The sequence below is a fragment of the Actinomadura sp. NTSP31 genome (genome assembly GCF_041951385.1).
GTDB lineage: Bacteria > Actinomycetota > Actinomycetes > Streptosporangiales > Streptosporangiaceae > Spirillospora > Spirillospora napierensis.
The window spans coordinates 290,389-346,378 of the sequence record NZ_JBGNUT010000006.1 but is presented as its reverse complement, the minus strand read 5'-3'; the positions used below and the strand labels follow the sequence as shown (position 1 = coordinate 346,378).

General features: G+C 72.8%; 51 protein-coding genes (2 of these 51 running past the window's edge). 13 read left to right on the top strand and 38 right to left on the bottom strand.

The window, feature by feature from the left end; all coding sequences use genetic code 11:
* Positions 1-840: the 5' portion of a LysR family transcriptional regulator gene (locus ACA514_RS13515; RefSeq protein WP_375041432.1), read on the bottom strand. 90 nt of this gene lie to the left of the window's left edge; the window shows 840 of its 930 coding nt (coding positions 1-840); the start codon lies at positions 838-840; its stop codon lies off the left edge, out of view.
* A 143-nt stretch (positions 841-983) separates the two neighbouring features.
* Here ACA514_RS13515 and ACA514_RS13510 point away from each other — a divergent pair, with 143 nt between their 5' ends.
* On the top strand, positions 984-1,949 hold the full coding sequence (locus tag ACA514_RS13510; RefSeq protein WP_375041431.1) for a PDR/VanB family oxidoreductase: 966 nt from the start codon (positions 984-986) through the stop codon (positions 1,947-1,949).
* A 29-nt stretch (positions 1,950-1,978) separates the two neighbouring features.
* Here the strand turns inward: ACA514_RS13510 and ACA514_RS13505 are convergent, their stop codons facing one another.
* The 5 genes from ACA514_RS13505 to ACA514_RS13485 form a co-directional block, all read right to left on the bottom strand.
* Complete coding sequence (locus ACA514_RS13505; RefSeq protein WP_375041430.1) at positions 1,979-3,220, bottom strand: MFS transporter; 1,242 nt, start codon at positions 3,218-3,220, stop codon at positions 1,979-1,981.
* Between the two features lie 210 nt (positions 3,221-3,430).
* Entirely contained in the window at positions 3,431-4,663 is a 1,233-nt protein-coding gene (locus ACA514_RS13500) for a helix-turn-helix domain-containing protein (RefSeq protein WP_375041429.1), read from the bottom strand.
* Positions 4,664-4,691: 28 nt separating this feature from the next.
* A complete protein-coding gene (locus ACA514_RS13495) occupies positions 4,692-5,375 on the bottom strand; it encodes a DUF305 domain-containing protein (RefSeq protein WP_375041428.1) in 684 nt (227 codons plus the stop codon).
* Positions 5,372-6,919 carry an LVIVD repeat-containing protein gene (locus tag ACA514_RS13490; RefSeq protein WP_375041427.1) on the bottom strand — a complete coding sequence of 516 codons (1,548 nt, stop codon included), beginning with the start codon at positions 6,917-6,919 and terminating at the stop codon, positions 5,372-5,374. The genes ACA514_RS13495 and ACA514_RS13490 overlap by 4 nt, the downstream gene beginning before the upstream one ends.
* A 234-nt stretch (positions 6,920-7,153) precedes the next feature.
* Positions 7,154-7,834 carry a TetR/AcrR family transcriptional regulator gene (locus ACA514_RS13485; RefSeq protein WP_375041426.1) on the bottom strand — a complete coding sequence of 227 codons (681 nt, stop codon included), beginning with the start codon at positions 7,832-7,834 and terminating at the stop codon, positions 7,154-7,156.
* Between the two features lie 159 nt (positions 7,835-7,993).
* On the opposite strand from ACA514_RS13485, the gene ACA514_RS13480 reads away from it, so the two are divergent.
* Positions 7,994-9,061: a hypothetical protein gene (locus ACA514_RS13480; RefSeq protein ID WP_375041425.1), complete on the top strand. Its 1,068-nt coding sequence runs from the start codon at positions 7,994-7,996 to the stop codon at positions 9,059-9,061.
* Positions 9,062-9,072: 11 nt separating this feature from the next.
* Positions 9,073-9,513, top strand: a complete 441-nt coding sequence (locus tag ACA514_RS13475) for a nuclear transport factor 2 family protein (RefSeq protein WP_375041424.1) — start codon at positions 9,073-9,075, stop codon at positions 9,511-9,513.
* Here ACA514_RS13475 and ACA514_RS13470 read toward each other — a convergent pair whose 3' ends face one another.
* The 15 genes from ACA514_RS13470 to ACA514_RS13400 form a co-directional block, all read right to left on the bottom strand.
* Positions 9,514-10,653 carry an LLM class flavin-dependent oxidoreductase gene (locus ACA514_RS13470; RefSeq protein WP_375041423.1) on the bottom strand — a complete coding sequence of 380 codons (1,140 nt, stop codon included), beginning with the start codon at positions 10,651-10,653 and terminating at the stop codon, positions 9,514-9,516.
* Between the two features lie 14 nt (positions 10,654-10,667).
* On the bottom strand, positions 10,668-11,864 hold the full coding sequence (locus ACA514_RS13465) for an LLM class flavin-dependent oxidoreductase (protein WP_375041422.1): 1,197 nt from the start codon (positions 11,862-11,864) through the stop codon (positions 10,668-10,670).
* Positions 11,861-13,222, bottom strand: coding sequence for an NtaA/DmoA family FMN-dependent monooxygenase (locus ACA514_RS13460; protein ID WP_375041421.1), 1,362 nt, complete (start codon positions 13,220-13,222; stop codon positions 11,861-11,863). Before ACA514_RS13460 ends, ACA514_RS13465 begins: the two co-directional genes overlap by 4 nt.
* Positions 13,222-13,752, bottom strand: a complete 531-nt coding sequence (locus ACA514_RS13455) for an NADPH-dependent FMN reductase (RefSeq protein ID WP_375041420.1) — start codon at positions 13,750-13,752, stop codon at positions 13,222-13,224. Before ACA514_RS13455 ends, ACA514_RS13460 begins: the two co-directional genes overlap by 1 nt.
* Positions 13,753-13,770: 18 nt before the next feature.
* Complete coding sequence (locus ACA514_RS13450; protein ID WP_375041419.1) at positions 13,771-14,811, bottom strand: LLM class flavin-dependent oxidoreductase; 1,041 nt, start codon at positions 14,809-14,811, stop codon at positions 13,771-13,773.
* Positions 14,812-14,814: 3 nt separating this feature from the next.
* Complete coding sequence (locus ACA514_RS13445) at positions 14,815-15,636, bottom strand: DUF1684 domain-containing protein (RefSeq protein WP_375041418.1); 822 nt, start codon at positions 15,634-15,636, stop codon at positions 14,815-14,817.
* Positions 15,633-17,306 carry a dipeptide ABC transporter ATP-binding protein gene (locus ACA514_RS13440; RefSeq protein WP_375041417.1) on the bottom strand — a complete coding sequence of 558 codons (1,674 nt, stop codon included), beginning with the start codon at positions 17,304-17,306 and terminating at the stop codon, positions 15,633-15,635. Before ACA514_RS13440 ends, ACA514_RS13445 begins: the two co-directional genes overlap by 4 nt.
* Positions 17,303-18,247, bottom strand: a complete 945-nt coding sequence (locus tag ACA514_RS13435; protein ID WP_375041416.1) for an ABC transporter permease — start codon at positions 18,245-18,247, stop codon at positions 17,303-17,305. Before ACA514_RS13435 ends, ACA514_RS13440 begins: the two co-directional genes overlap by 4 nt.
* Positions 18,244-19,203 (bottom strand): ABC transporter permease, encoded by a 960-nt coding sequence (locus ACA514_RS13430; RefSeq protein WP_375041415.1) that lies wholly within the window; start codon positions 19,201-19,203, stop codon positions 18,244-18,246. Before ACA514_RS13430 ends, ACA514_RS13435 begins: the two co-directional genes overlap by 4 nt.
* Before the next feature lie 40 nt (positions 19,204-19,243).
* Positions 19,244-20,845: an ABC transporter substrate-binding protein gene (locus ACA514_RS13425; RefSeq protein WP_375041414.1), complete on the bottom strand. Its 1,602-nt coding sequence runs from the start codon at positions 20,843-20,845 to the stop codon at positions 19,244-19,246.
* A gap of 160 nt (positions 20,846-21,005) precedes the next feature.
* On the bottom strand, positions 21,006-21,479 hold the full coding sequence (locus ACA514_RS13420) for a flavin reductase family protein (RefSeq protein ID WP_375041413.1): 474 nt from the start codon (positions 21,477-21,479) through the stop codon (positions 21,006-21,008).
* The gene (locus ACA514_RS13415) at positions 21,476-22,648 is read right to left on the bottom strand and encodes an LLM class flavin-dependent oxidoreductase (protein ID WP_375041412.1); all 1,173 of its coding nucleotides are present in this window, start codon (positions 22,646-22,648) and stop codon (positions 21,476-21,478) included. The genes ACA514_RS13420 and ACA514_RS13415 overlap by 4 nt, the downstream gene beginning before the upstream one ends.
* Positions 22,649-22,784: 136 nt before the next feature.
* Positions 22,785-23,561 (bottom strand): ABC transporter permease, encoded by a 777-nt coding sequence (locus tag ACA514_RS13410; protein ID WP_375041411.1) that lies wholly within the window; start codon positions 23,559-23,561, stop codon positions 22,785-22,787.
* A complete protein-coding gene (locus ACA514_RS13405) occupies positions 23,558-25,123 on the bottom strand; it encodes an ABC transporter permease subunit (protein WP_375041410.1) in 1,566 nt (521 codons plus the stop codon). The genes ACA514_RS13410 and ACA514_RS13405 overlap by 4 nt, the downstream gene beginning before the upstream one ends.
* A complete protein-coding gene (locus tag ACA514_RS13400; RefSeq protein ID WP_375041409.1) occupies positions 25,120-26,055 on the bottom strand; it encodes an ABC transporter ATP-binding protein in 936 nt (311 codons plus the stop codon). Before ACA514_RS13400 ends, ACA514_RS13405 begins: the two co-directional genes overlap by 4 nt.
* A gap of 175 nt (positions 26,056-26,230) precedes the next feature.
* Here ACA514_RS13400 and ACA514_RS13395 point away from each other — a divergent pair, with 175 nt between their 5' ends.
* From ACA514_RS13395 to ACA514_RS13380, 4 genes are all read left to right on the top strand, one after another.
* Entirely contained in the window at positions 26,231-26,893 is a 663-nt protein-coding gene (locus tag ACA514_RS13395) for a response regulator transcription factor (protein ID WP_375041408.1), read from the top strand.
* The gene (locus ACA514_RS13390; RefSeq protein ID WP_375041407.1) at positions 26,893-28,023 is read left to right on the top strand and encodes an ATP-binding protein; all 1,131 of its coding nucleotides are present in this window, start codon (positions 26,893-26,895) and stop codon (positions 28,021-28,023) included. The genes ACA514_RS13395 and ACA514_RS13390 overlap by 1 nt, the downstream gene beginning before the upstream one ends.
* A 103-nt stretch (positions 28,024-28,126) precedes the next feature.
* Positions 28,127-29,965, top strand: coding sequence for a bifunctional sugar phosphate isomerase/epimerase/4-hydroxyphenylpyruvate dioxygenase family protein (locus tag ACA514_RS13385; protein WP_375041406.1), 1,839 nt, complete (start codon positions 28,127-28,129; stop codon positions 29,963-29,965).
* Positions 29,966-30,069: 104 nt separating this feature from the next.
* Positions 30,070-30,756, top strand: a complete 687-nt coding sequence (locus tag ACA514_RS13380; RefSeq protein WP_375041405.1) for a TetR/AcrR family transcriptional regulator — start codon at positions 30,070-30,072, stop codon at positions 30,754-30,756.
* 15 nt (positions 30,757-30,771) lie between these two features.
* On the opposite strand, the gene ACA514_RS13375 is transcribed toward ACA514_RS13380, so the two are convergent.
* From ACA514_RS13375 to ACA514_RS13345, 7 genes are all read right to left on the bottom strand, one after another.
* Positions 30,772-32,712, bottom strand: coding sequence for an FAD-dependent oxidoreductase (locus ACA514_RS13375; RefSeq protein WP_375041404.1), 1,941 nt, complete (start codon positions 32,710-32,712; stop codon positions 30,772-30,774).
* Positions 32,713-32,764: 52 nt separating this feature from the next.
* Positions 32,765-33,883, bottom strand: a complete 1,119-nt coding sequence (gene pqqE, locus ACA514_RS13370) for a pyrroloquinoline quinone biosynthesis protein PqqE (protein ID WP_375041403.1) — start codon at positions 33,881-33,883, stop codon at positions 32,765-32,767.
* Positions 33,880-34,170: a pyrroloquinoline quinone biosynthesis peptide chaperone PqqD gene (gene pqqD / locus ACA514_RS13365; RefSeq protein ID WP_375041402.1), complete on the bottom strand. Its 291-nt coding sequence runs from the start codon at positions 34,168-34,170 to the stop codon at positions 33,880-33,882. Before pqqD ends, pqqE begins: the two co-directional genes overlap by 4 nt.
* Positions 34,160-34,933, bottom strand: coding sequence for a pyrroloquinoline-quinone synthase PqqC (gene pqqC / locus ACA514_RS13360; protein WP_375041401.1), 774 nt, complete (start codon positions 34,931-34,933; stop codon positions 34,160-34,162). The genes pqqD and pqqC overlap by 11 nt, the downstream gene beginning before the upstream one ends.
* The gene (gene pqqB / locus ACA514_RS13355; RefSeq protein ID WP_375041400.1) at positions 34,930-35,832 is read right to left on the bottom strand and encodes a pyrroloquinoline quinone biosynthesis protein PqqB; all 903 of its coding nucleotides are present in this window, start codon (positions 35,830-35,832) and stop codon (positions 34,930-34,932) included. The genes pqqC and pqqB overlap by 4 nt, the downstream gene beginning before the upstream one ends.
* A gap of 10 nt (positions 35,833-35,842) precedes the next feature.
* Entirely contained in the window at positions 35,843-35,998 is a 156-nt protein-coding gene (pqqA, locus tag ACA514_RS13350) for a pyrroloquinoline quinone precursor peptide PqqA (protein ID WP_375041399.1), read from the bottom strand.
* Positions 35,999-36,065: 67 nt separating this feature from the next.
* Positions 36,066-38,231, bottom strand: a complete 2,166-nt coding sequence (locus ACA514_RS13345; RefSeq protein WP_375041398.1) for a PQQ-binding-like beta-propeller repeat protein — start codon at positions 38,229-38,231, stop codon at positions 36,066-36,068.
* Positions 38,232-38,519: 288 nt separating this feature from the next.
* On the opposite strand from ACA514_RS13345, the gene ACA514_RS13340 reads away from it, so the two are divergent.
* The gene (locus tag ACA514_RS13340) at positions 38,520-39,506 is read left to right on the top strand and encodes a ThuA domain-containing protein (RefSeq protein ID WP_375041397.1); all 987 of its coding nucleotides are present in this window, start codon (positions 38,520-38,522) and stop codon (positions 39,504-39,506) included.
* Between the two features lie 141 nt (positions 39,507-39,647).
* Here the strand turns inward: ACA514_RS13340 and ACA514_RS13335 are convergent, their stop codons facing one another.
* The 7 genes from ACA514_RS13335 to ACA514_RS13305 all read right to left on the bottom strand — a co-directional run bounded on the left by ACA514_RS13335 (position 39,648) and on the right by ACA514_RS13305 (position 48,840).
* A complete protein-coding gene (locus ACA514_RS13335) occupies positions 39,648-40,421 on the bottom strand; it encodes an ABC transporter ATP-binding protein (RefSeq protein WP_375041396.1) in 774 nt (257 codons plus the stop codon).
* On the bottom strand, positions 40,418-42,271 hold the full coding sequence (locus ACA514_RS13330; RefSeq protein WP_375041395.1) for an ATP-binding cassette domain-containing protein: 1,854 nt from the start codon (positions 42,269-42,271) through the stop codon (positions 40,418-40,420). Before ACA514_RS13330 ends, ACA514_RS13335 begins: the two co-directional genes overlap by 4 nt.
* Complete coding sequence (locus tag ACA514_RS13325; protein WP_344260268.1) at positions 42,268-43,137, bottom strand: branched-chain amino acid ABC transporter permease; 870 nt, start codon at positions 43,135-43,137, stop codon at positions 42,268-42,270. The genes ACA514_RS13330 and ACA514_RS13325 overlap by 4 nt, the downstream gene beginning before the upstream one ends.
* 100 nt (positions 43,138-43,237) lie before the next feature.
* Positions 43,238-44,395, bottom strand: a complete 1,158-nt coding sequence (locus ACA514_RS13320) for an ABC transporter substrate-binding protein (protein ID WP_375041394.1) — start codon at positions 44,393-44,395, stop codon at positions 43,238-43,240.
* A 46-nt stretch (positions 44,396-44,441) separates the two neighbouring features.
* Positions 44,442-46,262: a thiamine pyrophosphate-binding protein gene (locus ACA514_RS13315; RefSeq protein ID WP_375041393.1), complete on the bottom strand. Its 1,821-nt coding sequence runs from the start codon at positions 46,260-46,262 to the stop codon at positions 44,442-44,444.
* Positions 46,259-47,365, bottom strand: a complete 1,107-nt coding sequence (locus ACA514_RS13310) for a zinc-binding dehydrogenase (protein ID WP_375041392.1) — start codon at positions 47,363-47,365, stop codon at positions 46,259-46,261. Before ACA514_RS13310 ends, ACA514_RS13315 begins: the two co-directional genes overlap by 4 nt.
* Entirely contained in the window at positions 47,362-48,840 is a 1,479-nt protein-coding gene (locus ACA514_RS13305) for an aldehyde dehydrogenase family protein (protein WP_375041391.1), read from the bottom strand. Before ACA514_RS13305 ends, ACA514_RS13310 begins: the two co-directional genes overlap by 4 nt.
* Positions 48,841-49,263: 423 nt before the next feature.
* Here ACA514_RS13305 and ACA514_RS13300 point away from each other — a divergent pair, with 423 nt between their 5' ends.
* The 3 genes from ACA514_RS13300 to ACA514_RS13290 are packed head-to-tail and all read left to right on the top strand — an operon-like array spanning position 49,264 to position 52,110.
* Complete coding sequence (locus ACA514_RS13300) at positions 49,264-50,055, top strand: IclR family transcriptional regulator (RefSeq protein ID WP_375041390.1); 792 nt, start codon at positions 49,264-49,266, stop codon at positions 50,053-50,055.
* A 43-nt stretch (positions 50,056-50,098) separates the two neighbouring features.
* Positions 50,099-51,295, top strand: coding sequence for a CaiB/BaiF CoA transferase family protein (locus tag ACA514_RS13295; protein ID WP_375041389.1), 1,197 nt, complete (start codon positions 50,099-50,101; stop codon positions 51,293-51,295).
* Between the two features lie 26 nt (positions 51,296-51,321).
* Positions 51,322-52,110, top strand: coding sequence for a citryl-CoA lyase (locus tag ACA514_RS13290; RefSeq protein WP_375041388.1), 789 nt, complete (start codon positions 51,322-51,324; stop codon positions 52,108-52,110).
* A 51-nt stretch (positions 52,111-52,161) separates the two neighbouring features.
* On the opposite strand, the gene ACA514_RS13285 is transcribed toward ACA514_RS13290, so the two are convergent.
* Positions 52,162-53,349, bottom strand: coding sequence for an acyl-CoA dehydrogenase family protein (locus ACA514_RS13285; protein WP_375041387.1), 1,188 nt, complete (start codon positions 53,347-53,349; stop codon positions 52,162-52,164).
* A 51-nt stretch (positions 53,350-53,400) separates the two neighbouring features.
* Here ACA514_RS13285 and ACA514_RS13280 point away from each other — a divergent pair, with 51 nt between their 5' ends.
* Both ACA514_RS13280 and ACA514_RS13275 read left to right on the top strand, forming a co-directional pair.
* Positions 53,401-53,523: a hypothetical protein gene (locus ACA514_RS13280; protein WP_375041386.1), complete on the top strand. Its 123-nt coding sequence runs from the start codon at positions 53,401-53,403 to the stop codon at positions 53,521-53,523.
* Positions 53,523-54,224, top strand: a complete 702-nt coding sequence (locus ACA514_RS13275; RefSeq protein ID WP_375041385.1) for a CaiB/BaiF CoA transferase family protein — start codon at positions 53,523-53,525, stop codon at positions 54,222-54,224. Before ACA514_RS13280 ends, ACA514_RS13275 begins: the two co-directional genes overlap by 1 nt.
* Before the next feature lie 139 nt (positions 54,225-54,363).
* Here ACA514_RS13275 and ACA514_RS13270 read toward each other — a convergent pair whose 3' ends face one another.
* Complete coding sequence (locus ACA514_RS13270; RefSeq protein WP_375041384.1) at positions 54,364-54,951, bottom strand: TetR/AcrR family transcriptional regulator; 588 nt, start codon at positions 54,949-54,951, stop codon at positions 54,364-54,366.
* Positions 54,952-55,127: 176 nt separating this feature from the next.
* On the bottom strand, positions 55,128-55,990 hold the 3' portion of the coding sequence (locus tag ACA514_RS13265; RefSeq protein WP_375041383.1) for a hypothetical protein. The gene runs 67 nt beyond the window's last position; only the last 863 of its 930 coding nucleotides appear in the window; its start codon lies off the right edge, out of view — the gene reads right to left on this strand; it ends in the stop codon at positions 55,128-55,130.

Sequence of the window (55,990 nt, the reverse complement as noted above, 5' to 3'; positions counted from 1 at the left end):
CCAGTAGGCGAGCTGGCGGAGGGGACGCAGCGGCGACTCCAAGGGCAGCACGACCAGCTCGGCGGCCTCGGCCACGCGCAGCGCCAGCCGCTCGGGGATGATGGTGATCAGCGGCGTGCCCGTCACCATGAACGGCATCGCGACGAAGCTGCTCGCGCCCGCCTCGACGTTGCGCGCGATCCCCTGGTCGTCCAGGTCCTCCTCGACGAGGCTCATCCGCTCGCCGGGCGCGTAGGCCAGGTAGGGCCAGCCGGCGAGGCCCGCGGCCGTCAGCCGGCCGGCGGCGGCCAGCGGGTGCTCCCGCCAGACGGCGCCCACGAACCGGTCCTCGATCACCGTGGCGCTGGAGCAGTCCGGGAGGTCGCCGGGACCGACCAGCCGGTCCGGTATCACGGCGACGTCGATCTCGTCGCGCTGCAGGTCGGTGAGGTAGCCGAAGGACGGCGGGCGCAGGTCGACGCGCAGCCGCGACGCCTGCGCGCCGAACCGGGCGAGCAGCGGCCGGATCAGCATGATCCCGACGTAGTCGCTGGCCACCAGCGAGAAGGTGCGGGCGTCGGCGGACGGATCGAACCCCGGGGGCCGCAGCACCGACTGCTCCACGGTCGCCAGGACCTCGCGCACCGGTCCCGCCAGCGCCTCGGCCCGAGGCGTCGGGACCAGGACCCGGCCCTGCTTCACCAGCAGCGGGTCGTCCAGGCTCTTACGCAGCCGGGCGAGCGCGGTGCTGACGGCGGGCTGGGAGAGGTGCAGCCGTTCGGCGGCCCGGGTGACGTTCTGCTCGCGCAGCAGGGTGTCCAGGACGACCAGAAGATTCAGGTCGAAGCCGCCCAACTCCATTGCCGTCCTCCTTGGCGGGCACCGGCATGGACGTCATCATGCCTGGTCAGCCGCAGCCGACACAGCGTAGCCCGAGAGGCGGCAGCCGGCACGGCGCGGTCGCCGGCTTTGGCGGATCGAAATGATTGGCATCAACGATCGTGATGGCGCGCGACAGCCTCCGGCGCGCGCCGGACGCCGGCGGACGACTCGTGGTCCGCGGCAAGGAACGTCTCAGCGGCAACGTGGTGCTCCTCCGCCTGGGCGACCCGGAAGGCCGGCCGCTGCCGGGCTGGTCCCCCGGCTCCCACATCGACGTCGTGCTGCCGAACGGCCTGGTGAGGCCGTACTCGCTGTGCGGCGACACCGCCGACCGGGAGGAGTGGCGGCTCCTCGTCGGGCGCGAACGGGAGTCGCGCGGCGGCTCGGCGTTCGTCCACGACGGGATGGAGCGCGGTGACCGTCTCGATTACCTGGGCCCCCGCTCCTGGTTCCGGCTCCGCGCCGCCCGCCGGTACCTGTTCCTCGCCGGCGGCCTCGGCATCGCCCCGCTGATCCCGATGGCACGCCTTGCCGCGGCGTCCCACCTCCCGTGGTCGATGGTCTTCGTCGGCCGCGGGCTCGACGTCGAGCCGATCACCGCGATGCTCCCCGACCTGGCCTCCAACATCACCCCGATGACCGCGGGCGAGGACGCCCGGCCGGATCTGGCGGCACCGCTGACCGGCCTCGATCCCGGAACGGCGGTCTACACGTGCGGCTCGGATCGGTTCGTCGAGGAGGTCGAACGGATCTGCGGCCGATCCGGGCTCGCCGTGAACCGGCAGCTCTTCACTGCGGGCACGTCACGGGGAGGCGACGGCGAACCGGTTGAGCTGGTCCTCGCCCGGACGGGGCTGACCTTCACCGTGCGAGCCGGATTGTCGCTGGCCACCGGTCTACGGCAGGTCGGCGTGCGGGTGCCGGTGTCCTGCGGTGCCGGGATCTGCGGGGCATGCCTGGTGAAGGTCGTGGAAGGCGTCCCCGACCACCGCGACCGGCTGCTGACCCCGGCGCAGCGGGAGCGCGGCGACACGATTCTCACCTGCGTTTCGCGGGCGCATTCCCCGCGTCTCGTCCTGGACCTCTGACCCGCTCGCCGGCGGCTTCCCCTGCCGGCTCACTCCGGGGCGGCGGACGCCGGGGCCGCGCGCCGGGACAGGAGCAGGAGCGCGGCGGCGACCACGCCGGTGGCCAGGGCGAGCAGGCCGACCGACGCCGCCAGCGTGCCGGCGGCGGCCTCGCCCGCGAGCATGAGCAGCGGGCACGCGAACTCGCCCGCGAAGAAGGCCGCCATCCACAGGCCCGTCCCGCGGCCCCGGTCGGCGAAGTGCAGCCGCGACATCGCCAGGGTGAGCAGGGACGGCAGCAGGACGCCCGCGCCGAGACCGTTGATCACCGCGCCGGCCACCAGCACCACGGCGTTGCCGGCCAGCGCCATCACCGCGAAGCCGGCGGCGCACACGGCCAGGACGGCCGGGAGCCGGGCGGCGGTCGAGCCCGACAGCCGGGTGAAGGCCACCGAGCCGAGCACGGTGGCCACGCTGGCCGCCGCCGTGGCCGCGCCGATCGCGCCGGTGGCCGTCACCCCGAGGTCGTCCAGCAGGTAGGACATCTCCACCGGGACGGTGTAGAAGACCAGGGCGCCGAACACGGTCAGCGCGCAGATCCCGGCCATGCGCCGGAACGGGAACGGCCGGGGCGTCCGCTCGACGGGGTCCGCGGCGGCGGGTGCCGTGGACGGCAGCACCGCGGCCATGGCCGGTGCGATCAGCAGCCCCACCCCGTAGAGCCAGAACGGGGCGCGCCAGCCGGCCGATCCCGCCGCCCCGCCGAGCACGAAGAAGACCGTCGCGGAGGCGGCGGAGCACATCGTCTGCAGGGCGAGGTAGCGGTCGCGGACCCGGCCGCTGTAGTAGTCGCCGATCAGCGTCGTGCAGCACGTCATGATCGCCGCCTCGGTCACGCCGACCAGGACGCGGCTCGCGACGATGGCGCCGAGGGAGTCCAGCCAGAGCGGCGCCGTGCCGACCAGCGCGTACAGCACCGTCGCGACCACCAGCAGGCGCTTTCGGCCGAGCCGGTCCACGATGACGCCCGCGAAGGGCGACAGCAGGGCCAGCGCGAGCGCCGGGATGGTCAGCACCAGCGGGACCAGCACCTTGGCGGCGCCGGTGTCGCCGAAGGCGTCCTGCATCTTCGGCAGGACGGGCGCGATGAGCACGGCGCCCAGAATCGGCAGGCAGCTGCCCGCCATCAGCAGCGTCACCCTCAGGCGATGCGCCGCCCCGGAGGGCGGCACGCCGTCGGGCGTTCCGTCGCCAGGGTTCGCGGTCGGCGGCGCGGACACGGATTCGGGCATGCGGACACTCCACGTCGCGGCAAGGGAAGGCACGGGGTCCTCAACGCCGCGACAGGCGCGCGTCGGAACCTCGTCGCACCTGGGGTGGTTTCACCGGGGATCGGTGCTTTGAGCTGCCATAACTATGAGCGACGCCACTCGCGCTGCATAGTCCCCGCCGGATCGGACTTACGGATCCCCGTCATCCGCTCCGTGAATACCCGTCCGCGCTCATCTGGCCGGGCCGGTGGCGGGAGCCGACAAGTGCAGCAGGGCGTTGAGCGCGATCATCGTCGCGAGCCTGGACTCCGGGCCCGGAAGCTCTCCGCCGAACAGGTTCTGGATCACCCGCATGCGGTAGCGGACGGTCTGCGGGTGGATGTGCAGCTCCTTTCCGACGTTGACCGCGTTGCCGCCGTGGGTGAGATGGGACAGCAGCGTTTCGGCGAGGGTCTCCCGGCGCGGGGTGGGCTCCTCCAGGAGCGGTTGCAGGTACTGCGGTGCCGCCGCGTCGACCAGGTCGCGGCCGAGGTGGGCGGTCAGGGTCGCTATGTGGTCGACGCAGCGGACGGCGCCCGCCGCGGGCAGCGCTCCTTCGCTGACGAGCGCGGCGCCGCGGCGGGCCCAGCGCAGGGAGTTCGCGCCGCGTTCCAGGGGGACGGCGGGTCCGATCGTCCCCGGGCAGCTCTCGGCGAGCCGGTCCATGAGGAGCCGCTGGCCGGGGCCCTCCGGGTCGGGCACGATCAGGTAGGGGGCATGCCCGGACCAGTCGGTCAGGACGGTCGGCGGCAGGAGGCGCGTGACGCTCGCCGGTGAGTGCGGCACGATCGCGCAGACGGTGTCGGGCGCCGTCCACCCGGCGGCCCCCGCCAGTTCGACGACGGCCTCGCGGCTGGTGGGCGGGTCGGCGACGATGGCGTCGCGCAGGTACGCGCGCCGCTGCTCGCGTTCGGTGGTGAGCCGGTGGTGGGCCGCGGCGTGGCCCCGGGCGGCCGCGTTGACGAGCCGGCCGAGGAACTGGAAGAGCCGTTCGGTGAGGATCGCCAGGACGTCGTGCGGCGAGTCGAGGATCCGGGTCTGGTGGATGAGCCGCCGGCAGACGATCTGGCTGCTGAGCCGCAGGGCGGCCTCCAGGTTGTCGAGCCCGCGGCCGTGCTGGGCCTCGCGGACGCCGAGCCGCCGGTAGCCCTCGGTGATGGGCGCGAGGTCGGGCGCGGGCTCGTCCACCGAATCGACGAAACCGCGGACGGTCAGGCCGACCATGGCGAGCAGTTGGCAGCCGGGGTGGCCGTCGGCGGGCAGCGCGAACGCGGGCACATGCCTGCGGATCTCCTGGGCGATCTCCTCGGTGACCGGTTCGATGTGCGGGCGCAGCAGGTCCCCGAGCCGGTGGGGGGACCGGTGGCGGGGGTTCAGGGGGTCGGTGAGCAGGATGGGCGGTTCTGACAAGGACAGAGACACCACGAACTCTCCTCCCGGATGGAGTCGGTGCTCAACCGTGAGCGGGGGCGGCGAAGGGGCGTTGCCCCATTGCCGAGAGCAGGCCGGTCATGGTGGCGGTCTCCTGGCGCTGCTCGGCGGTGAGGAGCGTGGCCAGCGACCGGACCTGCGGGAGCGTGGCCGTCCGCGCCGCGGCCGTGGTCATGATCAGTCCGCCCTCGTGGTGGCGGATCATGAGCTTGAGGAACCAGGCGTCGGCGGCGCTGCCCCTGGTCTCCCCCAGGCGCTGCATCTCCTGGACCGAGGCCATGCCGGGCATCGTGTCGCCGCCGGCCCGGCCGCCGGACGCGGCCGAGGCGGCATGACCGCCGTGCCCGTGGTCCTGTCCGGAGGCCATCCAGGTCATGGACGGTCCGGAGGGCACCTGCGGGGCGTTCCACAACGACAGCCAGCCCTGCATCTGCCCGATCTCCCTGAGCTGGTTCAGCTCGATGCCGGCGGCCAGTTGCGCCACCGGCGCGCTGACCCGGCCGCCGACGGCCTGCGCCATCGTGACGGCCTGCTGATGATGGACGATCATGTCCTGGCTGAACCCGATGTCGACCGTCCCGGCGGCCGGGGTCCGCGCGGAACCCGGGGCGCGTCCGGCGCCGAACAGCAGCGTCGCCGCCACGGCCCCGATCACCATGAACGCGGTGGCCGAGAACACCTGGCCGGTGAGCCGCCGCCGGTTCATCGCAGCGGGTAGGCGTGGTTGATGAAGCGCAGCAGCAGCGCGCCGTTGTCGTCGCACGACACCCACAGCCGGTCGCCGTCGAAGCGCGGTGGGGACATGCACCAGTCGGCGGTCATGTCGGTCTCGCCGGTGTAGGGCGCGGGCTTGCCGGGGTAGTCGTTGACGATGTCGGAGAAGTAGGCCCCGAACGGCACGAAGGCGTGCGCGGAGTTGGCCAGCCGGCCGCGCTGCCCGACCTGCGCGGGCGGGTTGAAGTAGGCGATCTCGCGGGGCCGGGTCAGGGTGCGGATGTCGAACACGCGGATGCCCGACTGGATCCATCCGCAGGCCAGCGCGGTGGGATCGGTGGGACGGTCGAGGGTGCAGTAGTGGGAGTCGTACCCGAAGATGCCGTTCTTGGCGGTGTCGGCGCCCCGGACGCGGATGTTCTCCGGCCGGTCGATCTCCAGTTTGAGCCTGCGGACGAGCCGGGGGCGGCGGTCGTCGGAGATGTCGAAGACGCGGGCGCCGCCGGAGCCGAGTTCGTCGACCGCCAGCATGTAGGGCCGGCCGTGGTCGGTGAACGGCTGGGCGAACTGGGTGACGATGCCGTCGCTCCAGGTCGTCTCCGACACGCGGCGCAGCTGCGGGTGCGGCCTGCGGCGCTGGACGTCGCTGGAGTCGAAGATGGTGACGCCGGCGGGGATGCTGGAGCTGGCGACGTACACCCGGTCGCCGTCGGCGCTGACGTTGACGCCGTGGTTGATCATCCCGGTGAGGCCGTTGTAGACCACCTTGGGCGCGTGCGGGTCGGACATGTCCAGCGCCGCGATGGCGCCGCCGAGCAGGCCCGTCGTCCAGTAGGTGCGTCCGTCGGGGGACCAGCTCGCCTCGTGGCCGGGGAAGGCTCCGGGCATCGTCAGCGTGGTGCCGTGGATTCCGTTGAGCAGCCTCGGGTGGGCGCAGTCGGTCCTGACGTCGTACACCGAGACGAAGAACCCGCCGGTGGCGGCGCCGACCGACACCGCGGCGAGCAGTCCGCGGCCCGGGTGCACCTTGAGGGTCTCCCAGGTGCCGCCGAGCGTGGCGGGGCTGATCAGCGAGTCGCTGAGCCGCGGGTGCCGCGGGTCGGACATGTCGATGACGTTGACGCCCTTGTGCTTCGCGGTCAGCGCGCTCGGCAGGATCGTCCCGAGGTACTGGCAGTGGCCGTAGGAGGCCCCGACCGTTCCCTGGCCCTGCCCCTGGTACCGGCTGAGCAGGGCGAGGTTGCACGAGTAGCCGCGTTGGCTTCGGCCGCTGGTGCGGTCGGCGATCGGCACCTGCCCTTGCAGGCCGGTCTCCGGTGACGAGCCCGGGCCGCACGCCGCCCGCGGCACGGCCGCGCTGACCTCGGGGTCCGCCATCGCCCGTCCGGCATCGCCGGCCGGTGCCGAGACCAGCGAGGCCGCGACCGCCGCGACGGCCAGTAATCCGCCCGCCTTCCATCGACGGGACCGGTCACGGGCCGGCGCCGCCGGCGTGACGTCGACGGTCGGCATCGCATGGCACGACTGGGGTTTCATGGCGGCTCCCGGGGGGTGGGGGGTGAGCTAAGCCGGCCTCCTTAGCGAAACGGCAGCGTTTCTCTAAGGTGGAGTCACTGTAGGAGGGCGCCCACGGCTTTTTTATGTGGGGAACTGAGCGACTCCCTGGAGGAAATGTGGGTGCGAATGCCAAACACCGGGGTACTCGCAGGCTGATCCCGCTGGTCACGGCAGGGTTGCGCCCGCGGGGAGACACCGCGGAATCCGAGCCGGCTACGGCGTCCGCCGCCCGATCCGGTCGCAGCCGACGATGAACGCCGCGATGTCGTGGCCGACCACCTCGGCGAAGCCGCGCTCGCCGTACTCGCCGGCGGCCCAGTGCCGGGTGCCGGACTCCAGGAGCGACTGGGCGACGCGCGCGATGTGCAGCACGTCCGCCTCGGGCGGGAGCTTCCCGTCGGCCTGGGCGCGTTCCAGGAGTTCGAGGAAGAGGAACCGGGTCGCGTGGTGCTCCCGCGAGGAGCCTTCCGCCAGCGCCCGCTGCTCGGCCCGGTACCCCTCCAGGGTCGTCTCGACGAGCAGCTCCGGGGGGTTGCGGCGCATCGTCCGCTCCAGCGCGGCCAGCACCGCGGTGATCACTTCGAAGAGGTCGTAGGGCTCGGCGACCAGCTCGCGCCACGTCCGCCGCGCGTCCCTGGTGGACAGGAAGCCGGCCTCCAGGAGGGCGTCCTCCTTGCGCGGGAAGTAGAAGTAGAACAGCGCTTTGGAGACCCCCGCGGCCTGGCAGATGTCGGCCACCGTGGTGCCGGCGAAGCCGTTGGTGCGCCACAGCGCGATCGCCGCCTGCAGGAGCGAGTGCCTGGTCTCGCGGGAGCGGGACTGCGCCAGGTTCGTCCGTCGCTGACCCTGGTCAGCACGTGTCGCACGGCCGTCGACCGCTTCGTTCTCCCTCATACCAAGACAGACTATCGAGGCCGGTGATCGGCAGAATGTTGACCGCGGTCAGAATCCATGCCTAGGGTGAGGCCACGCCAGCGAGTGGTGGGACGCCCGCACGGGGCGTGCCGCGGTCAGTGGCCGCCGCTTCGGGCGACCCCTCGCCAGGGAGGCACCGTGGAACGCACGCCCGACCGCCCCATCCGCGTGGTGCAGTGGACGACCGGCAACATCGGACGCCAGTCGCTCGCGGCCGTCGTCGAGCGCCCCGACCTGGAACTCGTCGGCGTGTACGCCCACAGCAAGGAGAAGGCGGGCCGGGACGCCGGCGACCTCGCCGGGCTCGGCCGTCCGGTCGGGGTCCTCGCGTCCGACGACGTCGAGGAGATCATCGGACTCGCGCCGGACTGCGTCCTGTACATGCCGCTGCATCCCGACGTCGGGCACCTGGAGCGGCTGCTGCGGGCGGGGATCAACGTCCTCACGACCGCTTCGTTCCTCACCGGGCGCGCCTACGGCGAAGCGGCGCGGGCCGCGCTCGACGAGGCCGCCCGCGAGGGGGGCGCGAGCCTGTTCGGCAGCGGCGTCAACCCCGGCTACGCCGACCAGCTGGCCGCGGTCGCCTCGGGCGTCTGCCGGCAGGTCGACCACGTCACGGTGTTCGAGTCGTTCGACATCGGCCTGTGGGCCGCGGACGCGAACCAGGACGACCTCGGCTGGGGACGCCCGGCGGGCGACGCCGGGCACGCCGACGACGTCCGGAAGGCCACGGCCCCCTTCGGCGACGCCGTCGAGGCCCTCGCCGAGCTTCTCGGCACCGCGCTCGACGACGTCCGCTGCGAGGTCGAGTTCGCCCACGCGACCAAGGACCTGGACATCCCCGGGCGCGTGGTGAAGAGCGGCACCGTCGCCGGGCTGGACGTCCGGTGGATCGGCGCCCGCGGCGGCGCGGACGCCGTCGAGGCGCACGTCCGCTGGACCGTCACGCCCGACCTCGATCCCGCCTGGGACGTCGCGATGGCCTACCTCATCGAGGTGCGGGGCCATCCGCAGGTGAACCTGCGGGTGGAGGTGCTCCCGCAGGACATGGCGTCGATGAGCATGGAGGACATGCTCGCCATCGGCTCGGTGATCACCGCGATGCCGGTCGTCAACGCCATCCCGGCCGTGGTGGCGGCACGTCCGGGCATCGTGACCTACGCCGACCTGCCCACCCAGGCCTCCCGCCACGCGCCCCGCCCCTGACCGGAGGCACCGTGGACGACATCGAGGCGATCAAGCAGCTGAAGGCCCGCTACTGCCGCACGATGGACACCAAGGACTGGGACGCCATGCGCCGGGTCTTCACCGACGACGTGGTGGTGGACACCACCGGTTCGGGCGGCGGCGTGGTCACCGGCGCCGACGCCTTCATGGCCTTTCTCGAGGAGACCCTGGCCGGCCAGGTGACGGTGCACCACTGCCACACCCCGGAGATCACCCTCACCTCCCCCTCCACCGCCGCCGGGATCTGGGCGATGGAGGACCGGATCCAATGGGCCGACGGCGGCGAACTGGTCGGCTTCGGCCACTACCACGAGACCTATGAGAAGGCCGGCGGCGCGTGGCGGATCAGGACCTCGACGCTGACCCGCCTGCGCATGGACGTCACCGAACCCGCCGCCCGGGAACCGCGGGAGCCCGCAGGCGGCAGTTGATCACGGGTGGTCGGCCGTGCGGTTCCACGCGTCGGCCAGGAGTTCGTAGGAGTGGACGCGGTCGGCGTGATCGTGCGTGATCGTGGTGATGAGCAGTTCGTCGGCGCCGGTGACGCGCTGAAGGGTCCGCAGACTCCTGGCAACGGTCTCGGGGGCGCCGGTGAACTGCGTGTCGACGCGGTCGGCGACCAGCTCCAGGTCCTCGGGACGCCACCGGTGCGCGGCGGCTTGCGCGGGCGTGGGGAACGGGATCGCCGCGAGCCTCGACCGGATGCTGTGCACCCACAGCGCGTACGGCGACGCCAGCTCCTCGGCCTCTTCGTCGGTGGGCGCCGTCACGACGTCCGCTGATACGACGACGTACGGCTCGTCCAGCACGTCCGACGGCTTGAACGCCTCCCTGTACGCCTCGACGGCCTCCAGCACGTTCGATGGGCTGACGTGGTAGTTCGCCGCGAAGGGCAGCCCGCGCTCACCCGCGACACGTGCGCTCTCGCCGCCGCTGCTGCCGAGGATCCACAGCTCCAGTTCAGCACCCTCACCTGGATTGGCGTGCGCTTCGGTGTCGCCCTTGGCGTAGGTGCCGCCGATCAGCGCGGCGATGTCGTCCACGATGCCGGCGAAGTCGGGCGCCTCGGCTCCCGGTTGCTGGAGCAGGGCGCCGTGCAGGTCGAACACCGGGGACTTCGCGAGCCTGGTGAAGTCGAACGGCTCGGGAATGAGCAGGCCGTCCACCACCTCGGCCTTCCGTGCCTCGCGGGCCGGCGGGGGCGGGGCGGCCGCGCCGCGGGCGGCCTCGGCGCGCCGCTGCCCGGAGCGGCCGAGCCCGAGGTCGATCCGGCCGGGGTGCAGCGCGTCGATGGTGCCGAACTGCTCCACGATCGACAGCGGCGTCCAATGGCCGGTCTGCACGGCGCCGGACCCGACGCGGATGCGGGACGTGGCCGCGGCGACCGCCTCGATCAGGACCTGCGGCGCCGAACTGGCCACCCCGGGGGCCAGGTGGTGCTCGGCGAGCCAGTACCGGTGGTAGCCGGCGGCCTCCGCCCGCCGGGCCAGGTCGAGGGTGTTGCGCAGGGCGTCGCGCGCGGTGCCGCCCGCGGGGACCGGCGCGAGGTCGAGGATGGACAGCGGGGTCACGGGCGCCTCCCGGCTCATGTCGCCGCGTAGCGGTTGGCGGGACGGGACAGGCCGAGATGGCCGCGCAGGGTCGCGGCGTCGTAGCCGTCGCGGAACACGCCGCGGTCCTGCAGGACGGGCACCAGGCCGCGCGTGATCGCGGCGAGGTCGGACGGGAGGACGCCGGGGCGGAGCCGGAACCCGTCCAGGCCCGCGTCGCGCCAGTCGAGCAGCAGGTCGGCCAGCTCGCCGGGGGTGCCGGCGAAGATCTCGGCGTCGGAGGTGAGGACGGCGCCGTCCAGGTCGTCCAGGCGGGCCTTGCGGGCGAACGCGGCGCCGGGCGCCGCGTCCAGGAAGACGACCAGGTCGGCGAAGATCTTCAGGGGGTCGCCGGCCCGGACGACGGTCCGTTCCGCCTCGCGGACCTGGGCGATGATGGTGACGGCGTCGGTGCGCGAGTGCGGGGTGACGTAGACGACGTCGGCGCTGCGGGCGGCGAACTCGTACGGGCGGACGTCGTGGGCGAGCGCGGTGACGAGCGGCTGGCCCTGCGGCGGGCGCGGGGTGATCGACGGTCCGCGGACGCTGAAATGGGGGCCCTCGAAGTCGATGTAGTGCAGCTTGTCGCGGTCCAGGAATCGGCCGGTCGCGGCGTCGCGGATTTCGGCGTCGTCCTCCCAGCTGTCCCATAGCCGCCGCACCACCTCCACGAAGTCGTCGGCCTCCCCGAACAGTTCGGCGCTGAACGCCTTCCCCTCCGGGGTCGCGAACCAGGGCAGGTCGAACTCGGGGAAGGTGCGGCGGCCGAAGTGGGCGGCGTCGGTGAGCCGGGCGCCCGCGACCTGCGGCCGCCAGCCCGCGCGCCCTCGGCTCGCGTAGTCCAGGGACGCGATGCCGATGGAGACGTGGAAAGGCTCGGTGTGCGTGGTGATGGTCGTCGGGACGAGCCCGATCCGCGACGTGGCGGGCGCGAGCCGGGCGGCCAGCAGGAGCGCGTCGAGACGGCCCCTGACCTGGTCGGTGCGGTCGTCGGGCGCCGTCGGGGCGGACGACTGGAGCCCGAGGGAGTCCTCGATGGTGAGGAAGTCGAGCAGCCCGCGCTCGGCCTCGGCGGCCAGGTCCGTCCAGTAGCGGGCGGTGAACAGGGCTTCGGGGCGGGCGGCCGGGTCGCGCCAGGCGGCGGGGTGCCAGCCGGCGTCGTTGAGCGCGACGGACAGGTGCAGGCCGGTCATGACGCCTCCCTTTCTGATCGGCGCGAGCGGGCGCGCGGGACCCGGAGACCGAGGTGGTCGCGCAGCGTGGGCCCGGTGTAGTCGGTGCGGAACACGCCCTTCTCCTGCAGCAGCGGGACGACGCGGTCGACCAGGTCGTCCAGGCCGCCCGGGGTGAGGTGCGGGACGAAGACGAAACCGTCGGCGGCGTCGGTCTGCACGAACTCGTCGATCTGGTCGGCGACCGACCGCGGGGTGCCGACGAACGTCTGCCGCCCGGTGGTCTCGATGACCAGGTCGCGGATGCTGAGGCCGCGCTCGGCGGCCAGCGCGCGCCATTTGCGGACGACCTCGCCGCGGTCGCCGCGGAACTGCGCGCGGCCCTTCGAGACGCCCTCGTCGAGGTCGGGTTCGACGTCGGGGAGCGGTCCGTCGGGGTCGTAGGCCGACAGGTCCCGCCCCCAGTAGCCCTCCAGGAACGCGATGGCGTTCTGCGGCGAGACCTGTGCGCGGCGGATCTCGGCGGCGCGCTCGGCCGCGTCCTGCTCGGTGTCGCCCAGCACGTAGGTGACGGCCGGCATGATCTTCAGCTCGTCCGGGTGCCGGCCGTACCGGGCGAGGCGGCTCTTGACGTCCTTGTAGAAGGCCCGGCCGTCCTCCAGCGTGCCGTGGCGGCTGAAGATGACGTCGGCGTCCGCGGCGGCGAACTCGCGTCCCTCGAACGAGTCGCCCGCCTGGATGATCACGGGATGGCCCTGCGGCGGGCGCGGCACGTTGAACCGGCCGGCGATGTCGAACTGCGCGCCGCGGTGCGCGAACGCGCCGGCGCCGGGCCGCGCGAACTCCCCGGCCGCCGGGTCGGCGACGAGGTCGGCGTCCGCCCACGAGTCCCAGAGCTCGCGGGCGGTGTGCAGGAACTCGGCGGCGCGGGCGTAGCGGTCGGCCTCGGCCAGGAAGCCGCCGCGGCGGAAGTTCTCGCCGGTGAACTCGTCCCAGCTGGTGACGACGTTCCAGGCGGCGCGGCCCCCGCTGAGGTGGTCGACGGTGGCGAGCCGGCGGGCCACCTCGTAGGGCTCGTTGAACGTGGAGTTGACGGTCGCGGCGAGGCCGAGGCGGGTGGTGACGGCCGACAGCGCGGACAGCACGGTCAGCGACTCGGGCCGCCCGGCCACGTCGAGGTCGTGGATGCGTCCTTTCATCTCCCGCAGCCGGAGCCCCTCGGCGAGGAAGAAGAAGTCGAACCTGCCGCGCTCGGCGGTCTCGGCCAGGTGGACGAAGGAACCGAAGTCGATCTGGCTGGCCGATCGGGGATCCGACCACACGGTGGTGTTGTTGACGCCGGGGAAATGGGCCGCCAGATGGATCTGTTTCGCGGGCACTATGCGACTCCTGCGGCCTTGCGCTGCGCGAGCGCGGCGGACACCTGCGGGGCGACCAGATCGGCCCACGCGCCGAGCACTCCGGCGGCGTCCGGCACCTGCGATTCCAGGAACGCCAGGCCGGGCGTCGGTACGGTCGCGCCCAGTTCCACCAGGAGCGGGCGCAGATGCACCTCGACCGCGAGCGAATGCTTGGGATCGCCCATCACCAGCAGCGGCAGCGCCACCGTCGACGCGAGCGCGCCGCCGGGGAGCCGGTCGAGGAACACCTTCAGGAGCCCGGTGTAGGTCGCTTTGTAGGTGGGGCTCGCCACCACCAGGACGTCCGCGGCGGCGACCTGCTCCAGGGCGCTCGCCACCTCGGGCGCCGGGGCGGGGTCGAGGAGCCCGGATGCGAGAAGGGACAGGTCGACGACGTCGGCCGCGCCGGTGTCACCGGCCCTTTCGGCGACCGCCGCGGCCGCCTCCCGTGCGATCTGGAGCGTCCGTGACTGCGGTCGTGGATTTCCCACCAGGACGAGGAATGCCATGCTTCACCAATCGTTCTGTCAGGCCGGGATCCCCGCCGAGCCCACACCGGACGTCGCGGGACGCCAGCCGAGGCGGGGCGCGATCAGGGTGCGGGCGTCGTAGAGGATCTGCTCGTAGTCGTGCTCGTCGAATTCGTAGGGAAGTTCCAGGCGCAGCTCGGAGACGGCCGACACGGCGGCGTCGGCCCGCAGCCGCTCGACGATCTCGTCGGACGTGCCGACGAGGTCGGGGGCGAACAGGATCCGCCGCTCCCCCGTCGGCTTGAGCGTGCGCTCGTGCCGGGCCGCCGCGTAGCGCCGATAGCGCTCGCGGGTCGCGGCGTCCGCGCCGTCCAGCGGGACGATCACCCGGCCGAGCGCGATCCGGCCCGGGCGGCCCGGCGGCAGCAGCCGGCGGTACTCGGCGATCAGCGCGAGCTGCGCCGCGACGAAGTCGTCGGTGCCCTCGCCCTGGACGATGTTGCCGGTCAGCAGGTTCAGCCCCTGCTCGGCGGCCCAGCGGACCGAGCGCAGGCTGCCGCCGCCGTACCAGAGCCGGTCCGTCAGGCCGGGGCTGTGCGGCTGGAGCCGGGGCCGCTGCACGTTGCCCGGCGAGTGGATGACGGTGTCGGGCCCGCCGAGGTACTCGCCGCGCAGGTGGTGGGCCAGCCGGGCGATCCGGCCGTAGGCGAGGTCGTAGTCGCGCCAGTCGCCGTCGTGGACGAGGTCGCCCAGCAGGTCGGCGTGCGGCATGCCGGTGCTGAACCCCGCCTGGAGCCGCCCGCCGGACAGCACGTCGACGGTGGTGAGGTCCTCGGCGAGGCGGAACGGGTTCTCGTAGCCGATCGGGATCACCGCGGTGCCGAGTTCCACGTGGCCGGTGCGCTGGCTCGCGGCGGCCAGGAACACCGCCGCCGACGAGACGCCGTGCTCCAGGTGCCGCTGCCGGATCCAGGCGCCGTCGAACCCCTCGGCCTCGCCGAACTCGAACAGCCGCAGCGTCGCCTCCAGGCCGGCGCGCGGGTCGTCGTCGGGGTAGTTGCCGGGGGTGAGGAAGGACAGGGAACGGATCGCGCCCATCGGTCAGCCGCGCTCGTAGGGGATCTTCTCGCCGGCCTCGACCGCCACCGGCAGCCGGTTCTCGGCGGGCGGAAGCGGGCAGGTGGCGAACTCGGTGTAGGCGCAGGGCAGGTTGTGGGCGCGGTTGAAGTCGAGGGTCACCGTGCCGTCGGCGGCGGGCGCCTGGAGGAACAGCGCGCGGTTGGCGGCGTAGGTGGTGACGCCGGACGTCGCGTCGGTGAACAGCACGAGCAGGTCGCCGGGCTCCTTGCCGTTGAACGCGGTGAGGGCGAGGGGCCGGCCGGCCAGCTCGAACTCGATCCGGCCGGGGGCGTCGTAGACGTGCTGGAGCCCCTCGACGGCGGCGCCGACGGTGGTCGGGCGCGGCTCGTCGAAGGGGACGTAGCGGCCGGTGACCGACCACCGGGGGTCGGGCGCGAAGGCGGGCGTGCCGCGGAAGGAGGTGCGCAGCGGGTGGTCGGGGTGGCGCGGCCGGATGATGTCGTGCCCGCCCCGCTTGGCCACCTCGATCGCCGCGTCGCCCCACAGCGGGGTCACGCCGCTGCGTTCGGGCAGCACGCCGAACCGGTGCTCGCCGCGCACCGGCTCGCCGTCCACGAGGAGTTCCTCGCCGTCGCCGAGGACGACGATCACGCCCTCGGCCCCCGTCCACCAGAGGCCCGGTGCGCCGGCGAACCGGCGCGGTTCCTCGTCGAGCCAGTGCAGCCCGGTGATCGCGAGGAAGCCGTGCGGGTCGGCCAGGTGCGCCTCGTGCGCGGCGTGCCAGGCGCGCCATTCCTCGGCGAACTGGTCGGTCACCGTGCTGGTGGTGGTCTGTGCGGTCATGTCCGCTCCTTCGTGAGCAGCGTGGCTGGGTCGTCGGTGTGCGTGGTCCCGCCGGGGATGGCGGCGAGCAGTTCGCGGGTGTAGTCGTGGGCCGGCCCGCCGAAGATGGCGCCGGTCGCGCCGGTCTCGACCACCCGCCCGGCCTTCATGACCGCGACGCGGTGCGCGATCTGCCGGACGACGGCGAGGTCGTGGGAGATGAACAGGTACGCCACCCCGGTGCCGTCCTGGAGTTCGGCGAGCAGTTCCAGCACCTGCGCCTGGACGGACACGTCCAGTGCCGAGACCGGCTCGTCGCACACCACGAGGTCGGGTTCCAGCGCGAGCGCGCGGGCGATCGCGACCCGCTGGCGCTGCCCGCCCGACAGCTCGGCGGGCCGGCGCTCCAGCGTCGAGGCGGGCAGCGCGACGCGGTCGAGCAGCTCGCGGGCGCGGGCCGTGCGGGACGCCCGGTCGCCGATCCGGAACGCCCGCAGCGGCTCGGTGATCACCTCGCCGATGGAGAAGCGCGGGTCGAGGGAGGCGTAGGGGTTCTGGTAGACGAGCTGGGCGCGGCGCCGCAGGCCCCGCAGCGCGGCGCCGCCCGCGGTGGTGACGTCCTCGCCGTCGAAGAGGATCCGTCCGGCGGTCGGCTGGGCGAGCCGCAGGATCATCCGCGCCGTGGTCGACTTGCCCGATCCCGACTCGCCGACCAGGGCGAGCGTCCGGCCGCGGTGCAGGGTCAGGCTCACGTCGTCCACGGCGCGGACGGTCTTGCCCCGCGGCAGCGGGAACTCCTTGACGAGGTGCTCGGCCGCAACGAGCACCTCTTCCCCGGTGCCGGGCGACCGCTCCGGCGGCGCGGCGGCCGGGCGGAGGCGCGGCCGGACGGCGGTGAGGCTGGGCGCGTTCCGCAGCAGGCGGCGCGTGTAGTCGTCCTGCGGGTCGTCGAGGATCCGCCGGACCGTACCCGCCTCGACGACGCGGCCGCGCGACATCACGACGATGCGCCGGGCGCGGTCCGCCGCGACGCCGAGGTCGTGGGTGACCAGCAGCACCGCGGCACCGAGCTCATCGGTGAGGTGCTGGAGATGGTCGAGGATGCGGCGCTGGACGGTGACGTCGAGGGCGCTGGTCGGCTCGTCCGCGACGATCAGCTCCGGTTCGGCGGCGATCGCGATGGCGATCAGCGCGCGCTGCCGCATCCCGCCGGACAGCTCGTGCGGGTACTGCCGCGCCCTGACCGCCGGGTCGGGCATTCCGGCGCGGTCCAGCACCTCGACCGCGGCGGCGGGCGCGGACCGGCGGGTCGCGAGGCCGTGCAGCCGCAGCACCTCCGCGACCTGCTCGCCGATCCGCTTCACCGGGTTCAGCGAGACGCCCGGGTCCTGCGGGACGAGGCCGATCCGGGCGCCGCGGACGGTGCGCAGCTCCCGCTCGGACAGGGCCGCCAGGTCCCGGCCGCCGAACGCGATGCGCCCGGCGTCGAGCGAGGCGTTGCCGGCGAGCAGCCGGGTGACGGCGTGCGCGGTGGTGCTCTTGCCCGACCCCGACTCCCCCACCAGCGCGACGATCTCGCCGGCCCGCACGTCCAGGCTCACGTCCCGGGCCGCCTCCACCCGGCCGGTGCGGGTCCGGTAGGAGACCGACAGGCCGGCGACCTCGAGGACCGGGGCGTCCTGGCCGGTCATCGCCGCCTCGCCCACTCGCCGTCGAGCGCCCGCGCGATCCGGTTCGTCGCGAGCACGGTCGCGGCGATCGTCAGCCCCGGGAGCGCGGTCATCCACCAGGCGTTCGCGAGGTAGTTGCGGCCGTCGGAGATGAGCGTCCCCCACTCGGGGGCCGGCGGTGCGGCGCCGTACCCGAGGAAGCTCAGCGACGACACCGCGAGCACGGCCGTGCCGAAGTCGAGGGTGGCCAGCACCAGCACCGGGCCGATCGCGTTCGGCAGGACGTGCCGTCCCAGCACGCCGTACCAGCGCGTCCCGCAGGAGCGGGCCGCCTCGACGTAGACGGCCTGCCGGACCCGCAACACCTCCGCCCGCATGACCCGCGCGAACGTCGCGACGCTGGCGATGCCGACGGCCACCGCGACCTTCACCGTGCCGTAGCCGAGGGCGGTGACCAGGGCGAGCGACAGGAACAGCGCGGGGATGGACAGCAGCACGTCGACGAACCGCATCAGCACGTCGTCGATCCAGCGCCCGGCGAACCCGGCGAGCAGGCCGAGCAGCCCGCCGACGGCGAACGACACCGCGACGGCGATCAGCGTGGCCTTCAGCGACAGCGCCGCGCCGTGCACCACGCGGGAGTACAGGTCGCGGCCGAGCTCGTCGGTGCCGAACCAGTGCCCGGCGCCCGGCGCCCGGAAGCTCTGCGCCGGGACCCCGGTCAGCGGGTCGCGCGAGGTGAACAGGGCGGGCCAGAACGACGCCAGGACGACCGCCGCGATCACGGCGATGGACAGCACGAGTCCGGGGCGGTGCAGGAGGAAGCGCGCGATCTGGGCGGCTCCGGCGCGGCGGCGGCGGACGGCCGGACCGGGCGCGTCCGGCGCGTCCGGCACGTCCGGCGCCACCGGGACGCCGAGGACCGCCTCGGCCGCGATGCCGTTGTCGAGGGTGCTGCTCATGCGGGACTCCAGCGCCGGCCGGACGTGGCGGCGATCCGCGGGTCCAGCAGCGGGTAGACGAGGTCGACGATCAGGTTGACCAGGACGAAGACCAGTGAGCCGAACACCACGACGCCCTGCACCACCGGGATGTCCTGGGTGGTGACCGCGCCGGCGGTGACCCGCCCGAGGCCGTTGCGGGAGAAGACCGTCTCGATCACGACCGAGTTGGCGATGAGCTGCCCGACCAGGACCCCGACCACCGTCAGGGCAGGCAGCGAGGCGTTGCGCAGCGCGTGCCGCAGGTGGATCCGCGGCCGTCCGGCCCCCTTCGCCCGGGCCGTCTGTATGTACGGTTCGTCCAGCGTGGTGAGCAGGCTCTTGGCGAGGACCTGCGCCACGACGGCCCCGGTGGGGATCGCCAGCGTGACGGCGGGCAGGATCAGCCCGCGCGGCCCGCCGTTCCCGAACGCCGGCAGCAGCCGCGCCTGGAACGAGAACACCTCGACGAGCATCAGGCCGACCCAGAACGTCGGGACCGACACGCCGAGCGGCGGCAGCGACAGCAGCAGCTGCCGCAGCCATCGCCGGGACGTGTAGGTCGCCGCCATCGCGAGCCCGCCGCCGAGCAGGACGGCGAGCGCGAGCCCCGCCGCGACCAGCTGGAGCGTCTGCGGGAGCGCGTCGCCGATGACCGACGTCACCGGCCGCCCCGTGGACACCGAGTCGCCGAAGTCGCCGCGCAGCGCCTTGCCGAGGTAGTCGAGGTACTGCACCGGGATCGGCTTGTCGAAGCCGTACTCGCTCTTCAGCCGCTCGATCTGCGCGGGGTCGATGGTCCCCTGGTCGACGCCCTGCCCGGCCATCGCCGAGACGGGGTCGCCGGGCAGGAGGTCGAGGACGAGGAACGACACCGTGTAGGCCGCCCACAGCACTCCGGCCGCCTGCGCGAGGCGCAGGGCCGCGTAACGTCGCATCTGTTCCGGTTCACCTCTCTCCGAACGCGGGCGGTGGCGGCTAGCCGATCCAGGTGTCGTGCAGCTGGATGCGGCTCGACGCGTCGAACAGCACGCCGTGGACCTTCTTCGCGACGCCCAGCTCGGTCTGCAGCTCCACGACCGGGATGGTGTAGGCGTGCTGGACGATCTGCCGCTGCGCCTGCGCCACCAGGTCGAGGCGCTTGGCCTGGTCGGGTTCGGCGGCCTGGCCGTCGAGGAGGCCGTCCAGGCCGGTGGCGGGCAGCTTGTAGGGGTTGGAGAGCCTGGTCGAGAACGCGGTGCGCAGGATGTCGGGGTCGGCGCGGGTGGCGTTGCCGAACACCAGGTCGAAGTTCCCGGACGTCTGGATCTGCGCGAGCTGCGCGACCGGCTGCTCCTTGAGGGTGAGCTGCACGCCGATCGTCCTCAGCTGCTGCTGGAGCAGTTCCAGCGCCGGCTTGTTGGTGGCGGCGACGCGCCCCCAGGTGGCGGCCACGCTGAGCTTCTTGCCGTCCTTCTGCAGGACGCCGTCGCCGCCCGGCGTCCAGCCGTCGGACTGGAGCAGGGACCTGGCTCGCGCGGGGTCGTGCGACAGGCCGGTGTCGACGTGGCCGGGCGTGGTGTGCGCGAGGACGCTGGTGGCGGGCTGCGTGCCGGCGGGGAAGACGGTCTGGGCGATCTGCTGCCGGTCGACGCCCAGCGCGATCGCCTGCCGGACCTTCTCGTCGTCCAGCGGCGACCGGGTGTTGTTCGGGGTGAGCCCGAAGACGATGCCGGGATTGGCACGTGCCAGAAGCTGCACGCCGGACGCCTTGAGGGCCGACTCGTCGGCGCGGCCGACGCTGCCGATGGCGTCGACCTGGCCGGACTGGAGCCCGCCGGTCCGCACGCCCGACTCGGGGAGGATCTTGAACACGATGCGGTCGAGGTAGGCGGCGCCCGGCTTCTTCCACAGCGACGAGCCCCAGGCGTAGCCCTTGCGGGCGGCGAGCGTGATCGACTGGCTCGGCACGTACTTCTGGAGCGTGAACGGCCCGGACCCGACGATGCCCTCGGCGCACCGCTGCTGCGGCGTCTTGCGGACGCTGGCCGCCGCCTCGATGCCGAGCGAGTGCGTGGCGGTGGCCTGCAGGAACTGCGCGTTCGGTTGCTTGAACCGGACCTTGAAGGTGAGGTCGTCGACGACGTCGGTGCCCTGGTAGCCGCTGAGGTAGCCCGTCGCGAGCAGGCCCAGCGGGCCGAGCTTCGGGATGGCGTCGAAGTTGGCTTTGACGACTCCGGAGGTGAGCGGGCTGCCGTCGCTGAAGGTGACGCCGGGCCGCAGGTGGAAGGTGAAGGCGCGGGCGTCGCGGCTGATCGTCCAGCTCTGCGCGAGCCAGGGCACGATCTTGCCGGTGGACGGGTCCTGGTCGGTGAGCGAGTCGACCAGCTGGCGCACCGAGTAGATGGTGTCGTTGCTGCCGACCTGCTGCGGGTCGGCGCAGCCCGCGTCCGACCCGACGGCGAAGGTCAGGGTGCCGCCGGTCCGGGGGGTCCCGGCGCCGTCGCCGGACCCGCCGCCCCCCGATCCGCACGCGGTCAGCGCCGCCAGGACGGTCGCCAGGACGGCGGCGGTTCTCCACGGGCTCGACGTCGCTCTCACGGGGTTCTCTCCCATCACGGTGGCCGGATCACAGCGAACGTATGGCTCCGGCCATGTTCCCGTCAATACCAACCAATTAAGTATGAAATCACATCGGCCCGGCCGCCGGGCGAGCCCGCATCCCGGCCGGAACGGGGCTTTCGAACGTTCCACCGCCGGTTCAGCCCAGGCGGCGGAAGGCGCTCGCGTGGAAGACCAGCGGCGGGACGTCGGGCGCGGCGTCCAGGTCGTGGACACGGAACAGGACGATGTCGTGGTCGCCGGAGCGGAACTGCTCCTCCACGGTGCACTCGTACCAGGCGGACGAGCCCTCGACGAGGACGCAGCCGTCGGGGGTGGCGCGCCAGTCGACGCCCGCGAACCGGTCGCCCGTGCGGGCGCCGAGCCTGCGTCCGACGTGCTCCTGGTGGGCGCCGAGCACGCTGATGCCGATGCGGGGCAGCTCGCGCAGCAGCGGCCAGGTCGTCGAGGTGTGCGCGACGCACACCGACACCAGGGGCGGGTCGAGCGACACCGGGACGAACGAGCTGGCGGCGATTCCCGCGGGGCGCCCACCGACCAGACCCGCCACCACGGCGACGCCGGTCGGGTAGGCGCCGTAGACCCGGCGCAGGTCCAGGCCGAGTTCGGTCATCGCGCGGCCTCCTTCGGCAGGAAGGCGGTGTGGCCGGCGCCGGGACCGGACGGCTCGGGGAACAGGCCGCGCCGGGCCAGCCGCGGCAGGACGCCCTCGCCGAACCAGTACAGCTCCTCCAGATGCGGATAGCCGGACAGGACGAACTCGTCGATGCCGATCTCGGCGTACTCGGCGATGCGGTCGGCGATCTCGTCATGGCCGCCGACCAGCGCCGTCCCCGCGCCGCCGCGGACCAGGCCGACGCCCGCCCACAGGTTCGGCGCCACCTCCAGGGCGTGCGGGTCGCGCCACGAACCGTCGGCCCGGCCGCGTTCGTGCAACGCGCGCATGCGGCTCTGGCCGGTGGACTCGCTGCGGGCGAGCGACTCCTGGGCCGCGGCGACGGTGTCCTCCCCCAGCGCCTCGACGAGCCGTCCCGCCTGCCGCCACGCCTCCTCGGCGGTGTCGCGGGCGATGACGTGCAGCCGGATGCCGAAGCGCGGCTTGCGCCCGTGGGCCGCGGCGAGCCCGCGGATCCACTCGATCTTCTCCTTCACCGCGTCCGGGGGCTCGCCCCACGTCAGGTACACATCGGCGTGCTCGGCGGCGACCGGCCCCGCCGCCGGGGACGAGCCGCCGAAGTACAGCTGCGGGACCGGATCGGGCACGGTCGCCAGCCGCGCGGCGTCGATGTCGAGGTGCGCGCCGCGATGGGTGACGGTCTCGCCGGCCCACAGCCGCCGCACGACCGTCAGGAACTCCGCGCTTCGGGCGTACCGCTCGTCCTTGGACAGATGGTCGCCGTAGGCCCGCTGCTCCTGGGCCTCGCCGCCGGTGACGACGTTGAGCAGCAGCCGCCCGGGGGCGTGCGCGTTGAACGTGGCGGCCATCTGCGCGGCCAGCGTCGGGCTGATCAGGCCCGGCCGGAGCGCCACCAGGAACGCCAGCCGCTCGGACTCGCGCGCCAGCATCGCGGTGGTCAGCCAGGCGTCCTCGCACCACGCGCCGGTGGGGGTGAGCGCGCCGGTGAAGCCGAGTTCCTCGGCGGCCCGCACGATCGAGGACAGGTAGCCGATGGAGGCGCGCCGGTCGCCGGACGCGGCTCCGGCCGGCCGGCCGTGGCCGCCGCCCACGATGAAGCGCGAGTCGCCGTAGGTGGGCAGGAACCAGTGGAACGTCAGGGTCACGCGGTCATTCCTCTCTCAGAGCCGGCCACGACGCGACGGAGGTGTCTTTTCTATATTTCCTACCGACATGGTTAGGATTGTGCGCCTCGTCCCCCCGCCGGTCAAGGTGGTGTTCCCGACAGGACGAGGGTGGAGGTCAGGCGTCGCGCAAGTGGAGCAGCAGCCCGCCGGCGAGGAGCGCCGCGGCGGCCCAGCCGGCGAGGACGCCGAGGCCCGCCCACGGGGCGATGGGCATACCGCGCAGGTCGGTGGTGGCCTGGACGGCGAGCCCGGCCGTCATCGGCGACAGTTGCCGGAAGTGCCGTGCCAGGCCGGAGCCGCCGAGCACGGTGGTGAGGATCGGCAGGAGGTAGAGCAGGCCGAGGACGGTCCCGATGGCCGTGGCGGCGTCCCGCACGGCGGCGGCGACGCCCACGCTGAGCAGGGCGATCAGCCCCAGGTAGAGAACCGATCCCACGGCGGCGCGCAGCACCGGTCCGTCGGTCGGCGACAACGGCGGGAGGCCGTGCGCGGCGGTGAAGCCGTGGCCGGGCAGGACGAGCCGTCCGGCGAGCAGGGACCCCAGGACGGCGGGGACGCCCGCCGACAGCGTCGCGCCGGTGACGGTGACCGCCTTCGCGGCCAGGACCACGGTCCGGCCGGGCATCGCGGTGAAGGTGACGTGGATCATGCCGTTGCCGTACTCGCCGCTGACGGCCGGCACGGCGAGGACGACGACGATCGCCTGGCCGAGGTAGATCCCGGTCAGGCCGGTCCGCGCGGGATCCAGGTGGCAGCCCGCGGACGGGCACCGGGCCGCCGCGTCCGCCACGAGGCCCAGCGCCACGGTCGCGGTGACGACGGCGAGCAGCAGCCAGTTCGTGCTGGGCACCGTGCGCAGCTTCGTCCACTCCGCGCGCAGGGCGCGGCTCATGCGTCCCTCCTGCGCAGCAGGACGGCGGCCAGCACCAGGGCGAGCACGGTGTAGCCGCACAGCACGGCGAAGCCCGCCCACGGCGGCAGCGGGAAGTAGCCGTTGCCCGGCGTGTAGGGGGCGTCCACCTGCCGGTAGCGCGGGGTGGTCTGCTGGACGGCGAAGGCGGCGGCCGGAGTGACCCGCAGCAGCCAGTCCGAGACCCCGGCGGGCAGCACCGACAGCGGGGACGCGAAGAAGTACGGCAGGACGATCGCGGTGACGACGGCGGTGACCGCGGCGGCGCCGTGCCGCACGATCGTGCCCACGGCGAGCGCGAGGACGGCGGCGACGGCCAGGAGCGCCGCGGTCCCGGCGACCGCGCGGATCTCGGTGAGCGTGCCGACCGGCAGGACGAAAGCGCCGTTGGAGCGCAGCAACCGCTCGCCGAGCAGGACGGCGGCGACGCTCCCGGCGAGCCCGGCGGCGAAGGTCACCGAGCCGATCACGACGGCCTTCGCGGCCAGGACCCGGCCGCGTCCGGGGACGGCGGCGAAGGTGACGGCGATCAGGCCCCGGCGGTACTCGGCGGTCATGAAGAGCGTCGCCACGACGATCACCGCGACCAGCCCGCCGAACGCCCCCAGCAGGGTCCGTTCGACGGCGACGCCGCCCCCGTCCACCACGGGCACGTAGGGCGCCACGTCCCCCGACCCGGTCACGGTGACGGTGCCGGCGGCCTGATGGAACCCGGCGCCCGGCGACGCGCCGTCACCGGACCCGCCTCCCACGTTCGCCCCGGTCCAGGCGCCGCCCCGCCACGAGCCGCGCAGGTCGATGTGGTCGAAGCGGGCGGTGGCCAGGGTGCGGGCGCCGCCTCCTCCCGATCCGCCGAGGGACTGCGCGGACCCGGACTGCGCGGACGCCGGGGAGGCGGCGAGCATTCCGGCCTGCACGGTCGCCGGCAGCCCGTGCAGATGGACGGTTCCCGCTGCGCTCCAGTGGGTTCCGTCGGCGGACTGGTAGCCGGTGAGCGTGTCACCGGAGCGGGAAAGCCGGAGCCACCGCGGGGACGCCGCCGAGACAGTGCCGGGCGAGACCTTGATGTCGCCGGTGAAGTCGTCCTGCATCCGCACGCCGTGGCCGGGGGTGACGATCAGGGCCGCGTACGCCGATCCCGGGCGGGTGCCCGCCTTGACGATGAGCCCGGCCTTCGCCCACGGCCGCAGACCGGCCGGGCCCGGCCCGGCGGTGAGCGAGGCCAGGCGGACGGTGATGCCGCCGTCGCCGTCCAGCGGCCGGTGCACGAAGAAGAAGTCGTCGGTCACGGCCTCGCCGTCCGGCCCCACCGGGGCGGAGCAGCCCGCACCGGCGGCGGCCGCATCGCCCGGGGCGGTCACGCCGCCGCACGAGCTGTGGTCGAGCAACGCGATCCCCGCGGTGACCAGCACCGCGATGACCATGCCGACCGTCCAGCCCCGGACGGTGCGGAACTTGGTCCACTCGGCCCGCAGCAGCGCGCCGAACCCCGCGCGGTGGGCCCGCGCCCTCGGCTTGCCCGGCGTCATCGTGGGCGCGGTCATCGCGTGCCCTCCGCGGCCGGCTCGGCGCGGTACTCGACCGCGTCCCGGGTCAGCCCCAGGTAGGCCTCCTCCAGCGTCGCGCGGTGCGCCGACACCTCCGAGAACGGCACCGCGCCGGCCCCGAGCAGCGCGACGACCCGCTCGGCCGGCAGCCCGGAGACGGTCAGGGTGTCCCGGCCGGTGGCCGCGACGGCGGCGCCCGCGTCCGCCAGCACGGCCGTCGCCCGCGGCGGGGCGGTGGTCCGCACGGCCACCCGCCCGGCGGACACCGTCGCGATCAGGTCGGCCACGCCGAGGTCGGCGATCACCTTGCCCCGGCCGACGATCACCAGGTGGTCGGCGGTGTCCTCCAGCTCGCCCATCAGGTGGCTGGACACCAGCACCGCGCGTCCCTGGGCGGCCAGCGCCTGCAGGAGCCCGCGCATCCAGACGATCCCTTCCGGGTCCATGCCGTTGAACGGTTCGTCCAGCAGCAGCACCGGCGGGTCGCCGAGCAGCGCCGCGGCGATCCCCAGCCGCTGCCGCATGCCGAGGGAGAACCCGCCCGCCCTGCGCCGGGCCACCCGTTCCAGGCCGACCCTCCCGATCACCTCGTCGACCCGGCCGGCGGCCAGCCCCTGCGAGCGGGCCAGCCACAGCAGGTGGTCGCGGGCGCTGCGGCTCGGCTGGACGGCGGCGGCGTCCAGCAGCGACCCGACCACGGTCAACGGGCGGCGCAGGCTCCGGTAGGGCCGCCCGGCGATCAGCGCGGTGCCCGCGTCGGGCGCGTCCAGGCCCACGATCACCCGCATCGTGGTGGACTTCCCGGCGCCGTTGGGGCCGACGAATCCGGTGACCCGGCCCGGCCGGACGGTGAACGTCATGCCGTCCAGCGCCGTCGTCGGCCCGAACCGCTTGCGCAGGCCGCTGACTTCGATCGTCCCCTGGCTCATCCGGCCGCCTTCCGGCTCGTGAACGTTCCGTCGGAAGCGGTTCTACGCCGCCGCCGGTATCGGCCCGGTGCCGGCGGCTGAAACCCGGCTGATACCCGTGGCCTGGCATCGTCGGAGCCGGGCGGCATACCCTCGCGCTGGGCCGGGCGGCGCCGCGGAAGGATCACGGACGATCATGAGAGTGCTGGTGGCCGAAGACGTCGAGGACCTCGCCACGGCGATCGCGGCCGGGCTGCGCCGTGAGGGCATGGCGGTCGACGTCGCCTTCGACGGGAACGCCGCGCTCGACCGCCTCGCGTGCACCCGCTACGACGTCGTGGTGCTGGACCGGGACCTGCCCGGGGTGCACGGCGACGAGGTCTGCCGGCGGCAGGCCGCCGACCGGTCCGGGAGCCGGGTGCTGATGCTGACCGCGGCCGGCACGGTCAGGGACCGGGTGGAGGGCCTCGGCCTGGGCGCCGACGACTACCTGCCCAAGCCCTTCGACTTCGCCGAGCTCGTCGCGCGCATCCGGGCCCTCGGCCGCCGCCCCGCGACCTCGCTGCCCCCGGTGCTCGAACGCGGTGGCGTGACCTGCGACCCCGGCCGCCGGATCGCGTTCCGCGCCGGGCGGCGCCTGGAGCTCAGCCCGAAGGAGTTCGCGCTGCTGGAGTGCCTGCTCGGTGCCGCCGGCCGGGTCGTGTCCGCCGAGGAACTGCTCGAGCGCGTCTGGGACGAGGCCGCCGACCCCTTCACCACCGCGGTCAAGCAGACCATGCGCCGGCTGCGGGCCAAGCTCGGGGACCCGCCCGTCATCCGCACCGTCCGGGAGGGCGGATACCAGATCGGAGAGCCGTGATGCGCCTGCCCCAGCGGACGCTGCGGACCCAGCTCACCCTGCTCTACGCCGCCGTGTTCTGCACCTCGGCCGCCGCCCTCGCCGCCCTCGCGGTCATCTTCAAGCCGAACTTCCTCGTGGGGAGCGAGTGCACGGCCGCCCCGCCCGTCCCGCACCGTCCACCCCCCTGCGGCCGGTCGGCCGACTCGTCCGCCATCGGCACCGTCGCCCACGACGCGAGCCAGAACGTCGCGGGCGTGGCGATGGTCGCGGTCCTGGTCGTCCTCGCCGTCGCGGTCGGGCGGCTGATCGCCGGACGGGTCCTGCGGCCGCTGCGCACGATCACCAGGACCGCCCAGGACATCTCCGCGCGGAACCTGCACCAGCGGCTGGCCCTCGACGGCCCCGGCGACGAGTTCCGCCAGCTCGGCGAGACGCTCGACGGCCTGTTCGGACGGCTGGAGGCGGCCTTCCAGGCGCAGCGGAACTTCGTGGCCAACGCCTCCCACGAACTGCGGACCCCGCTCACCGCGGGGCGGACCGTGCTCCAGGTCGCGCTCGCCGAGCCGGACGCCACCGCGCAGTCGCTGCGGTCGGCCTGCGAGAAGGCGCTCAAGTGGGGCGACCAGCAGGAACGCCTCATCGCATCGCTGCTCACCCTGGCCGGCGGCGAGCGCGGCATCGAGCGGTGGGAGCCCTTCGATCTCGCCGCCATCGCCCGGAAGGTCATCGCGGACCACCGCCACGAAGCCGACCGGCGGGACGTCCATATCGACGCGACCCTCACTGCGGCGCCGGCCGCCGGCGACCCGGCCCTGGCCGAGAGCCTGATGGCGAACCTGGTCGGCAACGCCGTCCGCCACAACGTGGACGGAGGCCGGGTGGAGATCGCCACGACCGCGTCCGGCGGGCAGGCCGTCGTCACGGTCGGCAACACCGGGCCGCTCGTCCCGCCCGACGAGGTCGACCGCCTCTTCCAGCCCTTCCAGCGACTCGGCGCCCAGCGGATCCGCCATGACGGCGGGCACGGGCTCGGCCTGGCCATCGTCCGCGCGATCGCCCGCGCTCACGGCGCCGCGCTCACCCCTCGGGCCCGCCCGGAAGGCGGCCTGGACATCACGGTGTCCTTCCCCCGGTCCCGCGACACCTGATCCGGCTCTCGCGCCGGCGGCCCGGCGGGCGCGGTGTCGTGGGTCACAGTGGCGATGTAGGCTAACGTACTAGTTCGTCCACTATGAGGGGGCTCATCGCGGTATGCGCAGGTCAATCGCGACCGTGTCGCTCAGCGGCTCACTGGCGGACAAGCTGACCGCGATCGGCGGCGCCGGCTTCGACGGGGTGGAGATCTTCGAGAACGACCTGCTCGTGAGCGGCCTGAGCCCCGAGGACGTGCGGCGTCGCGCGGCCGACCTCGGGCTCGCCGTCGAGCTGTACCAGCCGTTCCGCGACTTCGAGGCGGTGCCGCCGGACGTGCTGGCGGCCGGGCTGCGGCGGGCGGAGCACAAGTTCGCGGTGATGGAGCGGCTCGGCGTCACGCGGATGCTGGTGTGCTCGAGCGTGTCCCCGGCCGCGATCGACGACGACGCGCTCGCCGCAGGGCAACTCCGGCTTCTCGCGGAACGCGCCGCGGAACACGGGATCAGGATCGCCTACGAAGCGCTGGCCTGGGGACGGCACGTCAGCGACTATTTCCACGCCTGGAAAATCGTCCGGATGGCGGATCACCCCAATCTGGGGCTGTGCCTGGACAGCTTCCATATCCTGGCGCGCGACGTCGACCCCTACGCCATACGCACGATCCCCGGCGACAAGATTTTCTTTCTCCAGCTCGCCGACGCTCCCGCGCTGCCGATGGACGTGCTGCATTGGAGCCGCCATTACCGGTGTTTCCCCGGCCAGGGTGACCTGGATGTGGCGGGGCTCGTCGCGCATGTTCTGCGGACGGGATACGACGGCCCCTTGTCGCTGGAGGTGTTCAACGACATCTTCCGGCAGGCGGCCTCCATGCGAACGGCGCAGGACGCCATGCGCTCGCTCATCGCGCTCGAAGAGCAGGTGGGAATGCGCGCGGGCGATTCGGTGACCGGGCTGGTTTCGCCACCTCCGCCGGTCGTGCCGAGCGGGTTCGCATTCGCCGAGTTGGCCGCGCCGCACACGGGCGAACTCGGCGACCTGCTGGATGCTCTGGGGTTCGTCCGCGCGGGCACCCACGCCGGCAAGCCGGTGGAACTCTGGGAGCAGGGGACGGCCCGCGTGCTGGTGAACAGCGGGAGCGCGGAGAGCCCGGACGGTCCCGCGCTCGGTGCGATCGGGCTGGAATCGCCGGACCCGGCCGCGTCGGTCAAGCGCGCCGAGGCGCTGCTGTCCCCGGTCCTGCCGCGCATGCGAGGACCCCATGACGCTCCGCTGGACGCCGTCGCCGCGCCGGACGGGACCGAGGTGTTCTTCTGCCGGACGGCCCGTCCCGACCATCCGAGCTGGACCGACGATTTCTCCGAGAACCGGCGGAGCGCCGGCACCGCCGCCGGCGAGATCACGCATATCGACCACGTGGCGCTCACCCAGCCGTGGCATCACTTCGACGAGGCGTCGCTGTTCTACCGGAGCGTTCTCGGGCTTCGCCCTCATGAGAGCCTCGAATTGCCCGACCCGTACGGCCTCATGCGGAGCAGGGCGGTGTCCACCGAGGACGGTGCGGTGCGCGTGGCGCTCAATGTCGCCTACGTCGGCGCGCACGACGGTTCGCACGACCTGGCCTGGCAGCACGTCGCCTTCGCCAGCCGGGACATCGTGGCGACCGCGCGACGGTTCCGGGCGTCGGGGACCGAGATGCTCCCCATTCCGGCGAACTACTATGACGACCTCGAAGCCCGCTACGACCTCGGCACGGAAAGGCACCGGCTTCTCCGCGAGCTGAATCTCCTTTACGACCGGGACGGGCAGGGCGAGTTCCTGCATTTCTATACCGAGACGACCGGGCGCGTGTTCTTCGAGATCGTCCAGCGCATCGGCGGATACCGCGGCTACGGTGCCGTCAACGCGCCGGTGAGGCTGGCGGCCCAGCACGCCCGGCCGCGCCGCGGCCCGGGTTGAGCCGGGGGCCGGGGCCGTCCGGGACCACTCGTGGTCAGCGAGCGGAGGCCGGGTCCGGATCGCCATAGGATGTGTCCTCGTCCGCAACCGCCTCATGGAGTCACATGTCGTCGCAGTCCGTCACCCCCGCCTCGGGCGAGCGCCAGCGTGACGCCGACCGCACCCGCGCGGAGATCCTCGAGGTCGCGCAGCGGGAGTTCGCGCGGCACGGGTACGCCGGCGCCCGGGTGGACGAGATGGCGGCGCTCATGCGCACCACCAAGCGGATGATCTACTACTACTTCGGCGGCAAGGAGAAGCTGTACATCGCGGTGCTGGAGAAGGCCTACGGCGAGGTGCGGAAGCTGGAGGCGACCATCGACGTCCAGCACCTGGCGCCGGTGGAGGCGATCCGGACGCTGGCCGAGCTGACGTTCGACCACCACGAGGCGCATCCGGACTTCATCAAGCTCGTCAGCATCGAGAACATCCACCAGGCCGAGCATCTGCGCAAGTCGGAGGCCCTGCCGAACCTCAGCGGCCCGGTGGCGGAGCTGATCTCGCAGATCCTCGACGCCGGGCGCGCCGCCGGCGACTTCGTCGCCGAGGCGGACGCCATCGACGTCCACATGATGATCAGCTCGTTCTGCTTCTTCCGGATCGCCAACCAGCACACGTTCGGCACGCTGTTCGGCCGGGACATGACCGCTCCGGAGCACCGGGAGCGCCACCGGGAGATGATCGGGGAAATGGTCGTCGCGTACCTCACCGGCGCCGGGCGCCGGACACCCGGCGCCGATCGCTCTGCATGACCTGAGGCCGGCGGGTTACCGGCCCGCGTCGCCGAAGAATGCTTCCGCCGCCGTTCTGGCGTCCCGTATGGCGGCGCGCATGGAAGTCTCCCCGCTCGCGGCTTCGCCCACGACGCAGAACCGTTCTCCGATCGCATCGGCCAGCGACGCTGGCGGCGTCTTGGCCGGTATCACGCCGTGTGAAACGAGGACAGGCCCGAGAGCCGGGACGGATATACGGCCGGCCGGACCGTCCACCACCATGTGGTCCGCTTCAATACGACGGACGCGGTGCCGGAGCAGAACGCGCACCTTCGGGTTCTCCGTCAGCCGGGTCTCGGCGAGCATCCTCGCTCGCGGCCCGACCTCGGGGGCCAGCGCCTGCCGGTCGGTGATGACCTGCACATCGCCGCCCTGGGCGGCGATGTGGTCGGCGACGGCCATCGCGGCCTGATCGGCGCCCCAGACCGTGCATCGCTCCGGCAGCGCGCCAGGGCGGCGCAACCACTCCCTGATGTCGATGACGTGCGGACGATCGGCTCCCTCGACCTCCGGGACGCGCGCCCCTCCCCCGGTGGCGATGACGACGGCGTCGGGGCGGAGCCCGGCGACCAGGTCCGCCTCGCCCTCGACGCCGGTGCTCAAGATGACGTCCAGGCGGTCGAGTTCTTCCGCGTACCAGTCGATGATGCGGCGGTATTCGGGATTGCAGCCGAGTCCGGCGGCCAGCAGGAACTGACCGCCCAGCTCTTCTTCACGTTCGATCAGGTGGACTTTCTGCCCGTGCTCGGCGGCGACGCGGGCCGCCTCCATTCCCGCGGGCCCTCCCCCGATGACGACCACCCTTCCCGCACGTGCCCGGAGCCGCGGTGTCCGCCGGGACGGCTCGCCGATGGGCAGGCCGGCGTCCGGATTCACCGTGCAGGGGACGGGCGCGCCGCCGTGGAGACTGTCGATGCACAGGTTGCAGGCGATGCAGGGACGGAACGAGGCGCCGTCGAGGACGCGACGCGGCCATTGCGGATCGGCGTGCAGCGCGCGGGCCATGCTGACGAAGTCGGCCTTGCCGCCGGCCACGATGTCGTGCGCGACATCGGGAAGGGTGATCCTTCCGGCGACACCGACGGGCAGGCCCGGTCGCCGGTAAGGCGCGGCGTGCTCGGCCAGCAGGCCCGGGTGCCACTCCCCCGGTTGCACCATCCATTGCGGGGCCTCGTAGTTGCCGGCCGAGACGTCGATGAAATCGAGGGCACCGGCGGGAAGGGAACCGATCAGCTCGAAGGTCCGTGCCGCGTCGAGCCCTCCGGGCACGCCTTCGAAGGCGGAGATCCGAATGCCGACGGCGAGGCCCGGCGCGGCGTCCCGGACGGCCTCCATGACGAGCGCGAGGAAGCGGGCCGGCTCGCCGAACTCGTCCGATCGGAGGTTGGTCAGCGGGGAGAGGAACTGGTGCACCAGGTAGCCGTGCGCGGCGTGGACCGACAGGACGTCGACGCCGGCGTCACAGCAGCGCCTCGCGGCCGCCCCGTAGGCCTCGACGAGATCGTGGATCTCCACACGCCCCAGAGCGCGCGGCATGTCGCCGCCTGCGGGTGCGCACGGAACCGGGGACGGCGCGACGGGAGGCAGTCCGCTGACCCGGCGCTGCACCGTGCGGCCGCCGTGGTTCAGTTCGACGCCCGACTTCGCGCCATGGCGGTGCGCCGCCTCCGCCATGGCCGCGAGCCCGGGAATGTGGCGTGCCTCCGCCACTCCCATCTGACGCGGGCGCCCTTTGCCGTCGGCGCGCACATAGGCGGCCTCGCTGAAGATCAGCGCCGCGCCGCCTTCGGCGCGCGCCTCCAGATAGCGGAGATAGGCGTCCGTCAATTCGCCGTCGGCCGTGCAGTAGTTGCGCTCCATCGGAGCGCAGACGATCCGGTTCCCGAGCTCGATCGGGCCGATGGTCAAAGGCTCGAACAGTGCCGGATGGTTCACGGCGCCGGCCTGTTCCCGGCTCCGGTGAACCCGTTGAGAACTCCGGCGCGCATCAGCCCTCCTGAGCCGCTTGGGCGAGGCGGGCGCCGCCGGGCCTGCGGTAGACGAAGTCCGGCGCCGTCCCCGCGTCGCTCCCGGCATGGACGGCACGGTCGCGGACCAGATGGTGGTCGGGAGACAGGGCGCAGGCCGGGTCCGTGCGGGAGGCGTCGCCGGTCAGCGCGAACGCCTGGCACCGGCATCCGCCGAAGTCGGTCTCGCGTCGCGGGCATTCACCGCACGGCCCGCTCATCCATGCGGTCCCGCGATAGGCGTTGAACGCTTCGGACCGCTGCCAGATCCACGCCAGTGAATGGTCGCGCACATTGGGCGGCCGCAGGTCGGTCATCGCGTACGCGGCGGGGCACGGAAGCGCGGTGCCGTCGGGCGCCACGGTGATGGAACGGGCACCCCAGCCGCCCATGCACGGTTTCGGGACGCCCTCGTAGTAGTCGGGAAGGACCCAGACGAGTTCCGGACCGTCCGGCTTCGCTCGATTATCGGCCACCGTCTGCTTGGCCCGGTCGAGTTGCTCCCGGGTGGGGAGCAGGGTCTCCCGGTTGCGGAGAGCCCAGCCGTAGAACTGGGCGTTGGCCAGTTCGATGCGGTCGGCTCCCCAGCGTTCGCCCAGTTCGATGATCTGCGGCAGATGGTCGAGGTTGTGCCGGTGCAGGACGACGTTGAGCCCGAAGGGCAGCTCGGCGGCGCGAATGACTGCCGCGGCCTTTTCCTTCGCCGCAAATGACGTGCGTCCGGCGATGAGGTCGGAGTTCTCCCGGTCGGAGTCCTGCACCGAGAGCTGCACGCTGTTGAGTCCGGCGCCGGCCAGCGCGTCCAGCCGGTCGGCGGTGAGGCCGAGGCCGCTGGTGACGAGCTGGGTGTAGATACCGGCACGGTGCGCCGCCGCGACGATCTCTTCCAGGTCGGGACGCAGAAGCGGCTCGCCACCGGAGATGTGCGCCTGGACGATGCCGAGGTCGGCGGCCTCGGTGAAGACCCGCGCCCACTCGTCCGCCGCCAGTTCGGTGCTCCGGCGGACCAGTTCGAGGGGGTTCGAGCAGTACGGGCAGTGCAGGGGGCACGCGTGGGTCAGCTCGGCGAGCAGCGCCCACGGCGCGGCGGTCCCGGTCATCGCAGCCACCCCTCCGCACGGATCCTGGCGATGAAGTCGGGGACGTCCCGTTCCAGCGGGGCGTCCGGATGGTCGGCGGCGAGAGCGGCGACGATGTCCGCGATGGTGCGGCGACCGTCGCACAGGCGCAGGATGCGGCCCGCCTCCGGGCTGAGCAGGACGGCGCGCTCGGGCATCAGCAGCAGCTCCGCGCGGCGGACCCGGTCATAGCGGAGCATGACCGCGGGGACGAGTGCGGGCCGCGGCTGGTCGGTCGGCGACGTCGCCGGAACATGCTCAGTACGCATCCGCGGCTCCGGAGTTCAGGGCGATCGCGTGCTCGACGGCGTCCAGCAGGGACCAGAGCACATCGCATTTGTAGGTGAAGGCGGCCAGCACGCGTTCCTGGTCGGCGCGCGTCTCCGCCCACCGGTGCACCAGCGCGAGCGCCTCGTCCGCGTCGCGGCGGCCCTGCTGCACGCGGACCTGGAAGTAGCGCAGCCCTTCCGGCTCGATCCAGGGGTAGTGGCGTTCCCAGGCCCCGATCCTGGTGACCATCAGGTCGGGGGCGAACAGCTCGGTCAGGGACGAGGCGATCGCTTCCAGCGGGGTGCCGAGGCGGCAGAAGTTCACGTAGCCCTCCACGGCGAGGCGGACGCCGGGCAGGACGCCCTCTCCCGACAGCAGCAGCACGCGGTCCAGCCCGGCGGCTTCGCCGAGGCGCAGCCACCGCTCGATCCCGCCGGCGTCGCCCGGACCGTCCCCGTCGCCGTCGCGGCCGTCGTGGTCGTGGATGCGCCGGATCCAGCTGCGCCGCAGTTCGCGGTCGTCGAGTTTGGCGAGGATGAGGGCGTCCTTGATCGGGATGTGCCGCTGGTAGTGGAAGCGGTTCAGCACCCAGCAGCGCAGCTCCTCCGGCGTGAGCAGGCCGTCGTGCATGCGCAGGTTGAACGGGTGCCGGTGGTGGTAGCGCTCGGCGGCGATCTCGCGCAGCCGGTGCTCCAGCTCGCCGGGCGTCCAGGGCAGGGGGCGGGCGGTGCGGCGCGGGGCGCGCGCCGATGCCGTGCTCACAGTTCGATCACCAGGCCTTCCGAGGCGACCTCGATCCCCATCCCGGCGAGGGTGCGGTGGCCGTCGTGGCCGGGGTCGACGAGGGGGTTGGTGTTGTTGAGGTGGGTGTAGAGGCGCCGCGTCGCGGGGAGCGCGCGGAGCCGTTCCGCGGTGCCGTTCGGGCCGCTGATCGGCAGGTGTCCCATTTCGGTGGCGGTCCGCTCGGTGAACCCGGAACGGCGTGGTTCGTCGTCGTCCCAGAACGTCCCGTCGACGATGACGCAGTCCGCCGCGGCGAGCGCACGGTCCAGCCCCGGCGGCCAGTCGGCGACCGCCGGCGCGTACACGAGGCTCTTGCCGCTGCGCCGGTCGGTGACGTGCAGCGCCGCCGACCAGGCACCATCGCGGACGTCGAGGTCGACCGCGTAGCGGGGACGCTTGCCCGAGACTCTGACGGCCCGGATCTCCACGTCCTCGCCGCCGTCGAGGGCAACGGGCTTGTCCTCAGGGAGATCCGACCAGGTCAGCCCGGCGTACGGCGCCAAGACACGATCGAGCCGCAGTCCGCCCGCCAGCGCGTCGCGGACGGCGGCGGTGGCGATGACGTGCAGGCTCGGCGCCTCCCGCAGCCGCGGCAGGCCGAGCGTGTGGTCGAGCTCGGCGTCGGTCAGGACGACCCCGGCCACCGGGGTCTGCCGCCGGCCCGGGCCCGGCCGCAGGTCCGTGCTCGTCTCGATCTGCTCGGCGATGTCCGGTGTCGCGTTCACCACGTACCAGCGTCCGCCGGACGCCTCGATCGCTATCGAGGCGTGCAGGCGGCGCCAGGACGGGTGCGCGCGGGCGGCGGCGCATCCCTCGCATGCGCAGTTCCACTGGGGAACGCCGCCGCCCGCGGCGGTGCCGAGTATCCGCACCCTCATCGGCGTGGGATCAGATCTCGACGCCGAAGTAGGCGGTGACCTCGAGCGAGGTCTCCACCACCTGGTAGTCGGGCGTGGACCAGGAGGCGGTCCGCTGGACGGCCGCGTCCTGGGCGTCGTGGACGTCGCTGTGCGCCGTCTCGGCGTCGGGGATGTGCAGGGTCATCTCTGCTCCTTCCGTGGGGGTCTGCCGTGAGAGCCGGCAGGGGCCCGGGGCTCACCGGCCCCGGGAGTCACTGGACGACGATCTTTCCGGTGCTCTGCGGGAAGACCGGGTCGTTGTAGAAGTACTCGCCGCGCTTGGTGAAGGTGTGCTTGTAGGTCTCGCCGGGCTTGAGCCGCCCGGAGTTGAACACGTGCTCGAAGAACGACGCGGCGCCGTGCGAGTGCTCGTTGCCGGACGGGTTGACGAAGGTGACCTCGGTCCCCACCGGCACCGTCATGTTCTGCGGGGACATGGCGTTCTGCGCGACGGTGTTCTCAGCCTCGCCGGGGGCGCCGGCGGCGGAGTTCCAGATCCGGCCGAGGGTGACGGTGTTGCCCGCGTCCGCTCCCGCGACCGCCGCGGTGCGGATCTGGTTCCGCTTGGACGGCGGGGTGGGCGCGGCCGCCGGGCCGACCTTCCCGTGCAGCTTGAACGCCCACAGGTGGTCGCCCTTGGGGATGTCGGGGTAGGGCAGCCCGCTGCCCCCGGCGAACACCGCGATGTACTGCTCGCCGTCGATCTCGTAGCTGACCGGGCTGGTGTGCACGCCGGCGCCGCACTGCCAGCTCCACAGGTCGCGGCCGGTCGCGTCGTCCATCGCGTGCAGCACCCCGTCGGGGCCGCCCTGGAACATGACGCGCCCGGCCGTGGTGAGGATCCCGTTGCCGTGGGCGAGCGACCACTCGCCCTCCTTGCGCCACACGGGCTTGTTGGTGCGCGGGTCCACGGCGACGATGCCGCCGGAGAAGTACTCGCCGAGCGGGCGCGCGGTGTTGACGCGTCCGCCGTTGGTGTTGGAGTAGGAGGAGTTGATGAGCCCGTATCCGACGTAGACGAATCCGGTGTGCGGGCTGAACGACATGTACGACCAGTCCGCGCCGCCGCCGGCGCCGGGGAACAGGATGGTCGCGTCGTCCCAGAACGGCGTGAAGATCTCGCCGGTCGGATAGTAGGGGACGGGCCGGGTGCTGTCGTGGAAGCTCGGCGACTGGTGGACGAACGGCTCGCCGCCCGGGAACGGCTGCGTCGGCCAGGTCTTCTGCCGCGGCTCCTGCGGGACGGGCCGCTCGGTGATGCCGTGCACGCCCTTGCCGGTCTCGCGGTCCAGGATGTAGAACATCCCGACCTTGCTGCCGTACACCACGACCTTGCGCTTGCGGTGGCCGATCTGCACGTCGGCCAGCACCGGCGCCATGACGTTGTCGAAGTCCCAGATGTCATGGTGGACGGACTGGAAGTGCCAGCGCCGCTTCCCGGTCTTGGCGTCGATGGCGACCAGGCAGTTGGCGAACAGGTTCGTCCCGCCGCGGGTGGAGCCGTTGGTGCGGGGATAGGGGTTGCCGAACGTCCAGTAGACGAGGCCGAGCTCGGGGTCGATCGCCGGGTGGATCCAGCAGACGGCGCCGCCGGTCTTCCAGGTGTCGCCCTCCCAGGTGTCGTTGCCGTACTCGCCGGGTCCGGGCGGGCCCCAGAACGTCCAGGCGACCTCGCCCGTGCGGGCGTTGAGGGCGTAGGCGCGGCCGCGGGCGCCGGCGGTGCTGCCCTCGGTGCCGACGTAGATGAGGCCGTCGTAGTAGACGATGGCGCCGGCGAGGCCGCCGCGGTTGCCGCCGCACTGCCCTTCCTGCGGGTCGCAGTTCGGGTCGCCCTCGCCGGCGACGAGCAGCTCGCGCTGCCAGACGACGGCGCCGGTCTTCTGGTCGAGCGCGTAGACGATGTTGGAGCCGGACGTGGTGAAGACCAGTCCCTCCCCGAGCCCGACGCCGCGCATGTTGGTCTGCTGCGAGCCGACGTTGGTCTTCCACTTGACCTCGCCGGTGCGGCCGTCGACGGCGAACACGTTCTGCTGGCCGGACTGCACGTACAGCACGCCGTCCTGGGCGACGATCGTGCTCTGCTGGGAGCGGCCCGACGTGCTGCCGCCCTCCAGGTTGACGTGCCAGGCGCCGCCGAGGCTCCGGACGTTGCCGCGGTCGATCCGGCGGAGCGTGGAGTGGTTCTGGTTGCCGAGGTTTCCGCAGACCTTCGGGAAGTCGCGGCCGGTGGCGCCGAAGGCGGTCGGCTGCGGCGGGACGGGCAGGGCGAGGCGGGACGAGGCGGCGTCGGCGTTCGCCGCCGGAGTGCGCAGCGGCGTGAAGGCCACGGTGCCGCCGACGACCGCGGCCGCCCCGGTGAGGAAGTTCCGTCGGTCCATGCTCTCTCCCATTCCGCGCGGTCCACTAGACGGACCAACAAGTCCGATCAACGGACGACACGGTAAGCCGCTTCCGCCGCTCTGGCAATAGCCTGCCGCCCGAACGGCTTCCGCACATCGGTAATTTCACCAGTCATGACAAGCGAACGCGCGAGAAGTGACCCCACGGGCGATCGCCCGGGTATTGCCGACCGGAGTGCCGCATGAGATCGTTCTAGAACCTCTAGACGGTTCGATTAGTCCACTAGATGGACCAGCGAGCGAGAACGCCGGAAAGGAACCCGCCCCATGAGGAGACCCCCCACCCCCCTGCTGTCCGCCGCCGCGGCCGCCGTCGGCACCGCCGCCGTGCTGGCCGCCGCGGCGCTGACCGGCGGAACGGCCACGGCCGGCCCGCTCGCCAAGGCGAAGAGCGGCGGCGCCCAGGAACTCGGCGACCCGGTCTACGGCGTCTGCCGCGGCACGAACGCCCGCTGCTACCACGACTGGGGCAACTTCGACCCCGCCAAGGGCTACAAGGTCCTCGTCTACAGCCGCACCGCCGGCCCCCGGCACGCCAACCTCGGCCCGGCGCTCGGAGCGGGCCTGAACCCGCCGCTCAGCGACGCCAACGTGGCCCAGAAGGCCCTGGTGAAGATGGGGCAGGACAACGGGTTCGGCGTCGACTGGACCGAGGACGTGTCGCAGCTCGCCTCGCCGTCCACGCTGTTCCGCTACAACGCCGTCGTCTTCATGAGCACCACCCGCGACACCCTCGACGACGCGGCCCAGACCTCGCTGCGGCAGTACATCCGCGGCGGCGGCGGATTCGTCGGCATCCACAACGCGTTCGGCACCGAGTACAACTGGCCCTGGTACGAGGGGCTCCTCGGCGGCGCCAACTTCTACGACCACGGGCGCGCGCAGCCCGGGACCGTCCAGACCGTCGACCGCAAGGACGTCTCCACCGCGGGGCTGCCGGGCCGGTGGAACTTCAGCGACGAGTGGTACAACCTCGTCCCGTTCCCCAGCGAGGTGCGGTTCCTCGCCACCGTGGACGAGAAGACCCTCGCCGACGGCGTCGCCGGCAACATGAACCACCCGGGGCACGGCTCGTCCCACCCGGTCGCCTGGTGCCAGTACTACGACGGCGGCCGCGCCTGGCTGACCACCCTCGGGCACGACGCCAAGGCGTTCACCGACGACGGCACGGGCTTCGCCGGGGCCAAGGAGTTCCAGAGCCTGGTGGTGAACGGCATCGAGTCCGCGATGGGCATGAAGCCCTTCTGCCGCTGACCCCCGCACCTCGGGCGCGCGCGTCCTCCGCCCGCCGGCCGGCCGGGAGACCCCCGGTCGGCCGGCGGGCGGAGGACGTCCGGGCGCCGGGCGGCCGCGCCCCCACGGCGCGCGGCGCGGCCACCCGGACCGCGCCGCCACCTAGAGACCCAGGTAGATGCGCCGGACCTGGACGTCGTCGCGGAGTTCCCTGGAGGTGCCGACCATCGCGACCTCGCCGTTCTCCATGACGACGCAGTCGCTGGTCGCCTCGAACGTCAGCTTGGCGTTCTGCTCGACCAGCAGCAGGCTGAGGCCCTCCTCGCGCAGCCGCACCAGCACGGCGAGGATGTCCTCCACCAGCTTGGGCGACAGCCCCATGGACGGCTCGTCCAGCAGGATCAGCCGCGGCCGGGCCATCAGCGCCCGGCCCACGGCCAGCATCTGCTGCTGCCCGCCGGACAGCGCGCCGGCGAGCCGGGACCGCATCTCCCCCAGCACCGGGAACAGCTCGTACACCTCGGCCAGCGACCGTTTCGTCTCGGCGCCGCGCCACGGGCGGGCGTAGGCGCCGAGCATCAGGTTCTTCTCGACGGTGAGGCCGGGGAAGACGTGCCGGCCCTCGGGGACGTAGCCGATCCCGTGCCGGACGATGTCGCGCGCCTTGACCTTCGTGAGGTCCGTGTCGCCGAACGCGACGCGTCCTCCGCTGCGCGGGACCAGCCCCATCAGCGCCTTGAGCGTGGAGGTCTTGCCCGCCCCGTTCGCCCCGATGATCCCGACCGACTGGCCGGGCTTCACCGTGAACCCGATCGAGTTGACGGCGCAGACCCCGCCGTAGTGGACGGAGAGGTCCTCCACCGTCAGCGTCGCCGGCGCCGGGCCGGTGCCGGCCCCGGTCCGCTCGCCGTCCCTGGCGGTCGTGTCGGCGTTCAAGAGCTCACCTCGCTGGGGTTCGGCAGCGGCATCCCGGCCATGGCGGAGTCGCCGAGGTAGGCCTCGATCACCGCGTGGTCCGCGACGACCTCGGCGGGGGTGCCCTCGGCGATCACCGACCCGTTGGCCAGGACGGTCACCCGCTCGCACAGCGACATCACCAGGCCCATGTTGTGCTCGATGAGCACGACCGTGACGCCGCTGTCGCGGATGGACCGCACGATCTCGGCGAGCTGGCGCACCTCCTCGCCGTTGAGCCCGGCGGCGGGCTCGTCGAGCAGCAGCAGGCGCGGCTCGCCGGCCATCGCGCGGGCGATCTCGATCCGGCGCTGGATGCCGTAGGGCAGGGACCCGGGCGCCGCCGCGGCGAACTCGGTCAGCCCGAAGCGCCGGAGCAGGTCGTCGGCCCGCCGGTGCAGGCGGCGCTCCTGCCGCCAGACGCCGACGGGCCACAGCGCGTACTTCCAGATCGCGTACGTGCGGGACCGGTCGAGGGCGACCAGCAGGTTGTCCCGGACGGTCAGCTCCCCGAAGAGCCGCAGGTTCTGGAAGGTGCGGGCCAGGCCGTACCGCGAGAGCCGGTACGGCCGGGACCCGGAGACGACCTCCCCGTCCATCAGCACCCGTCCGCCGGACGGCCGGTAGAAGCCGCTGATGACGTTGAACAAGGTGGTCTTCCCCGAGCCGTTCGGCCCCACGATCCCGCGGATCTCGCCGTACCCGACCGTGAGCGACACGTCCTTCAGCGCCCTGAGCCCGCGGAACTGCTTGGCGATGTCCTTGATCTCCAGCAGGGGCCGCGATTCGCCGTCCGGCGCCTTGCCGCCTTCCCGGGAACGGTCCGCCTCGTACGGTTCGAAGGGCCGCAGGACGGACCGTTCCGCCGTCCTGCCGAGCCGACGGTCCAGCAGGGCCTTCAACCGGGTGGGAACGCCGGCGAGCCCGGTGGGCGCGAAGACCACCATGAGGACCACGACGACGCCGAAGCCGAGCTGCGCGTAGGTGGGGTAGTCGACCAGCTGCTCGCGGATCAGCGTCAGGCCGACCGCGCCGACGACGCAGCCGACGAGGCTCTGCCGGCCGCCGATCACGACCATCGCCAGCAGCAGGAACATGTTGGAAATGTTGAACGTTTCGGGCGCGATGTAGCGGATCAGCCCCGCGTACAGCACGCCGGCGAGGCCGCCGAACACGCTCGACAGCATGAACGCCGTCATCCGCAGCAGCGGGATCTCCGCGCCGACCGCGCCGGCGGCGAGCGGGTCGTCCCGCATCGCCATCAGCCTGCGGCCGAGCCCGGTGCGCACGACGAACAGCCCGAACGCCAGCGCGAGCGCGAACACCACGACTTCGAGGTAGTAGTACAGGTACTCGCTGGACAGGTCGACGCCGAACATCGGCGGGACGGGGATCGCCGAGATGCCCTCGGCACCGCCCGCGATCTTGGCGTTGGTGGTCCAGTTGATGAAGCCGAGCGCGAGCCCGAGCGTGACGATGCCGAGGTAGTGCGACTGCATCCGCAGCGCCGGGATGCCCACCAGCAGGCCGATCAGCGCGGACGCGAGCAGCGCCAGCGCCGCGGCGGGCCAGAAGCCGAAACCGTTGTGGGTGGTGAGGATCGCGGTCGCGTAGGCGCTCACCCCGAAGAAGGCGATCTGCGCCAGGTTGATCTGCCCCGCGATGCCCATGGCCAGGCCCATGCCGATCGCCAGCAGCGCGAACACGAGCGCGATGTCGACGACGTGGATGGCGTAGCTGCCGACCGTGTACGGCAGCAGCCACGCGATGAGGACGAGCACCGCGATCGTCCCGACCTTGGGCGTGTTCCGGTGCCTGAGGAGGCCGTTCATGCGCGGCTCACCGTCGTCTCGCCGAACAGGCCGGTCGGGCGGATCATGATGGCCACGGTGAAGACCAGGAACACCACCAGTTCGGAGTAGCCCTGGAAGTGGCCGGCGGCGAAGGAGTCCAGGACCCCGATGGCGAAGCCGCCGACGATGGCGCCGGGGATGTTGCCGCAGCCGCCGAGCATCGCGGCCGCGAACCCCTTGATGCCGATGGTGCCGCCCATCGTCGGGTTCACGTACAGCAGCGGGCCGACCAGCCCGCCGGCGAGCGCGGCGAGCCCGGCGCCGATGGCGAAGGCGATCGCGTTGCTGCGGCCGACGTGGATGCCGACCGCGGTGGCCGCCTCATGGTCCATCGCGACCGCCTGCATTGCGGCGCCCATCTTGGTGCGCTGCAAGAAGGCGACCAGCATGAACACCGCCACCGCGGCGATGGCCAGCACCACCAGGTCGTAGGTGCGGACGCGGAGCCCGAAGAACTCCAGCGGGGCACCGCCGACCGGGGTGCGGACGGCGCGGCCGGTCGCCCCCCAGATCAGGACGGCCACCGCCTGCAGCACCATCCCGAAACCGATCGTGCCGATCAGCATCAGGGTGAAGTCCTTGTTCTCCAGCGGGCGCAGCACCCGCTCGATGAACAGCCCGATCAGTCCGGTCACCGCGATGGCCAGGACCATGGCCAGGGCGAAGGGCAGCTTGGTCGACATGTAGAACGTGGACGCGGCGTAGGCGCCGATCATGAGCACGTCGGCGTGCGCGAAGTTGACCAGCCCCATCGTGCGGTAGACGAGGGAGAACCCCATCGCCACCAGGGCATAGATCGCGCCGAGGCTCAGTCCGCCTATCAGTGTCTGAAGGAAGACCTGCATGGTTCTCTTTCTGCGCGGCCGGCGTCGGAGCCGGCGGGGACGAGGGCGGGGCGGCCGGGCCCGGGCCCGGCCGCCGTCGGTCGTCCGGGGCGTCCGCCGGTCAGCCGTCGGCCTTGACGACGGTCCCGTTCTTCATGATCCCGATGGTGGTCGCCTTGATGCCGACCCCCGTGTCGTCGTACTGGAAGTCGCCCAGCAGCCCCTGGTACCGGACGGCGCGGATGGCGTCCGCCAGCTTCCTGCCGGTGGCGACGTTGCTGTTCTTCAGCGCGGTGAGCAGGATCGACGTGCCGTCGTAGGCCTTGGCCCCGTGCAGTTCGGCGTCCTCGCCGTAGGCGGCCTTGTAGGCGGCGGCGAACTTCTTGGACGCGTCGCTGACGTCGTTGCTGAGGTACGGCGAGCTGACGATGGTGCCCTCGACCTTCTTCACGCCCGCGGTGTCGCGGTACACGGGGGTGCCCTGCGGGGCGGCGCCGGCGAACGGCGCGTCGATGCCGAGGTCGCGGGCCTGCTTGACGATGAGGCCGGACTCGACCTCCTCGGAGCCGATGAAGACGACCTCCGGCGACTTCTGCCGGATCTTGGTGAGCTGGGCGCTGAAGTCCTTCTGGTCGGTGGTGACGGTCTCGTCGGCGACGGGCTTGACGCCGCGGTCGCTCAGCGCCTTGAGGAACGCGTCGTGCTCCCCCTTCCCGTAGGAGCCGTTGTTGCTGATCATCGCGATCTTCTTCATCTTCTTGGTGTCCACGACGTACTTGGCGAGCGTCTCGTCGTAGGTGGTGGACGTGGGCCCGTTGAGGAACAGGAACGGGCTCTTGAGCGCCACCATCCCGTTGGACTGGCCCGAGGCGATGTTCGGGATCTCCTCCTGGCGCAGGGTGGGCGCCATGGCGATGGTGACGGCGCTCTCCGCGGTGCCGATCATCGCGATGTAGTGCTGGCTGCCGATCTTGCGGGCGATGTTCGTGCCGACGGTCGGGTCGCCCTGGTCGTCGAAGACGTCCAGCTTGATGGTGCGCCCGCCGATGCCGCCGGCCTTGTTCCATTCGTCGACGGCGAGCTTGGCGCCCTTGTACTCCCACTTGCCGAGCGAGCTGAGCTGCCCGCTCTGCGCGTCGACCACGGCGATCTTGATGGGGCCGCTGCCGCCGGAGCCGGAGTCCTTCGACTCACCGGGGGCGCCGCAGGCCGCGGTCAGGCCCGCGGCGAGGACTCCGGCGGCCAGGGCGGAGACACGGAGTCGGGGGATGGTGCGCATGGATTTCACCTCGGTGGGTGGGGATGTCGGGGTGGGTGGATTCGGCTCAGGAGGTGCGCGGCGAGGGGTGGCCGCCGTCGTCGGGGAAGACACCCTGGTAGATGTCGTTGATGTTCCAGTGCCCGGGTGTGGGCACGGGCTCGTTGACCATCGGCACGTCCAGGACGGCCGGGCGGCGCGCGGTGACGGCCGCGCGCAGCGCCGGCAGCAGGGCGTCCGGTGCGGTGACGCGGTGCCCGTCGGCTCCGCACGCCTCGGCGTAGGCGGCGAAGTCGGGGCTGTAGGGGCGGCCTTCGGGGTCGCGGAACTCGCAGCCGTAGCTGGCGCCGAAGTTGGCGGCCTGCAGGTCGGCGATCGTGCCGTGGGCGCGGTTGTTCATCACCACGAAGATCACCGGCAGGCCCTGTTCCACGGCCATGGGGACGGCGGGGAACTGCGCGCTCATCCCGCCGTCGCCGACGAGCGCGACGACGACGCGGTCCGGGGCGCCGATCTGCACGCCGACCGCCGCCGCGGGGCCGAAGCCCATGGTGGACGCGCCGCCGGGCGTGATGAAGCGGCCCTCCGCGGGCAGCTCGTAGCACTGCGCGACGCCGTTCTTGTTCCAGCCGACGTCGGTGACCAGTACCGCGTCGGCGGGCAGGGCCTCGCGCAGGTCGGCGAGGATGCGCTCGGGCCGGAGCGGGAAGTCGCCGCTGCGGCCGCGCTCGCGGCTCCGTTCGAACAGCTCGGTGCGGGAGGTGCGGATCCGTTCGCGCAGCTCCGGGCGGGCGACCGGTTCGGGGTGGACGGCCAGGACGGCCCTGCCGATCGCCTGGACCGCGAGGGTCACGTCGGCGACGGCGCCGATCTCCACCGGGTAGTTCCGTCCGATCTCGGCGGCGTCGATGTCGATCTGGATGAGCCGTCCCCGCGTGTCCGCGGCGTCGGGGCCGCCCAGGTTCCAGGTGTAGCGGTCGTCCCACGAGCTGGCGTCGGTCTCGGCGAACCTGGTCGCCAGGGCGAGGACGACGTCGGCGTCGCGGGCGTAGTCGTTGGTGGTCCGCAGCCCCCAGAAGCCCGGCATGCCGAGGAGCAGCGGGTGGCCGTCGGGGACGGCGCCCTTGCCCATCAGCGAATGGACGATCGGGATGTCGAGGTGCTCGGCGAGGGAGAGGAGCGCGCGGCGCCCGGTCTCCCCGCGCAGGCCGCCGCCGAGGTAGATCAGCGGACGCTCGGCCCCGGCGAGCCGCGCCGCGATCCGCTCGGCGGTCGCCGCCGGCAGGCCGGGAAGGGACTCGTGCGCCGGAAGCGGATGGTCCGCGGGGGCGACGGGCCGGGAGAACAGGTCCATCGGGACGTTCAGCAGCACCGCGCCGGGGCGCCCCGAGGTGGCCGTCCAGAACGCGCGTTCGGTGAACCGCCCGAGGTCCTCGGCGCGGTGCACGTGCCAGGCGCGCTTGACGAAGGGCCGGTAGATCGCGGTCTGGTCGGCGTCGTTGTGGAGGTTGACCTCCTGGTGCGGGTGCCGTCCCCGGTAGTAGGACGGGACGTCCCCGGCGATGGTGATCAGCGGGACGGAGTCGAGCGCGGCGGTCGCGACGCCGGTGACGGCGTTCATCATGCCCGGCCCGACGTGGACGAGCAGCACGCCCGGCCGTCCGGACGCGCGGGCGTAGCCGTCGGCGGCGTGCGCGGCGGCCTGCTCGTGCCGGGCGATGACGAACTCGATGGGGCTGCGGCCCAGCGCGTCCAGCAGGGCGATGTTGGTGTGGCCGCAGGTCCCGAAGACGTACTCGACGCCGTAGCCTTCGAGCTGCCGGACGAGCGCCTCCGCCGCGGACACCGACACGGCGGGCTCGCTCTGGGGCTGGACGTCCACGGTCATGAGGGGGTCTCCTCGGTTCGGGGGAAGCTGCCACCGGCGGAGCCGGTGCGGGGGGTCTCCTCGGTTCGGGGGAAGCCGCCACCGGCGGAGCCGGCTCGGGGGGTGCGGGGGGTCGTCCCCCCTCGGGCGACACTGATCCAGGTCTTGCCGGCGATCTCGGCCGACCGCGCGAAGGCCTTCGGCGCCTCGTCGAGGTCGAAGCGCTCGCGCAGGACCCGGCCGGGGTGCAGGCCGTGCTCGTCGAGCAGCGCGATGGTGCGGCGGAAGTCCGCCGGGTGGTCGTAGATGAGGCAGCCGCGGACGGTCAGCCGCCGCTGCACGAGGGTGAAGGTGGAGAGCCGGGCCGGCCGCGGGCTCTGGCCGACGGCGATGAGGGAACCGCCGGGCGCGGCGCGTCCGAGCGCCTCCTCGAACGCCTCGGGCGCGCCGGACGTCTCGATCACCGCGGGGAAGGCCGTTCCGGCGGCGAGCGCGGCGGCGTCGCGGGCTCCGAGTTCGAGTGCCAGCGCGCGGCGTCCCTCGTGGGGTTCGACGATGTACGGCACTCCCCCGGCGTGCGCCACGGCCATGGAGACGAGCAGCCCTTGCGAGCCGGCGCCCACGACGAGGCATCCGTCGCCCCGGGCGAGGCCGCTCATGCGGACGGCGTTGAGCGCCACCGTGAACGGCTCGACGCACACGGCGTCGGCGTCGTCCCACGACTCGGGGACGGGCCAGGTGAACCGGGCGGGGACCGCGACGCGCTCGGCGAGCAGCCCGGGTTCGGTGATGCCGGCCGCCCGGCGGTGGTGGCATCCCGCCGTCGCACCGGTCCGGCACGCCGCACATCGCAGGCACGGGTAGTTCGGTTCGATGACGACGCGCTGCCCGGGGAACCGGTCGGCGACCTCGTCGCCGGTGGCGACGACGACGCCGAACGCCTCGTGCCCGAGCACCCACGGCAGGGCCGGCACCCGGCGGCGGCCGGAGACGACGGCCAGGTCGGAGCCGCAGAGGCCGACGCCGTGGACGGCGACGACGACGTCCCGCGGCCCGCAGGACGGCTCCGGGAGGTCGTCCACCACGGCGACGTCGTCCGGTGCGAGCAGGACGGCCGCCTTCACGCGGTGCCCCAGAGGGAGGTTCCGCGCAGCATCATCGTCTTGATGACGGTGTAGTCGTCGACCATGCAGCGGGGCGACTCGCGCCCGAAGCCGGAGTCCTTGACGCCGCCGAACGGCACGTGGTCCAGCCGGAAGTTGGACGACCCGTTCACGACGAGGCCGCCGACCTCCAGATCGCGCCACGCGGTGATGATCCGGTCCATGTCGCGGGTGAACAGGCCGGCCTGGAGGCCGTACCGGCTCTGGTTGCACTGCTCGATCGCCTGGTCCAGGTCGTCGAACGGCAGCACCGCGACGAGCGCGCCGAACACCTCCTCCCGGACGACCGAGCAGGTGGCGGGCGGGTCGGCGACGACCGTGGGCATCGCGGTGGCGCCGTCGCGCTTGCCGCCGAGCAGGACGCGGGCGCCCGCCTCGGCGGCCTCCGCGCTCCACCGCACGACGCGTTCGGCCGCGTCGTCGTCGACCATCGCGCCGACGTCGGTGCCCGGGTCCATCGGGTCGCCCACGGTCAGCGCCTCCACCTGGCCGGTGAACAGGTCGAGGAACTCCTCGAAACGGGAGCGCTGGACGTACACGCGCTGGACCGAGATGCAGCTCTGGCCGGAGTTGCTGTAGCCGGTGCGGGCGCAGATGCGGGCGGCTTCGGCGATGTCGGCGTCCTCGCACACGATCGTCGCGGCGTTGCCGCCGAGCTCCAGCACGAGGCGCTTGGCCCCGGCCGCCCTGGCCACCGCGTTCCCGGTCGCGCCGCTGCCGGTGAAGCTGATGACGGCGACCTCGTCCGCGGCGCACAGCGCGGCGCCCACGGAGCCGTCCCCGTGCAGCAGCTGGACGGCCTCGTACGGCATCCCGGCCTCGATCAGCAACGCCACGATCGCCGTGGACACGGCGGGCGCCTGGGGCGGTGCTTTGACGATCGTCGTGTTGCCCGCGGCGAACGAGGCGCCGAGCTTGTGCGCGAGCAGGTTCGCGGGCGCGTTGAACGGCGTGATGGCCAGGGCGACGCCGGCCGGGGCCCGGTAGGTGAAGGCGGTGTTGCCGGTGCCGCGCGCCCATCCGGCGACCGGCAGGTTGTCCCCGCCGATCTGCCGCGCCTCGGCGGCGCACACGGCGAACGTGTCGGCGACCCGGTCGATCTCGCCGCGCCCGTCCTTGAGCGGCTTCCCCAGTTCCAGGGCGAGCAGCCGGGCGAGGCCGTCGCGGTTCTCGGCGGCGGCGCGCGAGGCCCGCTCCAGCACCTCGGCCCGGGAGGCCGGTGCCAGCCTCGCCACCGTGCGGGCGGAAGCGTGCGCATAGTCGCGAACCGCCGCGACGTCGCCGGGGCCCGCCGCGGGAGCCTGGCTGACCGGCCTGCGCACGTACGGCCCGATGCGCTCGTTCTGCGGGCCTTCGGACGTCCACCGGCCGCCGACCAGCGCCGCCGCCTGCACCCGCTCGCCCTCGGCCGCTGCCGCGAGCACCGCTTCCAGCATCCGTTCCTCCTGATCCGCCAAGCGGACTCTTAGTGCCATCGTGCGGACTTCGAGCCAACGTACGGGGCGGCGGCGAGCGCTGACAAGGGCCCTCCGGGAGAAAGTTGGGGCCGCCATCTCTCCCGAACGCCCCGTCGTGCGCCTGCATCACCTTCCCGGGCGCTTCCTAATGTTCGAACCAGTGAGTTAGTTATAGGTGACTTGGCTCACCAGAGGAAGGGCCGGGCCGAAACTTCCCGCGATCGCCCTATAAGACCGACTGACGGTCCAACTAGACCGCTGTATGGACTGCGTGTAACGTACGAGCCGTCCCCGGCCGCGCTGGGACGGCTCCGCGCCGGCCCGCCGTTCCGCATCCGCGGCCGGACGAAGTACGCCAAGCTTTCCGGACGCCACCGCCGATATCGGGGAGATCGAGGACCAGTGAGCCCAGCGAACAAGCCCGGCGCCGAGCCGCCGTCCGACGCCCAGGGCGTCCGCAGCGTCCAGCGCGCCGTCGAGATCATGTCGCTGCTCGGCGAGGACCGTCCGGTGATCTCGATCCGCGAGATCGTCGAGGCGACCGGGCTGGCCAAGACGACGGTCATCCGGCTCGTGCAGACGCTCGAGCAGAACGGCCTGCTGTGGGCGGCGCCCAACGGCTACCTGCCCGGCCCCGGCCTCTGGCGCTGGGCCCACCTGGCCCGCAGCAGCTGGGAACTGCCCCCCGAGACCCGCAGGTTCATGCGCGACCTCGGCGCGCGCCGCCGCGAGACCGTCAACCTCTACATGCTGCGCGACATCTACCGGGTCTGCGTCGCGCAGCAGGAGAGCCCGCAGCCGCTGCGCCACGTCGTCCACATCGGCGACGAACTCCCCCTCTGGGCCGGAGCCTCGTCCAAGGCCCTCCTGCGCGACGCGCCCGACGCCCTCCTCAAGCGGATCGCCGTCAGCTCCCCCTACGGGGAGGGCCACGTCAAGCGCCTGCGCGAATGGATCGACGAGGCGGCGCACCGGGGCTGGGCCGTCAGCCACGGCGAGCGCGAGGACGGACTGTCCGCCGTCGCCGTCCCCGTCCTCGGACGGTCCGGCACGGTCGTCGCCGCGCTGTCGCTCAGCGGCCCCACCGTCCGCTTCCCCGACGACGTCGTCGAGCAGTGCGCCGCGGACCTGCGCGAGGTGGCCGCGGAGATGTCCGAACGCGGCTTCGACCACCCGCTCAGCCCCGCGCGCTGACCCGCGCACCGGGCACCCGCCGTGACCTGAAGGAGCAATGCGCATGCCCAAGCGACCGCTCAGCGGCATCCGGGTCCTCGACCTGACCAACGTGCTGGCCGGCCCGTACTGCGGCTACCAGCTGGCGCTGCTGGGAGCCGAGGTCGTCAAGATCGAGGTGCCGGGGCAGGGCGACCTCGCCCGGCACCTCGGCCCCGACGTCGACCTGAACCGGTCCGGTATCGGCGCCTCGTTCCTGGCGCAGAACGCGGGCAAGAAGTCCGTCGAGATCGACCTCAAGGACGCCTCCGACCGCGCCGACTTCGAGGACATGGTCCGCGGCGCCGACGTGCTCCTGGAGAACTTCCGCGCCGGCGTCCTCGCCCGGCTCGGCTTCGGCTGGCCCCGCCTGCGCGAGCTGAACCCCGGGCTCGTCTACTGCGCCATCTCCGGCTTCGGCCAGACCGGGCCCATGAGCCAGGCGCCCGCCTACGACCAGATCATCCAGGGCCTGTCCGGGATGATGAGCATCACCGGCACCAAGGAGACCGCCCCGCTGCGCATCGGCTTCCCCGTCTGCGACACCGTGGGCGGGCTGACCGCCGCGCTGCACATCTCCGCCGCCCTCGCGGGCCGCGCCCGCACCGGAAAAGGAACGTTCCTCGACGTCTCCATGCTGGAGTCCGCGGTCTCGGCCATGGGCTGGGCGGTCTCCAACTACCTGGTCAGCGGCGTCCCGCCGGAACCGATGGGCACCCAGAACGCCACCGCCGCCCCCTCGGGCACCTTCGAGGCCGCCGACGGCCCGCTCAACATCGCCGCCAACCGCCAGCAGCAGTTCGAGACGCTGTGCGGCCTGCTCGACCGGCCCGACCTCCTCACCGACCCGCGGTTCGCCGACCGGGAGCAGCGCAAGCTCCACCGCGACGAGCTGACCGGGGAGCTCAACCTCAGCCTGCGCCGCCGCACCGCCCGCGAGTGGGAGGAGATCCTCGGCCCGGCCGGCGTCCCCGCCGCCCGCGTCGCCACCGTCCCCCAGGCCGTCGAACTCGACCAGCTCGAACACCGCGGCTTCTTCACCGAACTCCCCTTCCCCGACGGTTCCGAGCGCGTCCTCAAGGTCGCCGGCGGCGGCGTCCTGCACGACGGCGAACCGCTGCGCCCCACCGCTCCCCCGCCCCTGCTCGGCGAGCAGAACGCCGAACGCGCCGCCCTCGCGCACCGCTGGAACGGGCAGGCCGACGGCGCCGTCACCCCATGACCGACAGTCCAGCGCAGGAGGCTCCCGTGAACGACATCGACCCGACCGGCGCCGTCGCGGCCTGGTGGTCGACCGCCATCTCCCGGATGGAACCCGGCGTCATCGAGCTGCGCGGCCGCCCCGTCCAGGACCTCATCGGCACCACCGGCCTGACGTCCATGATCTGGCTGATGCTGCGCGGCGACCTGCCCACGGCCCGCCAGGCCGCCCTCCTGGAGGCGGCCCTCGTCGCCTCCGTAGACCACGGCCCGCAGGCCCCGTCCATCGCCATCGCCCGCATGGCCGCCACCTGCGGCGTCGGCCTCAACAACGCCGTCGCCAGCGCCGTCAACACCCTCGGCGACGGGCACGGCGGAGCGGGCGAGCAATGCGTCCAGCTCCTGGACGACGTCCTCGAACGCGAAGCGGCCGGCCTGGACCTGCGCACGGCGGCCGAGCAGGCCATCGCGGCGTGGCCCCGCTACCTGCCCGGCTTCGGCCACCGCTTCCACCCCCGCGACCCCCGCCGCGACCCGCTCCTCGCCCTCGTCCGGGACGCCGTCCGCGACGGTGTCGTGCCCGGTGACCACCTCCGCGCCGGCGAGTCGGTGGAAACCCTCCTCGCCGAGGGACGGGACAGGCCCGTCCCGATGAACATCGACGGAGCGACCGCCATCATCTACGCCGAACTGGGCTTTGCGGCTCCCCTGGCGCGCGGCCTGTTCGTCCTCAGCCGCAGCATCGGGATCCTCGCCCATGCCTGGGAGGAGACCCAGAGCGGCCAACGCAACAAGGGCCCCATCCCCCGCGCCATCCTCCCCGCCCACCACGCCTGAGGAGTGGCGCGTGGTGTTCCGCCCCCGCGGCCGGAACACCACGCGCCGCGGTCACTGGAAGGCGGAGGTGCCGGTGAGGGCGCGGCCGATGACCAGGGAGTGGACCTCGGACGTGCCTTCGTAGGTGAGCACCGATTCCAGGTTGGCGGCGTGGCGGATCACCGGGTACTCCAGGGTGATGCCGTTGGCGCCCAGCAGGGTGCGGCAGGTGCGGGCGATCTCGATGGCCTCGCGGACGTTGTTCAGCTTGCCGACGCTGACCTGTTCGGGGGTGATCGTGCCGGCCTCCTTGAGGCGGCCGAGATGAATCGCCAGCAGCAGGCCCTTGCCGGCCTCCAGGGCCATGTCGGCGAGCTTCTGCTGGGTGAGCTGGTAGGAGGCGAGCGGCCGGTCGAACACCTGGCGCTGGCCGACGTAGTCGATCGCGGTCTCCAGGCAGTCCAGGGCGGCGCCGATGGCGCCGAACACGATGCCGAAGCGCGCCTCGTTCAGGCAGCTGAGCGGCCCGGACAGGCCGCGCGCCTGCGGGAGCATCGCCTCGGCGGGCAGCCGCACCTCGTCCAGGACGAGTTCGCTGGTGACGCTGGCGCGCAGGGACAGCTTGCGGTCGATGTCGCGGGTCTGGAAGCCGGGCGTGCCGGCCGGGACCAGGAAGCCGCGGACGCCGTCGTCGGTGCGGGCCCACACGACCGCGATGTCGGCGATCGATCCGTTGGTGATCCACATCTTGGTGCCGGTCAGGATCCAGTCGGAGCCGTCGCGGCGGGCGCGGGTGCGCATGCCGGCGGGGTCGGATCCGAAGTCGGGCTCGGTGAGGCCGAAGCAGCCGATCGCCTCGCCGCGCGCCATCGCGGGCAGCCACCGCTGCTTCTGCTCCTCGCTGCCGTGCTTCCAGATCGCGAACATCGCGAGGGAGCCCTGCACCGACACCAGGCTGCGCAGCCCGGAGTCGGCGCCCTCCAACTCCAGGCACGCCAGCCCGTAGGAGACCGCGCCCATCCCGGCGCAGCCGTAGCCCTCCAGGTGCATGCCCAGCACGCCGAGGGAGCCGAGCCGCCGGGCCAGCTCCCGTGCCGGGAGGTGGCCCTCGTCGAACCATTCGGGCAGGTGCGGGCGCAGTTCGGTGTCGCAGAACCGGCGGACGGTCGCGCGGATCTCGCGTTCCTCGTCGCTGAGGAGCCCGTCGATGCCGAACAGGGCGGTGGGGTGCACGGACTGGTGGCGCGGTGAAGTCGTCATGCCCGGCAGTCTACAATTGGATCCAATATCCAGATCTGGGGAGGGGTGCGCATGGGCAGCGGGGCGCTGGAGGGGCTGCTGGTCGCCGATTTCAGCCGGGTGCTCGCCGGGCCGTACGCCACGATGCTGGCCTGCCCGGTTACGACCTCATCGCCCAGGCCGCCGGCGGGCTGATGAGCGTCACCGGCGAGCCCGGCGGCGAAGGCACCAAGGCCGGCGTCGCGCTCGTCGACGTCGTCACCGGCCTGCACGCCGCCACCGGCGTCCTCGCCGCGCTCCGGCACCGCGACCGCACCGGCGAGGGCCAGCACGTGGAGGTGTCACTGCTGTCATCGCTGCTGTCGGCGCTGACGAACCAGGCGTCCGCCTACGTCGCCGCCGGAGCGGTGCCCAAGGCGATGGGCAACCGCCACCCCAGCATCGTCCCCTACGAGGTCTTCCCCGCCGCCGACCGCGCCATCGTGATCGCCGCCGGCAACGACCGCCAGTACCGCGCCCTGTGCACCGTTCTCGGCCGCGAAGACCTGGCCGCCGATCCCCGCTACGCCACCAACACCGACCGCGTCGCCAACCGCGAAGCCCTCGTCGAAGCGCTCTCGGAGACGCTGCGGACCCGGACCGCCGACGAATGGTTCACGGCCATCTCCGACGCCGGCGTGCCGTGCGGACCCATCAACGACCTGGCCGAGGCGTTCGACCTCGGCACCCGGCTCGGCCTCGCACCCGCCGTGCGGGTGGACGACCCGCGCCGGGACCGCCCCGCCGACCTGGTCACCAACCCGATCCGGCTCACCGCGACCCCGCCCGCCTACCGGCTCGCCCCACCGCGCCTCGGCGAGGACGACACCTGGGTCCGCGAGATATTGGACCGATGACGCATGACCCCCCTGCCCACGCTTCCGGCGATCTTCGGCCTGGACCCGCCGGCGTGATCGAGGAGGTCGGGCCCGCGGTGGAGGGCTTCTCGCCCGGGACCGCGTCTGCGTCAACCCGGGCCGCTCCTGTCGCGCAGCCTCACGGGTGGGGTTCCGGGGTCGGGGCCGGGCGGCCCGTCGGAACGGGATCGCCGCCGGACGTCCGCTGGGACGCGGCGAGCAGGCTGGGCTGGAGCCAGCGGCGGAGGAACGGGCGCGGATCGCCGATGGTGGCCTCGGGCACGGAGAGGTAGGAGTACAGCAGCCGCATGAAGAGTTCGGCGAGGCTGCCGAGTTCGTCGTCGTCGTAGCCGAGCGCGGCCCAGTCGATGTTCAACCGGCGCAGGAAGGTCCTCATCTCGGCGAGGGCGCCGGGCGAGAGGATGTCGGAGCCCAGGCCGCCGGCATGGCCCGCGATGAAGACCATTCCGACATGGGGTTCGCGCGGCAGTTGCTCGACCGCGCGGGCGAAGACCTCGACGATGATGTGGACCGGGTCGGTCAGGTCCTCGATGTCGGCGGCCATCCGCGCCTCGAAGTCGGCGGCGGCGGCGAATCCCGTGGCCCTGATCAGCTCCTCGATGTTGCGGTAGTAGCGGTAGACCGTCGCCCGGGTGACGCCGAGTTCCTCCGCGACCTGGGTGAAGCCGGTCTTGCGCGCGCCGTACCGGTCCACGCACCGGATCATGGCCTCGATGATCCTGCGCCGGGCCTCGTCGTCGTCGCGAGGGGGATTCCCCCGCCACCCATGCGTGCGCATCAGTCCCTCTCACAGCGAACGGCCCGATCGGGGCCGGGAAGCCGACTTCGGTTCCGCCTCGGTGACGATGCCGCGCGGCGGTACCCGCCCCCGGGCCGCGCACGTCACTGCGCCGGTCGAGCCGAGGGAAGGGCGCCCGGCAGTCCGGAGCCGGTTCCGCCGGAGAGCGGCTTGCCGTTCTCGTCGGTCGCGGATTCCACCCCTTGGCTCAGCAGGGTGATATTACCCGCCAGCCACTTGCCCGAGACGAGCTTCATGCTGAGGGCGACCGTGGCGCCGGTGTTGCTCTGGACGGTCTTGGCCGTCGTCACCCTGGTGTTGATGACGACCATGACGTTGGCGGCGCGGTTCTTCACCTCGCCCGGGTAGATGCCGGTGATGGCGGCCTTGGAGCTGACCTTGTTGGTGGTGAAGTAGCTGGTGAGGGTGGCGGCCGTCGGCCGGATGGCGTCGGCGGCCGCCTTGGTGAGCAGCGGGTACTTCGCGGCGAACGACTGGGACATGTGCTGGTAGTCCCAGTTGAAGAAGACACTCGCGACCTTTCCCGCGCTGCCGGCGAGGCTGTGCCGCTGCTGGGCGTCCTTGGCAAGGTCGTCCTTCCCCTGCCAGACGGTGTAGAGGAGCACCGTCACGGCCACCAGGGCGACGAGGGGCACGATCGTCAGGATCCGCGCCGCCACGGACCAGCGGCGGCTCGCCGGGACGGCCGTCCTGCTCGCGAGGGACGCCGCCCAGACCTCGGGCGCGACCTTGGGGATCCTCCGGCCGGCGGGCGCCGGAGCGGCCGGCGGGGACCGGCGCGCCCGCCGCTTCTCCGGCTCCGCGTCCTTCTGCTCCGCGTCGTTCGCCTCCGCGTCCTCCAGCTCCGCGTCCTCCGGCTCCTCTGTCGGCTCGTCCGACGGGGCCTCGGGGTCCTGGTGCTCGGCGGCCTTGCGCTTGCCCTTCGTCCTGACGACGACGTAGGTCC

Excerpts from the sequence above, each read along its gene's own strand:
- ACA514_RS13505 (WP_375041430.1), bottom strand. The coding sequence starts at position 3,220 with ATGCCCGAATCCGTGTCCGCGCCGCCGACCGCGAACCCTGGCGACGGA.
- ACA514_RS13400 (WP_375041409.1), bottom strand. The coding sequence starts at position 26,055 with ATGAGCCAGGGGACGATCGAAGTCAGCGGCCTGCGCAAGCGGTTCGGG.
- ACA514_RS13345 (WP_375041398.1), bottom strand. The coding sequence starts at position 38,231 with ATGGACCGACGGAACTTCCTCACCGGGGCGGCCGCGGTCGTCGGCGGC.
- ACA514_RS13405 (WP_375041410.1), bottom strand. The coding sequence starts at position 25,123 with ATGACCGCGCCCACGATGACGCCGGGCAAGCCGAGGGCGCGGGCCCAC.
- ACA514_RS13455 (WP_375041420.1), bottom strand. The coding sequence starts at position 13,752 with ATGGCATTCCTCGTCCTGGTGGGAAATCCACGACCGCAGTCACGGACG.
- ACA514_RS13285 (WP_375041387.1), bottom strand. The coding sequence starts at position 53,349 with ATGACGACTTCACCGCGCCACCAGTCCGTGCACCCCACCGCCCTGTTC.
- ACA514_RS13410 (WP_375041411.1), bottom strand. The coding sequence starts at position 23,561 with ATGAGCCGCGCCCTGCGCGCGGAGTGGACGAAGCTGCGCACGGTGCCC.
- ACA514_RS13270 (WP_375041384.1), bottom strand. The coding sequence starts at position 54,951 with ATGATCCGGTGCGTGGACCGGTACGGCGCGCGCAAGACCGGCTTCACC.
- ACA514_RS13385 (WP_375041406.1), top strand. The coding sequence starts at position 28,127 with ATGCGCAGGTCAATCGCGACCGTGTCGCTCAGCGGCTCACTGGCGGAC.
- ACA514_RS13485 (WP_375041426.1), bottom strand. The coding sequence starts at position 7,834 with ATGAGGGAGAACGAAGCGGTCGACGGCCGTGCGACACGTGCTGACCAG.
- ACA514_RS13435 (WP_375041416.1), bottom strand. The coding sequence starts at position 18,247 with ATGAGCAGCACCCTCGACAACGGCATCGCGGCCGAGGCGGTCCTCGGC.
- ACA514_RS13295 (WP_375041389.1), top strand. The coding sequence starts at position 50,099 with ATGCCCAAGCGACCGCTCAGCGGCATCCGGGTCCTCGACCTGACCAAC.
- ACA514_RS13495 (WP_375041428.1), bottom strand. The coding sequence starts at position 5,375 with ATGAACCGGCGGCGGCTCACCGGCCAGGTGTTCTCGGCCACCGCGTTC.
- ACA514_RS13275 (WP_375041385.1), top strand. The coding sequence starts at position 53,523 with ATGAGCGTCACCGGCGAGCCCGGCGGCGAAGGCACCAAGGCCGGCGTC.
- pqqB (WP_375041400.1), bottom strand. The coding sequence starts at position 35,832 with ATGAGGGTGCGGATACTCGGCACCGCCGCGGGCGGCGGCGTTCCCCAG.
- pqqE (WP_375041403.1), bottom strand. The coding sequence starts at position 33,883 with ATGACCGGGACCGCCGCGCCGTGGGCGCTGCTCGCCGAGCTGACCCAC.
- ACA514_RS13510 (WP_375041431.1), top strand. The coding sequence starts at position 984 with ATGGCGCGCGACAGCCTCCGGCGCGCGCCGGACGCCGGCGGACGACTC.
- pqqD (WP_375041402.1), bottom strand. The coding sequence starts at position 34,170 with ATGCGTACTGAGCATGTTCCGGCGACGTCGCCGACCGACCAGCCGCGG.
- ACA514_RS13490 (WP_375041427.1), bottom strand. The coding sequence starts at position 6,919 with ATGAAACCCCAGTCGTGCCATGCGATGCCGACCGTCGACGTCACGCCG.
- ACA514_RS13390 (WP_375041407.1), top strand. The coding sequence starts at position 26,893 with ATGCGCCTGCCCCAGCGGACGCTGCGGACCCAGCTCACCCTGCTCTAC.
- ACA514_RS13395 (WP_375041408.1), top strand. The coding sequence starts at position 26,231 with ATGAGAGTGCTGGTGGCCGAAGACGTCGAGGACCTCGCCACGGCGATC.
- ACA514_RS13305 (WP_375041391.1), bottom strand. The coding sequence starts at position 48,840 with ATGCTGGAAGCGGTGCTCGCGGCAGCGGCCGAGGGCGAGCGGGTGCAG.
- ACA514_RS13280 (WP_375041386.1), top strand. The coding sequence starts at position 53,401 with ATGGGCAGCGGGGCGCTGGAGGGGCTGCTGGTCGCCGATTTCAGCCGG.
- ACA514_RS13325 (WP_344260268.1), bottom strand. The coding sequence starts at position 43,137 with ATGCAGGTCTTCCTTCAGACACTGATAGGCGGACTGAGCCTCGGCGCG.
- ACA514_RS13340 (WP_375041397.1), top strand. The coding sequence starts at position 38,520 with ATGAGGAGACCCCCCACCCCCCTGCTGTCCGCCGCCGCGGCCGCCGTC.
- ACA514_RS13315 (WP_375041393.1), bottom strand. The coding sequence starts at position 46,262 with ATGACCGTGGACGTCCAGCCCCAGAGCGAGCCCGCCGTGTCGGTGTCC.
- ACA514_RS13330 (WP_375041395.1), bottom strand. The coding sequence starts at position 42,271 with ATGAACGGCCTCCTCAGGCACCGGAACACGCCCAAGGTCGGGACGATC.
- ACA514_RS13445 (WP_375041418.1), bottom strand. The coding sequence starts at position 15,636 with ATGACCGCACAGACCACCACCAGCACGGTGACCGACCAGTTCGCCGAG.
- ACA514_RS13420 (WP_375041413.1), bottom strand. The coding sequence starts at position 21,479 with ATGACCGAACTCGGCCTGGACCTGCGCCGGGTCTACGGCGCCTACCCG.
- ACA514_RS13320 (WP_375041394.1), bottom strand. The coding sequence starts at position 44,395 with ATGCGCACCATCCCCCGACTCCGTGTCTCCGCCCTGGCCGCCGGAGTC.
- ACA514_RS13440 (WP_375041417.1), bottom strand. The coding sequence starts at position 17,306 with ATGACCGGCCAGGACGCCCCGGTCCTCGAGGTCGCCGGCCTGTCGGTC.
- ACA514_RS13465 (WP_375041422.1), bottom strand. The coding sequence starts at position 11,864 with ATGACCGGCCTGCACCTGTCCGTCGCGCTCAACGACGCCGGCTGGCAC.
- ACA514_RS13450 (WP_375041419.1), bottom strand. The coding sequence starts at position 14,811 with ATGGGCGCGATCCGTTCCCTGTCCTTCCTCACCCCCGGCAACTACCCC.
- pqqA (WP_375041399.1), bottom strand. The coding sequence starts at position 35,998 with ATGACCCTGCACATCCCCGACGCCGAGACGGCGCACAGCGACGTCCAC.
- ACA514_RS13380 (WP_375041405.1), top strand. The coding sequence starts at position 30,070 with ATGTCGTCGCAGTCCGTCACCCCCGCCTCGGGCGAGCGCCAGCGTGAC.
- ACA514_RS13430 (WP_375041415.1), bottom strand. The coding sequence starts at position 19,203 with ATGCGACGTTACGCGGCCCTGCGCCTCGCGCAGGCGGCCGGAGTGCTG.